The following is a 57,671-nucleotide window of genomic DNA, read 5'->3' as shown; positions in this document are numbered from 1 at the left end:
GCCCGGCGAGCGCGGAACTGAATGTCGAGATCGTCGACATCGCATTTTACGGCGAGCGCCGGCGGATCGTCGCGCGCATCGCCGCTGGACAGGAGGTTGACATCAGGCCGACCTCCGCCGCCATGCAATCGCAGGATGTGTGGCCCTGCAGCCGGCAGGTCTTTTTCGATCCCGCTGCTGCATTCCTGTTTCCGGCCTGACTAAGCCGCGGTGGATCGCCGCCCTTCAACGCTTCGCAGCTGATTGGATGGCGGGCGCAACTCCCGTACCCATTGACAGTCGTCATGCTCGGTTGGAAGATGAAGAAGGTCCGCGGCGATAGCCATACGGGAAGGCAATGGTCCAACCGCCAGATACCGGACACCATCCTGGCAGCGTCGTCGCGGTCATCGTCATTTGTTTGATCATCGTTGCTTTGTTCTTCATAGGCTTCAGATACTCAAGGCCAGGCCAGGGTACCCTCGTAATTCCCGGCGGTACGCTGCAGCAACCGTGAATCCGACCCCTTGGCGCTGACGCGAAGCCGTTCTCAGGCTGCCAAACGTGCCCCGGCGGGACTGGGGGACGCCGCAGAATAGGCCGGCGGTTCGCAGCCGGTCCTTTGCTTCCCGCCGCGGCATTCCTTTCCCACCTAAACAACCAAGCCTGACCGGTGTGAGGTCAACCATACCAGGAGGCGACGAGCGCTCAGCCACCAGGCACTAGACGGCCCTGATCAGCCGGAGCAGAGAAAGCGCTTCGAAAAAGGTCCCCTTGCGAAAGGCAAGATAGGTCGGCTCTTCGACACCATGGAACCGGCGCTTGAAGGCCGCCTGCCCCTGCAGATTGAAGCGGGTGCGATTGACCCAGGGCGAGTCATAGGCACGCTGGAAGGCGTGCCGCCAGAAATCGCTTTCGGCAAACCCGCTAGGTCCGATTTCGACAAGCGGCGACAGGCCTAGGGTGACGACGGAAACACCTTCATCGCGAAAGCGGTCAACCGCGAATTTGGTCAGGCCGATCTCGGCATGCGCCGAGGCATCGATGTGCTTGCGCTTGAACGAGGTGGTGTAGCCGATGACCTTGCCGTCGCTGAACAGCGGATCGAAATCCAGCAAGGCCACGAGTTCCCCATCCGGACCGTGCAGGACGAAACGGCGCATATCGACGCCAAGGTGATCGGCAAAGGGCCTGTTGAGAAATCTCATCTCCCAGCGCTTGACAATGCGGTCGGCCCGCCAATTTTGGGAGAGCCTGGCAATCTCGTCGAGGAAGACAGTCCCGTTGTCCTCAGCGAAGGAAAAACCCTTCTTCAAGAGCCAGCGTTCGGAATAGCGCACTGTCTCATTGCGCTTTCCGGAAAAGTCGTGTCCGGGCAGGACAAGCCTGGTATCGACGCCGAGGCGGTTGACCTGATAGCCAAGCCCGGCAAGCACGCGCGCCGTCTGGTCGCCGATCTGCACGAACCACGGGCTGCCGGCAACCTCGATGAAACGTCGGATATAGTCGCGCCGATCGGCCGGGGCAGCCACTGGATCACCGAGCGCGAAATGATGTCGCGTTTTGCTGCCGTAAGCGATGTAGCCCTGGGCATCGCCGAAGTAGTGAAGCCCCCTCTGCACGGCGGTCGAATAGGCAAGGGAAAAATCACCATGGCGACGGACCAGCGTCAGGCGCTCGACATGGTTCAGCTGCAGCCGCGGTATTTTAGGCCCGCGGTTCTCCAGGAAACGATCGAGGCGTCTTCGCAGTGACGGCATGGTCGACTTTCGCGTGCCGGCTAGGCCGATGAAAGAGCTGACGGACTCCAAACCGATCATATTGGCGCGAGCTGAACCTTATCTCAGCGCGGCATGGTTACCCGGCCGGTGCCGCCAGATTCGTAGGCGCAATCTGCTCCGGTCCCGCCCCCCGGCGGCAACACGTTGTCGACGCCCAGCACCTGACGGCTGGTTGCTGCGCCCTTGGCGACACGAAAATCAATGCCACTTTCGGAAGCGCCCAGGTCACCTGCCAAACACGATGTTCTTATCGAACGGCGCTCTGAGAAGATTCCGCTTGATCGGAAGCCAGGAACTCGTCGCGTTCTGCTATCCACAAATCGGCGTAGTCGACATTCTGCCATTCGGCAAACCACGGGCCGCCGCTGGTATAGTGGACCGCCTTAGGTGTGCCGACCGCAGGCTTTTCATTCCAACCTTCGAGCCAATTCCACTCTACCGGCAATGAGCCCAAATCTTTGTCGGCAACCCACTGCATTCGGTGAAGATAGGCGCCACTTTCCTGATTCACGACCTCTGGCGTGAGCGATCTGACCGAAGGATGCGCGCAGTTGAACAGCATCAGCGACGACCAGTTTTTCCGAGGATAGGACGTCTGGACCACACCATCCATCTTGGTTGTGGCCTTCGGCGTATAGTCATGCTGGACGCAATAGACCGCCTTGTCTGAGTCCGTATATTTCAGCAGGCCTGCGACGTCACCAAGCCACAGGAAATCGCAATCGCAAAACAGGGCCCAACCCGTGTAGTCGGCGAGAAAGGGCGTGAGGAAGCGCGTGTAGGTGAACTCCGTTGAGGCGAGCGGGTCTTTTTCCCGCCAATATAGCCCGCGGGCACGCATCTCGTCCTGTTTGATCGGAATGACGGAGACAGGCGCCGACGCATGTTTGAGCAGCGAGTGTCGCGCGACGTCGTACGCGATCGGCTCACGACTGTCCCATCCGATAAATACCCTAAACGCATCAGTCATATTCACTACCCTGGCTTTCGATTTTTACGGTCGTACACTAACTAGTTGGCGATGGCTCGGCAACAATTGCGGTCAACCAAGCCGGTTTCTCACAGATTTGTCCTGGCCTCAGCCTTGCGTTTTTGGGTGGACCTGGCCTCGCATTCCCAATGCGACACGAGCCCATTTCTGATAGGTGTAGCTGGCCGAATACGCGGCCACCATCGCACCAATGGAACCGTCCAGAAATCCCAGCCGGAAAATATAGCTGCGCACATAGGCCCAGACCGAGCGCAAGACCGCCTTGCCTATCGAGCTTTTTTTGCCCTCGGCAAGCAGTTGCGCGGCGGACGCTTCTGCGTACCGGCCGATCTTGTCGTGGGCATCTGCCAAGTCGGTAATGGAATCGTGCTCGATCGGCTGGGACAATCGGCTGACCTTCCCGTTCACCAATACCTTCTCGTGCACGGTGTCGTCGCTGAACCGCCCGGAGCGGCGACGGAAGAGCCTGAGCACCAGATCGGGCGACCAGCCGCTATGGCGGACAATGTGCCCGCAAAAGCGCGATCTTCTCGGTATTTCGAAGCCGTCATTGGCTTTTGGGTCGGCGATTGCGGCCCTTATTTCCGCGCCGAGCGGCGCCTCCACCCACTCATCGGCATCCAGCGACAGGATCCAATCCCCCGTTGCCGCGGCCAGCGCACGGTTTTTTTGCGCGCCAAAACCGGGCCAATCGACGGTCATCAGAACCTTTGCCCCCAGAGCACCGGCAATCTCCCTGGTTCTGTCGCTGCTGTTGTTGTCGAGAACGACGATCTCATCGGCAAAATGGACCGACTGAAGGCATTGCGCGATGGACGCCTCCTCGTTGCGGGTGATGATAATGACCGAGAGCGCCGGCACGGTCAGAATGCTCCGGCATCAAAGCTGCCACTGTCATTCGAATGCATCTGCAGCATCGGCTCCCGGCCCGTTAGCACACTGAGGGTACTAACCTAATTCAACAAAGTCGAAAATCATTTCAGATCAAGGCTTTCATAAAGCGCCATCATTCGCTTGATCATGACATTGAAATCATAGTGTTCGGCCGCCGCTCTCACCCGGGCTGCGGTGTCAGGTCGTGACGACAACTGCAGCGCGTGCGCGAGCGCTGCAGCGAGGTCGCTTTCGCTGGCCGCATCGCAAACGAGCGTCGGCTCGAACCGCTCGACAAGCTCGCGCGCTCCACAGCCGGTGCTTACCACGGCGGGCAAGCCGCTGGCCATCGCTTCGATGACCACTGTGCCGAAAGGATCATAGATGGAAGGCAGCACGGCAATATCGGCCGCGCCGTACCACGGCAGCATGTCTTTCTGCGGCCCCAGCATCTTGAGCCGTGCGCCGAGACCGAGCCTGTCACCGGCCTGCCTGAAAGCGTCGGCGCGCGAATCATGGCCGATGACCCACAATTCAGGCTCGCCATCGAGCCTGGCGGCCGCCTTCATCAGTGCAAGCAGTCCTTTTCGCGCAAAGCCCGAGCCGACAAACAGGACGACCGGCCTGTTTTCGTCGACGTCGAGCCGCGCGCGGATTGTCGCCCGATGCTGCTGGCGAAGCTGCGGGTTGAAGCGGTCGAGATCCACCCCGTTGGGAATGTGGTGCACATTTTCCGCCGGATAATCGTAGTGACGGACAATGTCCTCTGCCACCATCTTCGAAATGGCAATGACAGCTTTGAGCCTCGGGCTGGCGTAGGTTGCACGTTCAAGGCGCAGCGTCTGGCGGTGAAAGGGGCTCAGCGCCATTGCCGCCCTGCCAAGCCGCGTCTCGAAACGCCGCCGCTCGGCAAGATAGGCGGCATGAACGCCCTCCCCGGCCCGGAAGACATCGCAGCACGGGAGGCGATCGTTGCTCTGCACCAGCGCCGGCGGCATCTCGGCGATCTTGCGGCAGGCAGCTTGAGCAAAGGACGCCGCCCGCAGCGAACGCGGAAAGCGGCGGCCGGCACAATGGATGAATTCTATGCCTTCATAGCGCGGCCAGTCGCCGGAGAGCACGGCCACCGGCCGCTGACGCGCGGCGAATGCGGCCATGATGTTTTCCAGCATGATCTCGCCTCCGCCAAAAGGCGCATAACGCTGGCGCACGAACAGGATCGGCCTGTCGAATTGAATTTCGGTGCCACGAATGCCGGCGTACATAGGGTCTGGGCTCCGGCCTTGTTGCCATCTGACGATGTCTATAGAGGCCAGCTCGCATCGGCAACACTTGGAAAGCTTCCCCGCCGGAACTCAGAACAGGCCTGTGTCGATTGTCCGCAACTGCTTGCGATTTGCCTAACGGTGCTGCATGTAGAAATTAACTGCAAACAGCGGATCAGCGCCAGCTCCAGCCGGTGACCGCCATGAGGGGAATCGATGGCTTGAGCAAAGCAACCTGGCCCGCCATTGTCCGCCGGACGATTACCGACACCGCCATATATCGGCTGAGACACACCTTCGGAAGACGGGCAGAAGTGTCATCGCTGCGGCCGATAACGCCCCTTAACGCGAATGACCTGCCTTTGATCCTCGTCATCCGCAACGAGGCGGACAGGCTACCCCCGTTCCTGAAGCACTATCGCGAACTCGGCGTCACCAGATTCGCCGTCCTCGATGATCGCTCGACCGACGGCACAGCTGAGCTTCTGGCCGAGCAGCCAGATGTCGATCTATTCAGCTCGCCGGTCACCTATTCGCAGTCGGACCTGGGAAACCTTTGGCGGCAGCGGATTGTGCAGATCTATGGTCAGCCTCGCTGGTATCTGACCGTGGATGCGGACGAATATCTTGTCTATGACGGCATGGATCAGCATCCGCTCGGTGCGATGGCCGACTGGCTCAAGCGGCGCGGAATGACACGCCTGCTGGCGCCGATGATCGACATGTATCCGAGCGGAAACATCTGGGACGTACCCTTCGATCCCATCGTGCCGCCATGGCAAGTTGCGGACCATTTCGACGGCAGCGGCTATGAGGTGACGAGGAGCCCCCGGCATCTCAAGATCACAGGCGGCCCGAGAACCCGGCTTTTCGCCAGGCAGCACAAGTTGACCAAGTTTCCTCTGATATATGTTGATCGCCAGACGATTTTTACGTCGATTCACTCACCGCTGCCCTACTGGCGAAACTATATAAAGGGATTGGCTGGCCTGCTTCATTTCAAGTTCTTCGCCGATTTCAACGACAAGGCGCAGGTCGCGGTGGCGGAAGGTCAGTATTGGAACGGCGCTTCCAAATATCGCCAGTATCATGAGGTATCGAGCGGTAAAGCCGCTCTCAGCGCGATGAGCGAACAGTCAATGCTGTACGAAGGAGCTCACAGCCTGTTCAAAACGGGTTTGATCGACAAAATTGATTGGTAGACGGCAGTTCAAGCAGATGCCGAGCCGAGATCATGCATAACCGAATGCTTTCATAAGCTGGGCACCTCGTCCCTGTACCAGGTCCTGTAGCTCGGCGTTTCCAAGTTCGGAGCGCCATCTTCCGCTCCCGTCATAGATCGGCTGATTGACCTGTTGGTTCCGGAGCACCGCATGTGGCGTCTCGCCGCTGGCGTCGGTCGGCTTGAACCACTGCTGCGGGTTCTTGTGATAGTCGAGGAGATCCGGCCTGAAGGTTACATCGAGAAAGCCGCATATCTGCTCGACGACTTTGGCCGGATTCTCGACCAGGTCCTCATAGCGATAGATCAGCACATCCGGCTTTCCCCGTTCCGCAAGAACCAGCGCATTGTCGTTGATCCAGCGGTCGAGAGCCTCCGTTGGGTCGCCAAGTCGTTTGATCAGGGACGCTACGACGTCGCGTCCATCTCGCACCGGCATGACGAAACGCGCGCCGGGCACGAGCCGGCGAATGCGGGCGACACGGCGGATATGCCGCGGTGTCTTTTCAAGCAGCACGTTCTTTCCAGCATCGAGCGCCGCCCGCTTCAGTTTCCAGAAGCGGAACATGGCCAGTGGCGTCCACTTGAAGAAAATGTTGGTTTCCTGGAGCGGCAGGTAGACGTCGGGATGCGACGCAAGGATCGTCGCAATCAACGTCGTCCCGCTATGGCCGCAGCCGCAAATGAATCCGGTCCGCATCACCATGTCGGCAATGCTCCCTAACCCAAGGCGACCCGGGCGCGGTTATCGACGCGAGCGTAGCACAAGCCGTTCGTGCTAAAAACCTTGTCCAGCTTCTCCCAATATTCGAACTTAGCCAACTGCTCGTCACAATAGGCCACATCGTCCTCGGAAAGATATTCGCCGTAACCGCCTATCTTGCCCTTGCGCACCTTGAAGCTTTCGGGATCATTCGCATCGCGCGGCTGTAATATCTTGCCGTATCGATCGGACAGATCACCAGTCGATTCACTCACTTTCATCTTGTCGAACGTTCGGTTGTTCGCCACCTCGACAAGCGTCCGATCGTCAGCCTGCTGGTTCAGGAATCCAAGGATCGCGCGAAGGACACCAGCGGTATCCCGATGCATATCTTCATATTGAAGATACCGGATTTCGCGCATCCGGGGCATGGCCGCGAACCAATGCAGATTGAATCTGATGATCTTTTCAATCCCATGATTGTCGCTTCTGATAAAATCACTGAACGATCCCGCTGGAAGCATGTGGCGCTTCTGAACCTGAAAGTACCCTGAGACCACCGTATCTCTTGGATCGCGAACAAGCATTATTGTTCTTCTCTTTTTATACCGAGATTTATTCTCCTTGAGGCTCGATTTCGGTCGAAGTAACTTGTGGTCGGTTCCGTCGTGAATGTATTGAACTTCAACTCCGAGATCGTCCAGCATGACACGTAGCCACGTGCGCCCCGATTTTGGAAAGGATACGATAAGAGGAAGAGGCGGCGCTTTGGCCTGGAAAAATTTTAGAAAGGACATGGGAGAGACCTCCTTTAGATTATCAGAGCTGGCGCCCGAACCGCTGCCGGCCAGACCAACCCCATTACTGGGCGCCTAAGCCTACGGCTAATTCGAACACAAGGCAGAAATGCCAGCAAGAATTGCGATCCTCTGCGGGGCGAATTGGCCTTTACTATATCCCGGTTCGGAATGCCTTATGTTTTTTGGCCTGTTGCGACGACTGTTCGACACGGGCGCTCCATTCCGCGATCCGTCGGCCGAACCCTTAATGCGGATCGCGTCGAAGCGTCTTCAGTGACACCCTTTCGGACGACAGGCATTAGCCACTCACTTTTGTGAGCCATGGCGCCAGGATGGCCTCAGCCTCGCCCATCACCACGGACCAGGGGCGTTCCCGTTTCGAGACCAGCACGGCCGATGGATAGTAGGGCGTGCGGTCGCCCTCGACCGGCCAGGAGCGCTTGAAGCCGTCGCCCAGAATGAAAATCGAGGGGATGCCGAGCGCGCCCGCCAGATGCGCTCCGGTATTGCTGATGGTCACCACGGCGTCCATCGCGGCAACCTGCGCGGCGAAAAGGTCCATGTCGACGAGCTGATCGACCGATCTGTCATGAAGAATGCGCTCCGGCTCACCGTCGGTCAGGACCTTCAGATCGGTCTGGATCTGGCCGTACTGCAGCGAGACGAACCGGAGGTCCGGTCGGCCGATCAGGTTTCGCCAGGCGGCTAGCGGCGGCAGGTCTTTGCCGGGATTGGAGCTGCCCCATGCGATACCGACCAACGGCCGTCGTTCATGCCGGTAGCGGGCGCGAAGTTCAGCGACCCGGGCCGGATCCGGCTTAAGCGGCACGAAATGCTCGCGGATCGTCGCCTCGTCGGTCTCGAAAACGGCAGTCAGATGCTGGACGCCGGCGAAGGCCTGCGCCTCGCCATAGGCAGCCTTGCCGTCAGCGCCGACCGGCCGCACATCGGCGGTCGGAAAAGTGCGCTGAAAGAGCGGTACCAGGCGGCGCTCGACCAGGACGATCGAACGGGCGGCGCGCCCCAACGCACAGCCGACGGAACTCGCATGATGGATCGCGGTGGCCAGACCCTGCTTTTCGGTTTCCATCAGATCGACCAGCAGTGTCTGGCCCGAAATATCCTGGCCCAGCCACTCGCCATCGACGCGGCCGTTGACGATGTGGCGTCGGGCGATCCTGAGTTCGGCGGCTGGGCCATAGGCGCCCATCCGCATCAGCGCCTTGCTGAGCTCGTCGATCAGGTGGACCTCGCCCCTCGACTTCGCAATGGATCCAAGAGCCAGGGCTTTCGGCAGTGCCGCTGGCCAATCGCGGGACTCGACGCTTCGCCGATAATCCGCCATCTGATCGGCAATGTCGCCGTCGCGCCAGCGAAGGAAGAGCTGCCGCCGGTGACGTCGGAACCAGACCTTGTATCTGTAGCCTGCAAGCGCGACAGCGCGGCGCAACCGGCCGAGAAGTTGGCTACCCTCCATCGCCAGCTCCGCCGATGATTTGCATGACCCGTCCGCCTGCTTCCTGGACTGCCGACGCCCAGGCTCGGCCGCCTTTTCGGACCAGTCGAACGCTCGGATATGCGGCGACGGTCTCACCGAAAGCAGGCCAGGACAGCCGAAATCCATCGTCGAGCATGACAATCGTCGGCACGCCGAGCGCTCCGGCGAGGTTGGCGCCGGTATTGCTGATCGTGACCACCGCGTCGAGCGCCGCAATTTGGGCGGCAAAGCGGTCCATGTCCGTCAACTGGTCGACTGAAGCGTCATGGATGATGCGCCCCGGAGCGTGGCGCTCGAACTCGGAGAGGGCCGGCCCGACATCGCCATATTGCAAGCTGACCAGGCGCCCCGGCAGGCTGCTGAACAGCGTCCGCCAATCGTCCAGAGCCGGCAGATCCTTGCTCTTGTTCAGGCTTCCCCAGGCAAATCCGATCAGGGGACCTGGGCCGCCATCGAGATAGGTGCCGCGCAGCTCGGCAACCAGTCGGCGGTCCGGCTCCAGCGGAACGAAGGGCGCGCGTGCCGCCGGGTCGTCCGGCCAGAAATGCTTTGCGAGTGTCTCGAAACCGGCAACGACATCGGCGTCCACTGCCGCCATGTCCTCTTCCCCTTCAATCCTGACATCAAGCGCAGGATATGTTCTGCGATAAAGCGGTGCCAGTCGCGGCTCGACGAAGACAATGCATCGACCAGCAGCCACAGCTGCTGGACCAAGCAAAGACGCGAACTGGAAAAAGATCGCCAGGTCGCCTTCGCGACGATCGACGAGAAGCGTGCGACCCGCAAGATCACTGCCATCCCAATCGGGCCTGCCGCGCAGCTGCTTGCTCGCCGCCATCAACTGCCAGATGCGATTTCCTCCGTCGAGACGCCTCAGTCCACGCCCCGCTTTCTTGATCAGGCCGAGATCGCCAAGCTGCTCACCAAGCACCCCAAGCGCCAGTGCATGGTCGCGAGCAGTTTGCCAATCACCACGCTGCACGCTTTCCTCCATCAGCCTCATATGCCGTTCGGCGCTTTCGTCGGCGTGGCGCGAGGGACGTCTAAGAAGTTCCTTTGCCCGCTCGAGGACCTTCTGCAGCCGCTTGCCGACGGCGCCCTGCGGGCGCAGATCGGCGGTTTTTGCCTTCTGAAGGATGGTTCGTCTGTTCTGCACGGCGATGTTCTATCGTCCCCGGGGAGCGTCGGAAAGCGTCGTCAGGATCGACGAGAGCCGCCGGCCAGCCTCGTCGAGCACCAGCGACCAAGGGCGCCCCTCCTTGCGAATGACAATGCCCTTCGGATACCAGGGTGTCCGGTCGCCGGTCACTGGCCATGCCGTCTGAAAATTGTCGTCGATGAGGAAAACAGTCGGCACGCCAAGGGCTCCCGCAAGATGGGCCGCCGTATTGCTGATCGTCACGACAGCATCGAGTGCAGCGACCTGTGCGGCGAAACGGTCCATGTCGACCATCTGGTCGACGCTGTTGTCAAAGATCAGACGCGCGCCGTTGCCGTTGCGAAGGCGCCGCAACGCCGGCTTGATCTGTCCGTACTGGAGCGAAACGAATGTCGCTTGTGTCTGGGCGATGAACCGTGCCCATTCAGAAAAATCAGGCACGTCCTTGGTGTGGGATTTGCTGCCCCAGGAGAGACCTGCCAGCGGCAGATCCGTCATCGAGCGATAGCGCTTGCGGAATGTCTCGACGAGTTCAGGATCTGCCTGCAGCGGTACGAAGTCGGCAGCAAGCCTTTCGGCGTCGCGTCCGAACACCCAGGCGAGATCTTCGAAAGTCGCGTGTTTGTCGCCGACCACATCCCGCTGCGCCGGGACCACGGTCGCCTTCGGGAACGTTCGCTGCAGAATTGATACCAGGCGCGGCTCGACCCGGATTGTTGCGCTTTGCGCATAGGCAGCGGCAGCGCCGGCCAGTCGCGCGTGGCGGATAACCCGGCCAAGGCTGCGCGGGTCATCCTCCACAAGATCGATCAGCAGTGTATCCGATCCGAGATTCTCGCCGGTCCACTCGTTGGCGCCTTTCCCTTTCCGCAGCCGGCGAGCGGAAAGCCGAAGCTCAGCTGCCCGCGCAAAGTTGCCAAGGCGTTCGAACGCCTGGCCCGCCTTCTGCATCAGCTCGGGGTCGCGATTATGATCGGCCGTGACAGCCATCTCATTGGTACCGGCTTCAAGGCCTTTCCAGTCCCTGCGCACAATCAGGGCCGCAACCTTGGCCTGCAGCTCAAGAATGGAACGAGGCTGCTTGCGACCGGAAAACAACCCGCGCACCGCCTTTTTGTACCGGCGCACCTGAAGGCCCAGTCCACCAATCACATACCGGACATAGGAACCGTGATAAAAGCTGGTCATCGGCCTTCAGCGCAATACGCTCTGCCGCAGCTTTTTGCCGCTTTCGACCATCGGATCGGGCGTCTCCAGGTGGAATATCGAACGATATATCTCGCTGTGCTTGGCAAGCTGGTCATGCGTTCCAGCATCGACAAGCTGTCCGGCGTCAAACACGAGAATACGATCGGCCGCCTTGATTGTAGACAGCCTGTGCGCAATGCAGATCACTGTGCGCTGAAATGTGTTGTCGAAGGCTGCCTCCATAACCGCCCGTTCGTTTTCACCGTCAAGCGCGGATGTCGCTTCGTCATAGACGATTACCGCAGCATTCTTGAGCAGGGCGCGCGCGATGGCAACGCGTTGTTTCTGGCCGCCGGACAGGTTGGTGCCGCTTGGCCCGACAAGCGTGTCGAGCCCGTTTTCGAGCGCCGAAGCAAAGCTGGTGACCCGGGCGAGGTTCGCAGCGGACTCGATTTCCTGATCCGTGGCATTCGGGCGGCCGTCGCGAATGTTGTCGCGAATCGAGCCTTCGAACAGGAAGACGTCCTGGGATACCAGTGCGATGTTATCGCGAACGTCGGCCAGGCTGATCTTCGAAATGTCCTTTCCGTCGATCAGGATCCTGCCCTTGTCCGGCTCCATCAGACGCAGGATCAGATTGACGATGGTGGTCTTGCCGGCGCCGGAGCGGCCGACGATCGCCAGCTTCTCACGAGGTCGCACGTCGAAGGAAACACCCTCGAGCGCGGGGCTGTTGCCGTCATAGGAAAAGGCCACATCTTCAAAGCGGATACCACCATCGACGTCGGTCAGACGCTCGCCCGCAATCGCGAGTCGCCGCTGCTCGGGCGTGTCGATCAAGTCATACATCTGCTCGACGGCGACCATTTGCTTCTGAATGTCGACATTGACCCGGGCCAACCGCTTGGCAGGCTCATAGGCAAGCAGGAACGCGGTAATGAAGGCCATGAATTCGCCGGGCGTCTTGCCGTTGCCGAGGGTCTGCCAGCTGGCGTACATAACGAAAAGCCCGATGATCACGCCGCCGCCGGTCTCCATCAATGGGCTCATCAATGCTGACGTCCGGTTGATCTGGATGCCACGTCTTTCCATCTTGCGGACGGCCTTTGCAAAGCTGGCGACGGCCTTGTCCTCGAGCTGGAAGGACTTGATGGTGCGGATGCCTTCGACGGCTTCCGTGCCGATCGACTGGACCTGCGCGGCCAATTCCGTCTCGCCCCTCGCCAGCGCCTTGAGCTTCCTGGTTATCGCGCCGACTGACAGGAACAGCATCGGCAGAACCGCCACGGATATCAGCGACATCACCGGGTCCTGCTTGACCATGACGCTGGCCAACGCAATCAGGGTCAGCAGATCAGAGACGGCGCTGCTCGTGAGGGTGAGAATAACGGTCGCCCCGGCGCGCGCGTTGAACATGATTTTGGAGATGAATTTTGCCGGATGCTGGTTCGCGAAACGGCTGATGTCGAAACGCACCATTCGAGAAAATTGCCGGTTTTGCAGGTCCGAAACGATAGCCCGGCGAATCTTTCCCGTTGTGACGGTCTGGCAGTAGGCAGCTATGCCCTTGACCAGGAAAATGCCGATGATGACGACGCTGATACCCGATACAGCGGCAGCATCTCGCTCGACATAGATGGTGTTGATCATGACTTTCATGATCCAGGCCGTCGCGCCGACCGCGGCAGCAGCAGCGATCGAGCACAGCAAACCTGTCACATACAGCATCTTGTGCGGCGGCAGATTTTCGCCAATCAGACGCTTGATCAGCGGATATGCCGGGACCGTTGACACTCGTTTCTTTGCAATCATCTTGTCGCCGCCCGTTGCGATCCCGTCCGGTCTTCGTGTTGTCTTGAAGCACGAGACGGTTTCGATCACCTGTCTGTGGCTTCGTTCCCGACCGCAGTCAATGCCGAACCGGATCCTTGCACGTCATCGGCTTATGACTGTCGGTCCCTCGCGTCCGAGCATAGCGGATCCCAGCCACGCGGCTCTTGCGCCATTCGCCGTCGGCCGCGCTATGCCCGGTCAGTGTTTCGCGAGGACCATGAGATGGCTTCCAAGAGGCGATGTGTGATTGCTTTTGATTGAAAAGCCCACATCCGAAAGCACCGCGATCATCTCCTTATCCTTGCCAGGAGGGACGCGGGCAACGATCGTTTGAGCACGCCCGGCGATATCGCACAGCACGCGTCGCGCCTTATCCGCGCCGAGGCTCCACTGCATGTGATGGTAGACCGCCAGCAGCATGACGATGTCGTACTGCGGTTTGAGAACATTTTGCAGCTTCCGGCTGCCAAGATCGAGACAATCGAACTGGCTTTGGACCGGACAACCCAGGAAGATCATCCTGGCCGTCTCGATATGCGGCTTGAGAATGTCGATCCCATGGATCGAACTCGGTCCTAGCTTGGATATCTCATAGGCGACAATACCCATGTTGCAGCCAACATCGAGAATGGATTTCCCGGCGTAGTCGACCTCTGCTGAGAATAGGCCGTCCAGTCGGTCGTCCCACGTTCCCTTGAATCTCTTTTGCTTATTTGACCACCACAAATCATTGTTCTCCAAAAACGGCGCCGGACTGGTTTCCTTGACGGAGGGGACTGTGCGCCCGGCCTAACTCGGTCTAGTAGCTGGCGCGCAAACGACACTGTCCTGAGCGTCCTGTAAACGCAACCGCGGGAGAAAGGAACTCCTGATCACAGCATCCTGCGAAGACGTTTCGGTAAGTTGACGAACACCCGGCCCGACAAATCGACATACTGGTTGGAAATGGCAACGTCGCTTGGCGCCCCTATCCGTGCCTGCCCTCGAGTTCCTGAAACGCACGATAGCCCGGGCCGGCACACGCAGGGACATAAGTAATGCCCCGTAGGCAAGGCAAGCCATATTTGTTCTTGCTTTGTGCCGGCAGCTATGCTACTAATTTGGCTACGGTGCTGATTTGCACTAACGACCGTCTTGCCGCGACATGCGGTTTTTCAGCCAGGCTCGATCAAAGCTCGCCCGCATCGCGGGGCTTTTGGCCAATCACGGCCGAGTGCCGGCCTTTTCGGCAGCTTCCGAGAATGGAAATCGGAAAAGCAGCTTTCGGTTCTCGTCGCAGATTTCGAAGGAAAGACCTGTCAGGACCGGGCTGCCGCTGAGCAGGCCCTCGGCCAGGATTTCCTTGGCCGAGGCCATTGCGTTATCCTGAGCCGCGGACAAACCGTCCAACTCCTGACCCTCGAAATCTTCCGTCAAGCGGCCCTCATTGTTTCGGAAATGGAAAAAATATCTCGGCATGGCTGCTCCGGTCGGTCGGTTTCTCTAATGCATGTCGCGCAAAACTGTGCAGCGGTTTTGCGGCAACGACATGCACAAAAACAGGCACTTACAGCGCATCGCATGAGGCCGATCGACGCGATGCGCATTAGTCGCGAGCGCCTCAGGAACAGCGTCGGATTTGTGCACGACAGCAACGTGCGATTTTGGCGTTGGGATTCATGGCATTTAGGCCTTCATGCGTCAGGTCGATCGAACAGCACCCCCAGCCCGTGTTCGAACGCACATGCCGCAATCATGTCGTCCAGGACTTTTCCGGAGGCCGGGCAATTCGGCATGACAGCCCTGATCGCGATCTCAGCCGCTGCGGTGGAAACCGCATCGTGGCGCCTCTTCCTGGTCTCCATGTATTGCTCGAGCAGAATTTTCAGGCGCCGCGCGGCAATCTCGTCAACGACCATCGTTCTCCCTCGATTCGGCACAATCCGTCTTCCGGGTCTGTCCTCCGGATGAAGGTCCGCTGCCATTGGGTAGCAGCGGACCACTCGGCTGGGTGAGCCAATGACCCGAGGCGGGGGTGTCTCGGACCGACACCACAATAGCTTCGGCAGGCCACTCGTTCCACAGACCGCTGTCGTTGGTAATTTTCGTACACTGAGCATTGCCGCAGACAGTCTGCGACGGTGGGATTTTTGCGTTATGCCCGTAGCCTGATAACCGGATCAGCTTCGGCTTCGATCGACATAGTTGTAGATGCCCGCGCCGATCGCGACCGCTCCTACAGTGATCAGAATCGATGGCACACCCATTAACGTGGCGATGATCCCCCAGACAATGGCGACGGCAATTGCGCCGGCCGTTCCCAGCACCAGTCTAAGCCGTTTCGACATTTTCCGTTTCCCCCAAAGTGCATCTTCCTTTTTTCTGGTCGAAATACCGCAATGCGGCAGCATTGTCTGCGCTTTGTTCAACTTTTTTCGCCGCCCTGAGCCCGACCGCTGAGGCGTAAGCGATCCGTATGCGGCCTTGTTGCAAATACCCGCTCGACAATCAGGAAGCTTGGGCGCGAGCCCGAGAAGCGAGGCGTCAGAAAGCGAGGTATCTATGCAAAATTTTCGGAATTTACTCCGGTTCTCGATCATGGCCATGGCGGCCACGACAACCGCAATAGTGATCACCGGCCTTACCCCCGAGACGACCGAAGCGAATTTGATTTGCCGTAGGTTGGTCTGCAAGAAGGCGAGCAATGAACACAGTGCTTTCGGCACCAAATATCAGCGCAAATGCACCTGCGAAAATACAAACGAGGGCGCCAACAACCATCGCTCGCCACACAACCTCAACAACAGGCCCATCGGTGGCTCAAGCAGCAGCAGTGGTTCGAGCGGCACCAGCAGTTCGAGCGGCAGCAGCGGTTCGAGCGGCAGCAGCGGCTCCAGCGGCAGCAGCGGTTCGAGTGGCACCAGCAGTTCAAGCGGCGGCAATGACGGAACAAGCAGCGGCGGCTCAAGCGGATCGAGCGGTAGCAGCGGATCCAGCGGCGGCAACGACGGGACAAGCAGCAGCGGATCCAACGGCAGCGGTGGAGTGTAGCGGCTGCTCAAGTGGCACCAGCGGCGGCGGGTGGGCACACTACGTGACCCGTCGCGGCCGCCGACGACGATCAACCCTCATGCAACGGGAGTAGCAGCTTGACGCTCCAACCGAAATCCGCGACCGCGCCCCTCACCGGCCTTGCAGGACTGTTTGGTCTTGCGCTGGCCGTCGGAGTGCTCGTCAACAGAAGCTGGCCTGTACATTTGCAGGCCATGACTGTCATTGCAGCTACCGCGGCAGCGATGATCGCGGTCGACACGGCCTATTTCCAGACGTTCCGGAGGCGTTCGACGGGATTGCAGGCGAAGCCGATGCGAGTGCTTGAAGTCGAGCGCGTCGTGCGCAAGCTTATCGGCTTCATCGTCACGCTCACGACCATTGCCGCAGTCTACTGGATAGTACCGGAATACCGGCGCGGGTTTTACGCCCCCTACTGGGCGGCGCTTTACGACACCTTGCCGGCGCTGCTCGTCGCCGCGCCGTTTTATGTTGTTTATGTCGACCGCCGGCAGACCGATCCGGAAGATTCATATGCCGAAATCGGTGCATTCGTCCTCAGCGGCGCCGTGCCGCAAAGGACCGAGCAGATACGCCAGCACGTGCGGAGCTGGATCGTCAAAGGCTTCTTCCTGCCGCTGATGTTCGTCTATCTGTGCTCCACACTGGGTTCGATCCTTGCCGGGCTGGAACAACCGTATCGATTCGACATCATGCGCTGGCACGCTTTTGCAATCGATCTCCTGTTCATGGTGGATGTTCTTGTCGCGGTCGTCGGCTACGTCTTCACGCTGCGCGTCCTCGACAATCATATCCGCACGGTCGAGCCCACCGTATTCGGCTGGCTGGTTTGTCTTGCCTGTTATGAACCCATCAACGCCGCCACCCGTGCCTACCTGAACTACGAAACGGGCGCCAACTGGACGGCGGTGATGCCCTCACCGGCGCTCCAGGTTTTCTGGGGATCGGCGATCCTCTTCTGCATCTTGATTTTTGTCTGGTCCACCGTGAGCTTTGGCCTGAGATTTTCCAATCTCACCAATCGCGGAATCATCACCTGCGGACCGTATCGCTGGATCAAGCATCCGGCCTATGTTTCGAAAAACCTCTCCTGGTGGCTGGTCTCCCTACCTTTCCTCACCGCCGCAGGACCCGCTGAAGCGCTGCGGCACTCCGCCATCCTGCTCGCGCTCAATGCCATCTACGCACTCCGCGCCATCACCGAGGAATGCCATCTGTCACGCGACCCCGATTACGTCGCCTATCGCGATTACATCAGCGAAAACGGCGCCGTTGCTCAGCTCAAACGACTGTTCGCGAAAGCGAGTCGGTCGCCGATCAGGCGCTCAGGCTGAATGCCCTTGCTCGGACCATCTGCGGCAGCTGGCCTATCGCCTCAAGGCGTGATCGCGATGCCGATCCTCGCCGCTCATCGGCAACGGCCGATCGCCCTCGAGCAGGCGGGTGATCCGGGCGAAGCCGGCAAAAGCCTTTCTCGCTTCCTCGGCCGACATCCGGCCGGCCATGGCCGCAGCGCAGCAATTCACGGCGCACTGGTAAACCGGCCCGCGCCGCCCGGCCGGCCATTTTCGCAAGAATGCCATCGCTTCGGCAACGCTGTCGATCTCCTCCACGGGCTGTCCCTGTCCGCGCAAAATCCGCACGGGCGAAAAGAATTGCAAGCGGTCCATCATTTCCTCCCCGTCGACCGGATGCGTGCGATCGAACCCCACTAAACTCGCGAACCCGACTTTGGTTCCCGGCAAAACATGGCTTGGCCTGAAAAATGTTTGCTGGACGAGACGAGCAACGGTCGACGCGCCCGGCAGCTCCAATTGGGTGACATCTTGCCCCAATTGGGTGGCATCTTGCCATTGTACGGGAACGTTAGCGCGGCTGATGCATTTCGATGCCACGAGCAGTCTTTTTGAGGGAAATGCCAAAACATGAGAATAGCCCATGTGGCGCCGCTCCATGAATCCGTGCCACCCCGGTTCTATGGAGGGACGGAGCGCATCGTCTCCTATCTGACCGAAGGATTGGTCGAGCTTGGCCATGACGTGACCCTGTTCGCCAGCGGCGATACCAAGACGTCGGCGAAATTGGTGGCGTGTCGCGAGCGCGCGCTCCGTCTCGATCCGCGCCCGCACAAATCCGAAACCGCGGCGCATCTCTCGATGCTCGCCGAGGTGAGGAGCCGTGCGCAACAGTTCGACATCATCCATTTCCATCTCAGCCACTTCCTGCATTTTCCTTTCTTCGAACACATGCCCGACCGGACGGTGACGACACCGCATGGCAGGCTCGACTATGTCGACCTGGCCCCGGCCTACGAACATTTTCCGCGCTTTCCGATGATCTCGATTTCGTGTAGCCAGAGAACCGGGCTACCCAGGGCAAATTGGCTGGCGACCATCCATCACGGGCTACCGATCAATACGTATGAGCCGACTTTCGAGACGGAGGTGGACGAGCCGTATCTGGCCTTTCTGGGCCGGCTGTCGCGCGACAAGCGCCCGGACCGTGCCATTGAGATCGCCTTGCGCTCCGGGCTGAAACTGAAGCTTGCGGCAAAGATCGGCGACGACGACCGCCCTTTTTTCCACGACACGGTCGAGCCGCTGATCGACGGCGACCGTGTCGACTATATCGGCGAGATCGAAGAGGACAGAAAAGCGGAATTCCTCGGCAAGGCGGCCGGCCTGCTGTTTCCGATCGATTGGCCGGAGCCGTTCGGTCTTGCCGCGATAGAGGCTATGGCCTGTGGCACGCCGGTGATCGCCTGGAAATGCGGTGCCCTGCCGGAGATCATCGACCACGGCGTGACCGGTTTCCTTGTCGATACGGTCGATGCTGCGGTCGCCTCGATACCGGAATTGCTGCGCCTCGACAGGCGACAGGTGAGAGCCGTGTTCGAAAACCGTTTTTCTGCCACGAGAATGGCCCACGACTATGTGGCTGCCTATGCGCGCCTGATCGGTACTCCCGGTGAAGCGAGAGCGTCCTGATCGGCGTCATTGTGGACGTTGGAAACGAAACGACAGAGCTTGTGACGTATGAATCAACTCGACGAGCGTAAGCTTGATCCCGCCGTAGCCCTTGCCTCCCTCGACGAGGTTGCGCCCCGGGAGCCGCACCGGCTGTTCGCCCTCAAGCAAGCCGACTGCTTCGCGGTGGCCGACGCCTATGGCGACATCCGCGGCGCCGGCGATGGCTTTTTCCGAGACGACACGCGTGTGCTTTCGGAATTCCGGCTGACGGTCGGTGGCCGGCAAATGTCGTTGCTCGGCGCCTCGCTCAGCCAGGACAATGTGCTTTTCACCTCGAACCTGACCAATCTGCCGATCCAGAGTGTCGGTGGTCGCGACATTCCGCAGGGCGCGATCCACATAGAACGCGTCAGGCTGCTTTGGCAGGACCGGCTGTTCGAGCGCATCACCCTTTCCAACTACAGCCAGGAATCGTCGGCCATTCGGGTTTCCTTGCATTTCGCAGCAGATTTCCGCGACATGTTCGAGGTGCGCGGTTCGACCCGGCTCAAGCGCGGAATAGCCCACGCCGCCGAGACCAGTCCGACATCCGTGGTGCTTCGATATGACGGGCTGGACCAACTCGTGCGCCTGTCGGCGATCTCGTTCTCGCAGGCGCCGGACAATTTGACCGCCAGCCGCGCGGATTTCCTGGTTGCGGTGACGAAGCGCAGCAGCGAGGTCCTCTATATCGAGGTCGGCCCGGAAGTGGCGGAGACACCCGACCGCGACCGTTTTCGGGCTGCAGCCGCCCGCGCTCGCTTCGGCATGCGCGCCAAACGCCGCCACGGCGCGACGGTGCACAGCTCCGGCCGCGTCTTCAACGACTGGATCGAACGCGCGCGCGCGGACGTGGCGCTGCTGACCACCGAGCTTGCAACCGGACCTTACCCCTATGCCGGCATACCCTGGTTCTCGACGGCATTTGGCCGTGACGGGGTGATTTCCGCATTGCAGATGCTGTGGTTGAATCCTGGGCTGGCGCGCGGCGTACTCGCCTTTCTCGCCCAGCATCAGGCGACCGAAACGTCGCCGTTCAGCGATTCGCAGCCCGGCAAGATCATGCACGAGACCCGCAAGGGCGAGATGGCGGCACTGCGGGAGCTCCCGTTCGGCCGCTATTACGGCGGCGTCGATACCACGCCGCTCTATATTCATCTCGCTTGCGCCTATGCGGATCGTACCGGCGACATGGCGTTCGTCGACAGCCTGTGGCCATCGCTCTGTGCAGCGGCCGAATGGACGGAGGAGACAAGCCGCGCGACCGGCTTCGTTACCTACCAGCGCGGCGCCGAGACCGGCCTTGCCAACCAGGGCTGGAAGGACAGTTTCGATTCCGTCTTCCATGCCGATGGCCGCATGCCCAAGGGGCCGATCGCCCTGGTCGAGGTGCAAGGCTACGTCTTTGCCGCGTTCCGTGGGCTGGCGGCGCTCGCCCGCCGCCGCGGCGAGGACGACAAGGCCGATCATTGGGAGGAACGCGCCGAAACCATGCGCGCCGCGGTGGAACGCCATTTCTGGATGGACGATCTCAATTTCTATGCACTGGCGATCGATGGTGCAGGCGAGCTCTGCAAGGTACGGACGTCGAATGCCGGCCATCTTCTCTTTGTCGGGCTGCCCGAGCCGGAACGGGCGCAGATGGTCGCCGATCAGCTGCTCTCCGCGTCGTTCCACTCTGGTTGGGGCGTGAGGACGCTGGCCGACGATGCGATATTCTTCAATCCGATGTCCTACCACAATGGTTCGATCTGGCCGCACGACACCGCCATGTGCGGTGCAGGCCTGGCACGTTATGGCGTGCGCGACAGCGTGGTCCGGCTGATGAGCGGCACGTTCGAATCGGCTGTCCATTTCAACATGCGGCTGCCTGAACTGTTCTGCGGCTTTACCCGGTCGCCGGGCGAAGCGCCCATCGCCTATCCCGTCGCGTGCCTGCCGCAAGCCTGGTCAGCGGGATCGGCCTTCATGCTGATGCAGGCCTGCCTTGGGCTCGAAATCGACGGCTGGAACAGCGAAATCCGGGTCACCCGCCCAAGGCTGCCGATCGGCATCGACACGCTGACATTGCGGCATCTGGGTGTCGGCTCGACAGTGGTCGACCTCACATTCCAGCGTGTCGGCGACCGGGTCGTCGCCTTTCTTGCCGACCGGTATGAGGGGATGGTGCCGCTCATCGTGCGCACTTAATGCCGCCGCGCTGCGGCGCATCGAAAATGACGCGCGCGTTGCAATCGTCCGGAACCGATAGCCTCTTTGTGCGTTGCAAAAATGGGCGGGGTGGGGACGCTGTCGTTGTCATACGGCGGCGAACCAGAAAACAAATAAAAAAAACGGCTATCGGCCGGCCGGAGGCGAGATCACATTCCATGTCAGATTATACTGTAAACCTGCTCTGGGTTTTGCTGATTGCAAGTTTTGGCTTTTCCGCTTTTGCCATTCTCCTGTCGATATCCCGCCAGCGCAGCGGTCGCGCAACGGCCGCCGCATACACGCCGAGCGAGGATGTCGCCTCGGAAGCGGCACGCAAGGTGCTGCGCGAGTTCGAAAAGAACGGCCAGTCCGCCGATGCGGCACTGGTCACGTGGTCGCCCGACACGTTGCGCAAGATCCTGGCCGACGACCTGCCGGACGCACAGGTCATCGTGGTGTCCAACCGCGAACCCTACATCCACAACATCAAGGACGACGGGGTCCAACTTTTGGTGCCGGCCAGCGGCCTGGTTTCGGCACTCGAGCCCATCACCCGCGCCTGTGCCGGCACCTGGATCGCCTATGGCGGCGGCACGGCAGACCGTCTCACCGTCGACAAGGACGACCGGGTGCAGGTGCCGCCAGGCAATCCGTCCTACACGCTGCGCAGGGTCTGGCTGACGGAGGAGGAATATCAGGGCTACTATCTGGGCTTCGCTAATGAGGGCCTATGGCCGCTTTGCCATATCGCCTTCACCCGCCCCGTGTTTCGCGCCTCGGACTGGGACGCCTACGAGGCCGTCAACCGCAAATTCGCCGATACGGTGGTTGCCGAAGCCCGCAACGAACGGCCGATCGTGCTGGTGCAGGACTATCATTTCGCGCTGCTGCCGCGCATGATCCGCCAGCGCCTGCCGGACGCGATAGTCATCACCTTCTGGCATATCCCGTGGCCTAATTCGGAAGTATTCAGCATCTGTCCGTGGCGTGAGCGGATCCTGGAAGGACTGCTCGGCAGTTCGATCATCGGCTTTCATACCCAATTCCATGCCAACAACTTCACCGAAAGTGTCGACCGCTTTCTGGAGAGCCGGATCGAACGGGCAGACGCGGCAATCTCCTATGGTGGGCAGACCACATTGGTCCACGCCTATCCCATTTCCATAGAATGGCCGGCCCAATTGCTGGCAAAACTGCCGTCTGTGGAGGAGTGCCGCGCCAGCGTGCGCGACAGATTCGGCCTGTCTGCGGATACCAAACTATGCGTTGGCGTCGAGCGCCTCGACTACACGAAAGGCATTCTCGATCGCTTCCATGCCTTGGACGAATTGTTCACGAGATATCCCGAATGGATAGGCAAGGTGGTTTTCCTGCAGATCGCCGCGCCGAGCCGGGGGACATTGCCCGCCTACCAGCAACTCCACGACGAATGCCGCCGCTGTGCCGAGGAGCTCAACCGGCGCTATGGCAGCGAGACATACAGCCCTATCCTGATGGTCGCCGAACATCATCGGCAGGAGCAGGTCTACGAGGTCTATCGTGCCGCCGACATCTGTATGGTCACCAGTCTGCATGACGGCATGAACCTTGTCGCCAAGGAATTCGTCGCAGCGCGCGACGACGAACAGGGCGTGCTTTTGCTCAGCACCTTCGCCGGTGCCTCGCGCGAATTGCTGGAAGCACTGATCGTCAACCCCTACGATGCGGCCATGATGAGCGAGGCGCTGTTGCAGGCGCTGACGATGACGCCGGAAGAGCAGCGCGAACGTTTGCGGCCGATGCGCGAGATGGTCCGCGACAACAATGTCTACCGCTGGGCCGGCAGCATGCTGCTGGACGCCGCGCGCCTGCGCAAACGCGGCGATCTCGACAGGGTGACCGGAACCGGCGAGCGCCCGCCATCGAACACCAACAACGTCATCTCGATGTTCGAGCGGGCTCGGAAGGCAGCGTCGTGAAAAGCTTTGAACAACCACCGGCGTTGAACCTGTCGGAAGGGCAATGGGCGCTCTTCCTCGACATCGACGGAACCCTGCTGGAACACGCTGCCCATCCCGACGCGGTGTTCGTCGGCGAGGAATTGCGCAATCTGCTCGAACGCATCGAGCGGCGGCTGGATGGTGCGGTCGCCTTCATCACCGGCCGATCGATTCCCGCCGTGGACAAGCTGTTCCACCCGCTGAAGCTGCGGATTGCCGGACTGTATGGGCTGGAGCACCGGCTGACGCCGAGCGGTCCGATCGATGCCGCCGACGCGCCGGCCGACATCGCCGCCCTTGCGGACGAGATCGAGGCCGAACTGGGCAGCGGCAAGGTCTATGTCGAGCGCAAGGGGCCGGTCCTTGCCGTTCATACAAGAGCAGCACCGCAACTGCTTGCACCCGCAATCCAGCTCGTCGAACAGGCATTGGCCCGGCTTCCGAAGGGTTATCGGGTGCTTCCGGGAAACGCCGGCGTCGAGCTCATGCCTTTGGAAGCCGTCAAAGGTGCTGCCATCCGGCGTTTCATGGACATTCCGCCCTTTGTTGGCCGGCGGCCGATATTCCTCGGAGACGATACATCGGACGAACACGGTTTCGAGGCGATCAATGAAATTGGCGGCATCTCCATCCGCGTGAAGCCGAACGGACCGACGGCCGCAACCTATGTCCTCGACGACGTGACGGGCGCAATAGCCTGGCTCGAGGCCAGTTTCGAGACGTCGGCGGTGGCCTGATCGCGCCGTGGCCCGGTTCAGCTGATCTTCCCGTCCACTATGTGAATGCGGCGATCCATGCGTGCGGCCATGTCGAGGTCATGCGTGACTGCCACGACCGTCTTGCCGCGTTCGCGCACCAGATTCTGCAGGATTGTGAACACCTGCTCCGAGCTCTTGCTGTCGAGGCTCCCCGTCGGCTCGTCTGCCAGGATAGCCACCGACAGCGATGGAGGAGAGTTGATGAGTAGGAAATCGCGCGCTTCGACCGATGCCGTTCTCAAGGAACTACGCGCCTTCGGCCTCACCTATCCAGGCGCCGAGACAAAGAGTCCGTGGCCTGGTCACGACGATCTCGCGGTGAAAGGCAAGACCTTTGCTTATTTGAGCCTTGAAGGCGAACCGTTCAGCATCTCCCTCAAACTCCCCTACAGCGGCGACGAGGCGAGAAAGCTCCACTATGCGTCGCCGACGGAGTACGGCCTTGGCAAGAGCGGATGGGTGACGTTCGAACCAGCACCGGACGAACTGCCACCGATGGGACAACTGAAGTCATGGCTCGATGAGAGTTATCGCGCACAAGCGCCCAAAAAGCTTGCCGCCCTGATCACGCACAAGGTGGACTCTGGAGCTTAGGTCGAGCGATTGGTGTCACCCCACGAATCGCCGGCGCTAGAAGCTCAACGACGCCACGCCGATAAGCGCGTTTCTCATTGAATGACTTTAAGCCCAAAGCCGGCAAATCGTCTGCTTGCCGGTTCCCCTGCGTCAGGCTTAACCTGCGTGCCATGCGTGGAGGCGCGTGCGGTTGCAAGGGGAGGACATAGCAATGACAATACAAGGCGCATCACCGGACCTGTACAATGAGGATCTCGCTCCGGCGAAGGTTCGAAACTGGGGACCGTTCTCGATCTTCAACGTCTGGACGTCGGACGTCCACAGCCTGTGGGGCTACTATCTCGCTGCCAGCCTGTTCCTGTTCTGCGGCGGCTTCGTCAACTTCATCATCGCCATCGGTATCGGTTCGCTGATCATCTATGCGTTGATGAACATGGTCGGCTATGCCGGCGTGAAGACCGGGGTGCCCTACCCGGTCCTGGCGCGTGCTTCCTTCGGCATCTGGGGCGCCAACATACCGGCGCTGGTGCGCGCCATCGTCGCCTGCTTCTGGTACGGCGCGCAGACGGCGGCCGCCTCCGGGGCGATCGTAGCCCTGCTGATCCGCTCGCAATGGTTCGCCGACTTCAACCAGAGCACCCATTTCCTCGGCCACTCCGGGCTCGAGGTGATCTGCTTCGCCGTCATCTGGGCGCTGCAACTCCTGATCATCCAGAAAGGCATGGAAACGGTGCGCCGCTTCCAGGATTGGGCCGGACCGGCGGTGTGGGTGATGATGCTGATCCTGGCGATCTATCTTTGCATCAAGGCAGGCACCTTCGCGTTCACCAGCGACATCCCGATGGATGTGCTGCTGGAAAAGACAAAGGACGCGGGCGTGCCGGGCACGCCGGGCTCCTGGACCTCGCTGTTTGCGGTGGCCGCGATCTGGGTGACCTATTTCTCCGCGCTCTATCTCAACTTCTGCGATTTCGCGCGCTACGCCCCCGACAAGGCATCGCTGCGCAAGGGCAACATCTGGGGCCTGCCGGTCAATCTTATCCTGTTCTCGCTGGTCGCCGGCGTCACCACGATCGCCGCCTTCGACGTCTATGGCGAGGTGCTGCTCCATCCCGACCAGATTTCGGCGAAATTCGACAGCTGGTTCCTGGCGGCGCTCGCAGCCCTGACCTTTGCGGTGGCGACGCTCGGCATCAATGTGGTGGCGAACTTCGTGTCGCCGGCCTTCGACTTCTCCAATGTCTTTCCACGCCAGATCGACTTCAAGAAGGGCGGCTACATCGCGGCGCTGATCGCGCTGGTGCTCTATCCATTCGCGCCCTGGGAAGGCAGTGCCGCCTCCTTCGTCAACATCATTGGCGCGACGATGGGGCCTATCTTCGGCGTGATGATGGTCGACTATTACCTGATCCGGAAGGGCGAGGTCGACGTCGAGGCGCTCTACAGGGAGAATGGCGAATTCCGCTTTCAGGGCGGCTGGCATGTCAATGCCTTCATCGCCGCCGGTATCGGCGCGGTCTTCTCCTCGATCCTGCCCAACTTCACCAGCCTGCTGCCGTCATGGTGGGGCGTCTATGGCTGGTTCTTCGGCGTGGCAATTGCCGGCGTCATCTACTACGTGCTGCGCACCATGGCACTCGGTGCCGGAGCCAGGATAGCCAAGGCCTGAGCGATTTGGGGCGGCGCGAGCCGCCCCGTTTATTCTGCGACCATCTCGGCCAGGCGGCGCACCGTATTCCAGTTGCGCGAGGTGCCGATGCCGAGACGTTTGTGACTGACCGCCGCAAGCAGCCGCGAACTCGGCGTCTCGCGGGAAAAGACGATCCAGATGTCGCCGCCGACAATCCGCAGCTTCTCGTCCTTGCCGGCATACGCCTCAAGCGCCGCGGCGGTCTCGGCGGGAACGGGCGCCCGCATCACGCGCACCGCCACCTGGTCCGCGGCCTCAGCCGATTCGGCTGGGAACGGATTGCTGGCCGCCATCCTCAGCCAGCCGTCGGCGCGGCGCACGATGATGTCGACGTGGCGGCCGAAAGTCTTTGCGAACGCCGCCTCCAGCCGCTGCTCCAACGCCGCAAGTTCTGTTTCTTGCGCCTCGAAAACCAGATTGCCGGTCGCCACCAGCGTGCGCGGGTTATTCAGACCCAGGCCTTCGGCCATCGCCTTCAGATCGGACATGACGACCCGCCGCCCCTCGCCCAGGACAATGCTGTAGAGCAGCGCGACGTACGTTTGCATGGGCGGCTAGTTAGACCAGCCGCGACTGCTCTACCGCCGCCTCGATGAAGCTGGCAAACAGCGGGTGCGGATCGAGCGGCCGGCTTTTCAACTCGGGATGGTACTGCACGCCGATGAACCAGGGGTGGTCGGGATATTCGACCGTTTCCGGTAGCACGCCGTCCGGCGACATGCCGGCAAACACCAGGCCGCAATCCTCGAGCCGCTCCTTGTAGTCGACATTGACCTCGTAGCGGTGGCGATGGCGTTCGGAAATCTGGGTATCGCCATAGATCTCGGCGATCTTCGATCCCTTGGCGAGGTCGGCCTGGTAGGCACCGAGCCGCATGGTACCACCAAGGTCGCCGGTTTCCCTGCGCTTTTCCAGCATGTTGCCCTTCAGCCATTCGGTCATCAAGCCGACAACCGGCTCCTCGGTTGGACCGAACTCGGTCGATGATGCGTGCTCGACGCCGGCCAGCGAACGCGCCGCCTCGATGCAAGCCATCTGCATGCCGAAGCAGATGCCGAAATACGGCACCTTGCGCTCGCGCGCGAACTTCGCCGCCAGGATCTTGCCCTCCGAGCCGCGCTCGCCAAAACCGCCGGGGACGAGAATGCCATGGACCTTCTCCAGCCACGGCGCCGGGTCTTCCTTCTCGAATATCTCGCTTTCGATCCAGTCGAGCTTGACCTTGACCCGGTTGGCGAGGCCGCCATGCGACAGCGCCTCGATCAGCGATTTGTAGGCGTCCTTGAGGCCGGTATATTTGCCGACGACGGCAATGGTCACTTCGCCTTCCGGATTGTGGATGCGGTTGGACACCGCTTGCCACCGTTCCATGCGCGGCTTCGGCGCGGGATCGATGCCGAAGGCGGCCAGCACTTCCGAATCCAGTCCTTCATTGTGATAGGCCATCGGCACGTCGTAGATATGCGGGACGTCGAGCGCCTGGATGACGGCGCTTTCGCGGACATTGCAGAACAGCGACAGCTTTCTGCGCTCTTCCTTGGGGATCGGCCGGTCGGCGCGGACCAACAGTATGTCGGGTGCAATGCCGATGCCGCGCAACTCCTTGACCGAATGCTGCGTCGGCTTGGTCTTCAGTTCGCCTGCCGTCGGAATGTAAGGCATCAAGGTCAGGTGGACGTAGACGGCGTTGTTGCGCGGCAGGTCGTTGCCGAGCTGGCGGATCGCCTCCAGGAACGGCATCGCTTCGATGTCGCCGACGGTGCCGCCGATCTCGCACAGCACGAAATCGTAGTCGTCATTGCCGTTGAGGACGAAATTCTTGATCTCGTCGGTGACGTGCGGAATGACCTGCACGGTAGCGCCGAGATAGTCGCCGCGCCGCTCGCGCTCGATGATGTTCTTATAGATCCGGCCGGTGGTGATGTTGTCTTGCTGGTTGGCCGAGCGGCCGGTGAAGCGCTCATAATGGCCAAGATCGAGATCGGTCTCGGCCCCGTCATCGGTCACGAAGACTTCGCCGTGCTGATAGGGCGACATCGTGCCGGGATCGACATTGAGATAGGGATCGAGCTTTTTGATGCGTGCGCGATAGCCCCGCGCCTGCAAGAGAGCCCCAAGGGCCGCTGCAGCAATGCCTTTTCCAAGTGAGGAAACCACGCCGCCTGTGATGAATACATATCGCGCCATGGGAGTCATCGCTTAACGCGGCCGAATTGATTCCGCCAGAGAAAAAACCGCCGCGAAGGCTTTTTCCCAAGAAGGCGCTCTGGTCGTTGGCGTATCAAAACAAAAGGGCCGGCGAGGCCGGCCCTTTTGGCACGATCTGTCAAAGCGTCAGATGATGACGACTTTGGTGCCTACTTTCACCCGGCGGTAAAGGTCCATGACGTGCTCGTTGATCATACGGAAGCAGCCATTGGAGGCGCTGGTTCCGATTGACTGCGGCGCGATGGTGCCGTGAATGCGCAGGTGGGTATCTTTCTTGCCGTCGTAAAGATAGATGGCGCGCGCACCGAGCGGATTGTCGCCGCCGCCGGGCATGCCGTCCTTGTACTGGCCATAGTGCTTGGGTTCGCGCTTTTGCATATCCAGCGTCGGAATCCAGCGCGGCCATTCCTGCTTGTCGCCGACGGCAACCGTACCCTTGAACTGCAGGCCTTCCCGGCCGACCGCGATGGCATAACGGCGGGCGGTTGACGATGATTCGACGAGGTAGAGACGACGGGCGCTGGTATCGATGACGATGGTGCCGGGGTTGTAGCCGGTGAATTCGACCTCCTGCGGCACGAATTCCGGCTTGACCTTGAACTGCCGCTTGGCCTGCTTCCTTTCGAGCGCGGCGTCGAGCGCGCGTGTTTCCGGAAGCAGCGACATCGACGAAGAGGATGTGCCGCCGAACAGTCCCGCGAACAGCCCGACGCTCTGCGGCTTCTGCCCGACCGGTTCGCTGCGCAACTCGCCATTGTTGCCGGTCAGCGCAACGTTCATGGCCTCGGCCGGGATCGGCTCGGCCGACTGGATCGGCGCAATGGGCGTAATCGGTTCGATGATGTTGACGGTCTTCTTCTTGGCCGGCGTGGCGTCAGCCACCTTGGCCGTTGCGAGCGGCTGGCTCTTCTTGGCAAGGAACGCCTGCCGTTCCGCATCGGCTTTGGCTTTCGCCGCCTCGCGCATCGCCAGCTTCCTGGCTTCGAGTGCCTTGGCGCGAGCGGCGTCCTTGTCGGCTGCGATCTTGGCTTCGATCTTGCGGATCTGCGCAAGGTCGTCCGGCGTCGGATCTTTCTTCTTCTTGAGAAGCTTCAATTGCGCTGCATCGCTTTTGGCAGCGACCTTGACGACGTCGGTTGTTGTTGCGGCTTTGTGGGCCGAGTTTGCCGTCGGCATGGCCGCGTAAGCGGGCGCACCTAGGCTGAGCACGGCACAAAGGCCGGCAAAAATGAAGCTGCGAAGCTGCATGGGGAAGATCCGATCGTTCAATGCTTGTTGCCCACGGCGTCGCCCGGCGCCCCCCAAGGACGCCGAGAATGCCGCGTGCAACGTATAATCGATTAGCCGGAAGCGCCTCAAGCGTGAGGCGCAGTCGAATCTTCATGATCGTGCGGCATTTGCCGCGACTGTGTTCAAACGACAACAGATCGCGGCATAAGTTGCCCTATTACTGATTGGGGACCTGCGGCGTAGCCGGCGCGGTGGCGCCGTTTGTCGCTGGCGGCGTCGCCGGAGCGGTTGCCGGCGGCGTTGCTGCCGCGCCATTGCCGGACGGCGGGGTCGGCGCCGTGGTGCCTGAAGGCGGCGTCGGCGTCGTGGTTCCAGGCAATTGGTTGAGTACGCCCTTGCCTGCTCCGTCCGAGGTCGCCGGCACGCGATCGAGAATGTCGATCGGCTTCTCGCCATAGCGCGCAACGATCGACAGTGTCAGCGAGGTGACGAAGAAAGCGGCAGCCAGGATCGCCGTCGCCCGCGTCAGCGCATTGGCGGCGCCACGCGCGGTCATGAAGCCCGATCCGCCGCCGATGCCGAGGCCGCCGCCTTCGGAGCGCTGCAGCAGCACCACGCCGACAAGCGCGAGCACGACCATGAGGTGGACGACGATCAGTACGGTTTCCATAATTTACCCTGGCAAGGCCTTGTGCGGCCGCTGATTTGGAGGCGGCTCAATACAATGCTTTGACGGCATTTCCAAGCCCGTGGCCGGAATATGGGAAGCAATGCGTCCTTTGCAACGATTTCGACGTCGGCCGTCCGCTCAAATGCAGCAACCAGCCCTTGTATCAAGCGATGTTTCGATAGGCTTCCGCGATGCCGAGGAAGTCCGCCGCCTTTAGGCTGGCGCCGCCGACCAGCGCGCCATCGACATTCCTGACGCCGAGCAACTCGATGGCGTTGGACGGCTTGACCGAGCCGCCGTAGAGAATGCGCATCTTGGCCGCCGTATTGCCGAGCTTCCGTGCCAGTTCTTCGCGGATATGCGCATGTGCCTCGGCGACGTCGGCGGCGGTCGGGGTCAAGCCGGTCCCAATCGCCCATATTGGCTCATAGGCAATGACGGTGTTGGAAGCCGTGGCGTTTGGCGGGACCGAGCCAGCGACCTGGCGCGACAGCACGTCGAGCGTGGCTCCTGCTTCTCGTTCGGCTCTTGTCTCACCAATGCAGATGATGGCCACCAGCCCGGCGCGCCATGCGGCGGAGGCCTTGGCCTGGACCAAGGCATCGTCCTCCTTGCGATCGGCGCGGCATTCGGAATGGCCGACGATGACATGGCTGGCACCTGCATCTTTCAGCATCTCGGCCGAAATGCAGCCGGTATAGGCGCCGCTTTCCTTGGTGTGGCAATCCTCTCCGCCGGCCCGCACCGGCGTGCGCGACAGAATCTCGGCGGCGTGCGCAAGCAAGGTCGCCGGCACGCAGACCACCGCTTCGGTCTCGGCGTCGAGCCCACTCATGAAGCCGTTGCCGATCATCCTGATCTCGTTGAGCGAGGCGCTGGTGCCGTTCATTTTCCAGTTGCCGGCGACGAGCGGGCGGATTCCAGTGGTCATGGGATTTGTTTCTCCGGGCAATTTCCAGCTGGCCCTCACTATCAAAATCAGGCCACAAAGCAATCGACAGTGGGCAGGAAGGGCGCTATTGCGCTTGTTTCAGACTCGGCGCATGCGAAATGCGCAAAAATCGGAAGTACTCATGCTTGGTATGTTGAGAAGCGCGGCGGGGACGTGGGTCGCGAAACTGCTGCTGTCATTGTTGGTGTTGAGCTTCGCCATCTGGGGCATCTCGGGGCGGCTGATGGGCGGTCTTGCCGGCCATGACGCCGTGATTACGGCCGGAGGCACCAAGGTCTCGATCAACGAATACCGCCTCGCCTACGATCGCCAGCTCAGCGTCATGTCGCAGCAATTCGGCCAGCGCATCAGCCGTGAGCAAGCGACGGCGCTCGGCATCGACAACCAGGTGCTGGCGCAACTCGTGTCGGGTGCCGTCCTCGACGAGCAGGCCCGCAAGCTCGGCCTCGGCCTGTCCAAGGACCGGCTCGCCGAACTGACGCGTGAAGACCCGGCGTTCAAAGGGCCTGCCGGAACCTTCGACAGGAGAACCTTCGAGTACCTGCTTCGGCAGGTCGGCATGCGGCCGGAAGACTATTTGAAGAACCGCGCCCAGGTCGCGGTCCGCCAGCAGATCGTCGAGGCGGTTTCGGACGGCCTCAAGGCCCCGGATACATTCTTCAAGGCGGTCGCGCTCTATCGCGGCGAAGATCGCACCATCGACTACCTGACCTTGCCGAAATCGCTGGTCGAACCGATAGAAGCTCCGTCCGACAGCGCGCTTTCGGCCTATTTCGAGGAAAACAAGAAAACCTACGCCGCTCCCGAATACCGTAAGTTCTCCTATGTCAGGCTCGAACCGGAAGACATCATGGATTTGAGCGCGGTGACCGACCAACAGGTCAGCGACGACTACAATAAGAACAAGGCGCGCTACACCACGCCGGAGATGCGCACCATCGAGCAGCTTGTGTTCAAGACACCTGATGCCGCAAAGGCGGCGCTCGATTCGCTCAGGACCGGCGCGACCTTCGACAAGATCGTCGCTGCCGAAGGCAAGACGCCGGCAGACACGCTGCTCGGCACGCTGGCCAAGGACAAGATCGCCGACAAGGCGGTCGCCGATGCTGCCTTCAAACTGAACGTCAATGAGGTCAGCCCGGTCGTACAGGGCGCCTTTGGTCCCGTTCTGCTGCGCGTCACCGACATCAAGCCCGAAGTGGTGAAGCCGCTGGCCGAAGTGTCCGAGCAGATCCGCAAGGACCTGGCACTGGGCGAGGCAAGCCGCATCTTGCTGGACGTGCACGACAATTACGAGGATACACGCGCCTCGGGCAGTTCGCTCGCCGAGGCAGCCGCCAAATTGAAGCTGAAGGTCGTCACCATCGATGCCATCGACCGCACCGGCCAACGGCCGGATGGAAGCATCGTCAAAGACCTGCCGGAATCGCCGGCACTCATCAAGGCGGTGTTCGAATCCGAACCCGGAACCGACAATGAAGGCCTTACCACCGCCGATAACGGCTTCGTCTTCTACGACGTGAGCGCGATCACGCCTGCCCGCGACCGCACATTGGACGAAGTCCGCCAGAAGGTCGTGGCCGACTGGACCGCGGCGGAGACCACCAAACGGCTCACCGCAAAAGCACAGGAGCTCGAGAAGCGTCTCAAGGCTGGCGTCACGCTCGAGGTGATCGCCGGTGAGCTCAAGCTCGAAAAGCAGACCAAGCGCGGCGTCAAGCGCGATGCGGACGACGTCGATTTCGGCAAGGAAGGCGCCGCCGCGATGTTCGGCGTCGGCGAAGGCGGCACCGGGTTGATCCCCTCACCTACGGGCGACGGACAGATCCTGTTCAAGGTTGCCGAGGTGTTCGAGCCTGCCGGGGCCGATGCCAGCTCAGTGCCCCAGGACGCACAGAAGTCCTTCACCTCGGGCATGTCCGACGACCTGCTCGACCAGTTGGTCGCGCAGTTGCAGACGCAATATGACGTCCGCATCGATCAGGCGGCCGTAACCCAAGCCTTGGCCAGATGAGCGCGCTGAAGATCCACATCGCCAAGGTCGCCGCCGGCAGCGCTCTTTCCTTCGAGGAGGCGCGCGAGGCCTTCGACATCATCATGTCCGGCGATGCTACCCCCGGCCAGATCGGCGGCTTCCTGATGGCATTGCGCGTGCGCGGTGAGACCGTCAGCGAGATCGCCGGCGCCGTCGCCACCATGCGCGCCAAGATGCTGCGTGTCGAAGCTCCCGAGGGTGCCATCGACATTGTCGGCACCGGCGGCGACAATTCGCACAGCGTCAATATTTCGACCGCATCCGCTTTCGTCATCGCCGGCAGCGGCGTGCCCGTCGCCAAGCACGGCAATCGCGGACTGTCCTCGCTGACCGGCGCCGCCGATGTGCTGATCGCATTGGGCGTCAAGATTGACATCCCTCCGGAGACGATCGGCCGCTGCATCCACGAGGCCGGCGTTGGCTTCATGTTCGCGCCGGCGCATCACCCGGCGATGAAGCATGTCGGCCCGACCCGGGTCGAGCTCGGAACCCGCACCATCTTCAACCTGCTGGGGCCGCTTTCCAATCCGGCGAGTGTCAGACGGCAGATGGTCGGCGTGTTCCTGCCCGAATGGATCATGCCGGTGGCAGAAACGTTGAAGGAACTTGGTGCCGACCATGCCTGGATCGTCCATGGCGACGGCTATGACGAGATCACCACCACCGGCGAGACACTTGTCGCCGAATTGGCCGGCGGCGAGATCCGCAGCTTTACGCTGACCCCGGAAGCCGTCGGACTGAAGCGGCACACCAAGGACGAGTTGCGCGGCGGCGACGCCGCCCACAACGCCCAGGCACTGCGCGACATGCTGGGCGGCGCCGCCGGCGCCTTTCGCGATACGGTGCTGATGAATGCCGGCGCCGGGCTGGTGGTGGCCGGCACAGCGACGACCCTCGCCGACGGCATGGTAACGGCGGCGCAGGCCATCGACAGCGGCCGCGCGCTGAAAGTGCTCGACAGGCTGATCGAGATTTCGAACGGTTAAACCATGTCCGACATCCTGCGCAAGATCGAGGCTTACAAGCGCGACGAGATCACGGCGGCCAAGGCGCGCGTGCCGCTGGCTGAGATCAAGGCACGGGCGACGGATGCCGACGCGCCGCGCGGCTTTCTTTCCGCCCTTGAAGCAAAGCGCAAATCCGGCAGGTTCGCGCTGATTGCCGAAATCAAGAAGGCTAGCCCATCCAAAGGCCTGATCCGCGCCGATTTTGATCCGCCGGCGCTGGCCAGGGCCTATGCGAAGGGCGGTGCCGCCTGCCTTTCGGTGCTGACCGACGCACCCTCCTTCCAAGGCGCGCCCGAATTCCTCACCACTGCGCGCGCTGCCGTCGAGCTGCCTGCCCTGCGCAAGGATTTCCTGTTCGACCCCTATCAGGTCTACGAGGCCAGGGCATGGGGTGCCGATGCCATCCTGATCATCATGGCCAGCGTCGACGACGAGTTGGCAAGAGAACTCGAAGCGACAGCGTTCGGGCTCGGCATGGACGCGCTAGTCGAAGTGCATGACGAGGCTGAAATGGAACGCGCGCTGCAGCTGTCGTCGCGACTGATCGGTATCAACAACCGCAATCTCCGGACCTTCGAAACCAGCCTGCAGACCTCGGAGCGGCTGGCAGCGATGGTGCCGGCCGACCGCCATCTGGTCAGCGAGAGCGGTATCTTTTCGCACGACGATTGCCGCCGGCTGGAGCAGAGCGGAATTGCGACTTTCCTGGTCGGCGAGAGCCTGATGCGCCAGCAGGACGTGGCCGCGGCAACGCGCCTGCTGTTGACGGGCAAGGCGCCGGCAGAGGCCGTTTGAGGGATGGCGGCCACCCTCACCCATCTTGGCGCGCAGGGCGAAGCCAACATGGTCGATGTCGGCGACAAGGCTGTGACGGTGCGCACGGCAGTCGCAGAAGGCTTTGTCGCGATGCGGCCCGAGACGCTGGACATGATCCTCGCCGGCGACGCCAAGAAGGGCGACGTGCTGGGCACCGCGCGCATTGCCGGCATCATGGCGGCCAAGAAGACGCATGAACTGATCCCGCTTTGCCATCCGCTGCTGCTGACCAGGATATCTGTCGATATCGAGGCGGACGCCGCGCTGCCCGGCCTGAAGGTGACAGCATTGACCCGCGTCACCGGCAAGACCGGCGTTGAGATGGAGGCTCTGAGTGCCGTCTCGGTCGCTTGCCTGACCATCTACGACATGGCCAAGGCGGTCGACCGCGCCATGGTCATCTCCGGCATCAGGCTGGTCGAAAAGACCGGCGGCAAATCCGGCGACTACAAGATCACCGGAGACGGGGCCACCGAGGCAGGCCGATAATGGCGCTGGTCCCAGTTGCCGAGGCGCTCGAGCGCCTGCTGGACGGCGCAGCAGCGCTGCCGGGCGAACGCGTCGCACTGCTGGATGCCGCCGACCGCGTGCTGGCGGAGCCGGTTGTGGCGCTCCGCACCCAGCCGCCGTTCAACGCCTCCGCCATGGACGGCTATGCCGTGCGGGCGGCCGATATCGCGTCCGTACCGGCAAGGCTTTCGGTGGTCGGCATGGCGCCGGCCGGACGCGGCTTTGCCGGAACGGTGCAGCAGCGGCAGGCCGTGCGCATCTTTACCGGCGCACCGCTTCCCGAAGGCGCCGACACTATCGTCATCCAGGAGAACGCCCGCGATCTCGGTGGCAGCAGCGTCGAAGTGACGGAACCGACGGTGCAGGGGCGCAACATCCGCCGCCTCGGGCTCGATTTCGCCAAGGGCGATGTCCTGCTGCCCAAAGGCCGCCTGCTCGACCCGGCGGCCTTATCGCTGGCGGCATCGGCCAATCACCCCGAGGTGCGCGTGGTCAAACGGCCGCTGGTCGCCATCATCGCCACCGGCGACGAATTGCTGCCGCCGGGCAGCGATCTTGGCCCCGACCAGATCATCTCCTCCAACGCCTATGGTGTCGCCGCTGCCGCACAGTCGGTCGGTGCGCGCGCGCTCGACCTTGGCATCGCGCCGGACCGCAGGGAGGCGATCGCTGCGCTGGTTGAAAAGGCCGTGAAGGCTGGCGCGAACGTCATCGTCACGCTGGGCGGTGCCTCGGTCGGTGACCACGACTTCGTCCATGAGGTGCTGACCGGGCAAGGCATGACGCTCGATTTCTGGAAGATCGCCATGCGGCCGGGCAAGCCACTGATGTTCGGGCGGCTGGGAGACATTCGCTGCATCGGCCTGCCCGGCAATCCGGTGGCAAGCCTGGTCTGCACTCAGCTCTTCCTGAAGCCGCTGCTGGCGCGGCTCGGCGGCCGCGCCTTTCAGCAGGATATACGTCGGGCACGGCTCGGTGCCGCCATGCCGGCCAACGATCTCAGGCAAGATTATGTGCGGGCTGTTGTCATTGATGACGCCGGTACGCTCGTGGCGACGCCGTTCGGCATCCAGGACTCCTCGATGCTGAAAATGCTGGCCGATGCCGACGGGCTGATCGTTCGCGCGCCGTTCGCGCCTGCCGCGGCGGCGGGCTCCCCCTGCGACGTACTGATGCTACGCTGAACCTGCCTCACTCCGAAATCAAGGTCCGGGTCAGCGGATGGTCTGGATCGGCCAAACCGTCGATGATGTTGAAATGATGCCGGTCAGGCTCGACCACCGAGCTGGTCGCGGTACCCAGGCCGATCCAGATGTTGGCCAGCAACGCGCTCTGACGCAGGAATTCAGCGCGCTCGCCGCCGCCGGCCCAGCAGGTCAGGCGGGCCTTGTCCATCGGGCGCAGCAGCACCGGGCTTTCGGCCTGCGCCTCGGCCTCATCGATCGCCAGCGTCTCGTTCATGCCGGTGCGCATGATCGGGCGCAAATCGTGCACCCCCGAGATCGACACTACATGACGAACGCGCCGGACGACTTCGGGCGCCAGCGGCGTCGTCGCCGTAACCATCCGGCTAACAAGATGGCCGCCGGCCGAGTGCCCGGTCAGCATCAGCGGCCCTGCAACGATCGCCGCCGCCTTGCCGATCGCCGCGCCGACTTCCTTGACGATGCCGCCAATGCGTATCTGCGGACAGAGCGTGTAGGACGGCATCGCCACCGCATAGCCGCGATCAACAGGGCCAGCGGCAAGATGCGACCAGAAATTCTTGTCGAATTCCATCCAGTAGCCGCCATGAACGAACACCACGAGTCCCTTGGGCTTGATGGCCGGCAGGAAAAGATCGAGCCGGTTGCGTGGATTGTCGCCATAGGCCATGTCGAGCCGCGCCCTGCCCTCGGTCGAAAGCACGTCGCGGAAAACCCGCGCGGGCTCGATCCAGGCCGCCGGCCAGCGATCGCTGCCGGCTATGTTGGCGCTGTTGGCATAGGCGTTGTCCCAATCGGCAATGTGACGTTCGAACACCCTGCGCCCTCCCTGGCATATGGCCCTGCAGCGTAGCCGTAAGCATCGCGCGGCGCGTCGTCGCCAGCCTCACGATTCCAGCTCTCGCATCAATCTCAAGTGACAGCTGCTTTGATGGCGAAGCGCGCATCCTTCCACGCACCGGTGTGCAGGATGTCCTCAAGCACTTTGGCGGCCTGCCAGACATCGGCATAGCCGACATAGAGCGGGGTGAAGCCGAAGCGCATGGTCGATGGCGCGCGAAAATCGCCGATCACGCCACGTTCGATCAGCGCGCGCATGACCTGGTAGCCATGCTCATGCATGAATGAAATCTGGCTGCCGCGTTTTTCCCCATCGCGCGTGCTTTCGAGCGTGAGCCCGTAAGTGCCGCACTTTGCCTCGACAAGCTCGATGAACAGATCCGCCAGCGCGATGCTCTTCTTGCGCACCGCCGTCATGTCGACATCGTTCCAGATGTCGAGCGCGCCCTTCAGCGTGCGCATCGACAAGACCGGCTGCGTGCCGCACAGAAACCGGCGGATGCCGGTGCCGGCCGCATAGCCTGGCTCGAAGGCGAAGGGCCGTGCATGGCCCCACCAGCCGGTGAGCGGCTGCTGGATGTCGGAAAGATGCCGCTCAGCCGCATAGATGAAGGCAGGCGCGCCCGGGCCGCCATTCAGATATTTGTAGGTGCAGCCAACGGCAAAATCGGCGTTTGCCTTGTCGAGTTCGACTGGCATCGCGCCGGCGGTGTGGCAGAGATCCCAGACGATCATCGCCCCGGCTTCCTGAGCCCTGCGCGTCAGCGCCGGCATGTCGCGCAGTTCGCCCGACTTATAGTTGACGTGGTTGACCAGCACCACAGCGGTGCGTTCGTCGATCAGCTCTTCGATGGTCGGCGCGTCGACTCCCGAGAGGCGCAGCAGCGTATCTTTTCGCGTCGAAACCACACCCTCGGCCATGTAGAGGTCCGTCGGAAAACTATCGCCCTCGGCGACGATGACCTGCCGCTCCGGTCGCATGGCCATGGCGGCGTGCAGCAGCTTGTAGATATTGACCGATGTCGTGTCGCAGACCACTGTCTGGCCGGCCGCGGCCCCGATCAGGCGCCCGAGCTGGTCGCCAAGTTCAAGCGGCATGTTGAACCAGCCGGCCGTGTTCCATGCGCGGATGAGATCATGCGACCATTCTTCGGTCGCGGCCTTGTGCAGTTCATCGAAAGCGGCACGTGAAGCAGCTCCTAGCGAATTGCCGTCGAGATAGATCACTCCTTGCGGCAACACAAAGCGGTCGCGCATCGCGCGCAGCGGATCCGCGGCATCCATCGCCTTTATGGCCACGAGATCGGGAATTCCTGTCATGATTTGTCTGCTCCCCCAAGATCCAACGCAACGCCGGACACGCATCGACTGTTCTTCCATTACTTGGTTGCGCGCAGCAAGGCTCCACCGGCGAGAAGCAGCCTGACCAGGCGGTGGAAACCGGGACTTAACCCGAGGTTGGCGTTTTGAGTTCGTTTCGTTCACGGTGCATTGACCAAACCGCACAGTCGATACGGGTTCAATTCCGTGCCTTTTGCCGACCGACGGCCGATGCCAGTGCCGCCTTCTAGGAGGCCAGAAGGGCGCAAACGAAAGCAGAATCAAGGCGATGAGGCTCGCGGCGGTGAAAATGCGGTACGCCGGTAGGGGACGTCGTTTGTTTCCCGAGCCTTAACGCATTCATTAAACTTTAAACAGTTGCGGAACACAACTGGAACAGATAGTGTTTGTTCTGGGTTTGTTTTTCTGATTCTGTTGGGGGTCGCTATGCTGACACGCAAACAACACGAACTGCTTATGTTCATCCACGAAAGGTTGAAGGAAAGCGGTATCCCGCCTTCATTCGACGAGATGAAGGAAGCGCTCGACCTGGCTTCCAAATCCGGAATCCACCGGCTGATTACGGCGCTGGAGGAGCGCGGCTTCATTCGCCGTTTGCCCAACCGGGCCCGTGCGCTGGAGGTGCTACGCCTGCCTGACTCGATCGCCCCCGGCCTCAATGCGGCACGCAAGTTCTCGCCGAGTGTCATCCAGGGTAGTCTTGGGCAAGGCGCCCCTCGGCAAGGCAAGCCGACATCGTCGCGCGTGCCCGCAGCCGGAAATGACGACGATGTCGTCGCCGCCGTTTCGATCCCGGTGATGGGCCGCATCGCTGCCGGTGTGCCGATCGACGCCATCCAGCACCAGACGCATTCGATTTCGGTGCCGCCGGATATGATCATGGGCGGCGAGCATTATGCGCTCGAGGTCAAAGGCGATTCGATGATCGAGGCCGGCATTTTCGACGGCGACACGGTGATCATCCGCAATGCCGATACGGCGAGCCCCGGTGAGATCGTGGTGGCACTGGTCGACGAGGAGGAAGCGACGCTGAAGCGGTTCCGCCGCAAGGGCGCCTCGATCGCCCTGGAAGCCGCCAATCCGGCCTACGAGACGCGCATCTTCGGACCAGACAGGGTCAAGGTGCAGGGCAAGCTCGTCGGACTGATCCGCCGCTACTGAGCTCCGCCCTTGGCGCCGGCTTTGGGGTTGTCGGCCCGGCGGTATGGCGGCAGGCCCCGTGCCGCGCGTGAAAATTTCCGCTGCACGTGCCAGGGCCGGTATGATTTTTCGACGGCGAAGCGGATCTCGGCGCGTGTTGCCGCTTGTGGATCGAAATAGACGGCGGCACTTCCCGCGCGCGCCAGTTGCCGTTTGGTGACGACGAGGACCAGCCGGTCGTAGTAGCAGGGGTTATGGGCGGTGGCGTCGTCGATGACGATCAAGCTGGCAAAGGCGCAGGCTGGCCGCGCAGTATCGCGGTCCTTGGCTTGCGCGATGATCGCGCCGGATGGATGCCTGGCAAGGCAGAGGCCGTCCGTGCAAATGAACGGCATGCCCGGCGGTAGGTCGGCCGGATCGGCAATGTCGAATTGCGGGTCGTTCTTTCCAGGTGTTTCCGGCGTGACGATAGCCTCTGATGTGAGCGCGCGTTTCCAGTTGTCGATGGTGAACTCATTCGGGCGTGCCCGGTTGACCGCGAGTTCACCGCTGCCGATCGGCAGCGCGACCAGCCGTGCGTCCTCCGAGACCAATACGTCGGGTATGCGTGTCTGCGTTGTCGTCAGCAAGCCGGCGAGCGCAAAAGGAAGTGCCGCCAGCCGCAACCACGTCGTCGCCATGCTGGCAATGACGAGGGCGATCGTCACCAGAAGGACGGATCTCAGCGAAATCAGCCCGACCGCATCGATCGGCGAGCGCTCCGAGATCCACCCGGACAGGGCGATCATCGCCGTCAGCCCCTTGCCCATGACATAGAGAAAAGGGCCATCCGCACCGAACGGCATCGCCAGCGCGCTGAGAACGGCGAAGGGCATGACGACCAGTGAGACGATGGGCATGATGGCCAGATTGGCGAACAGGCTGAGCGGCGCCACGCGCTGGAAATGCCATATGGCGAAAAGCGCCGTGGCGCTCCCTGCAATGATCGAGGTCATCGCCAGACCGCACATGCCCAGCAGGACCTTTCGAGTGGCAAAGCGTAGCGGCGACTGCCGCGGCGGCGGCGTGGTGGCCCTGCCGGCGCGGTAATCGGACCAGCCTGCATAGGCGCCGACAAGGGCCGCCGTCGCGGCGAAGGACATCTGGAAACTCGGACCGACCACCTCGTGCGGCGACACCAGGATGACCGCGATGGCCGAGATCGCCAGGTTGCGCATGGTGAGCGCGGCCCGGTCGAACAGCACGGCGATAAGCATCACCGCCAGCATGATGAAGCTGCGTTCGGCCGCCACGACAATGCCGGAAAAGACGAGGTAGGCCGCAATCGAAAAAAGCGCGGCGGCCGCGGCATATTTCTTGACCGGCCGTCGCGATGAGAAATCGGGAAACAGCGCGAAGGCACCCCGCAGCAGCGCCATGATGGTGCCGGCGACCAACGCCATATGCAGCCCCGAGATGGAGATGATGTGGTAGATGCCGGTGCGCCGCATCGCTTCGTTGATCTCCTCGGGAATGCCGGCGCGCACGCCGACGATCAGCGCAGCAGCAATCTCGCCCTCGGCACCGCCGATGCGGCTGCGGATATGGTCGGCGATGGATTCACGCGCGTCTTCGATCGCGGAAGAAAGCTGCGCGGCAAGCGGCATGCTGTCCGACGACACGATTTTCGGATTGCCGAGAAAAAAGCCGCTGCCGCCGATACCGGCGAAATAGCTGTCGAAGGAGAAATCATAGCTGTCGGGCCGCACCGGGCCGGTCGGCGGCAGCAGCCGCACATAGCCGGTGATCTCGGAACCGGCGGTCAGCTCAGCCGGTATCTTCATCGCCGAAACGCGGACCCGTTCCGGCATGTAGCGCAGTGTCGGCCTGGCGGTTGAGATCACATCGATTGTCAGCCTGATGCGGCCGCTCGCCATGGGCTCGTACGATACGACGCGACCCGTCAGCCGCGTCGAGATTTCGGAGCCGAGCATATGCGTTCCGACACGCCATGTCTCGAACTTGGCGGCAAGTACGCCAAGCGCGCAGAGCAGCGCCACCATGAAGCACAGGCGCGTCCTGGGCCATGACCGCGAGGCGACGGCACAAAGGGTCGCGAGGAGCGCGATTGCGATCGGCTGTGGAAAGGCCGGCTCCACCGACAGCCCGAAATAAACGACCACCCCGCATGCGAGGAACACCGGCACCAGCAGGAAGGCGATGCCGCGGTCGAGTTCCAGACCGGCCGCCGTGGTTACGCTGTTGCGGATACGGGACGGTGACGGGAGGCGGAAACGCCTGGGCAGGCGTACGATGGGCTCGCCCGCGGGCCCGAGAACCGCTGCTGGGTCGCTGGCCGGCAGCGACGGAGCATCGAAGCGCGGAGCAGGTAGCAATGCCGGTGCCGGCAGGACAGGCGGGGGAGCGGCAAACAGCAAGCGTTCGCTGACGTCGCTGCCAACGTCCTCGCCCTCGCCCGCACCACGGCCTCGCACAGCCATCGGGTCTGCCCCTTGCGCCCTCTACCTCCTATGCTACATGAACGCGCAACGCGCGAAAGTCCGCAAACCCACTTCCTTCGCCCGCCTGAGAGTTCCATGCCCGATAAGGTCGTCACCCGTTTTGCCCCCTCGCCCACCGGCTATCTGCACATTGGCGGCGCGCGCACGGCGCTGTTCAACTGGCTGTATGCCAAGCACACGGGCGGCACGATGCTGCTGCGCATCGAGGACACCGACCGCGAGCGCTCCACCGATGCGGCGACGGCAGCCATTCTCGACGGACTTTCCTGGCTCGGACTCACCTGGGACGGCGCACCTGTCTCGCAGTTCGAGCGCGCGCCGCGCCATCGCGAGGTGGCCGAGGAGCTGGTGCGCTCGGGCAAGGCCTATTACTGCTACGCGACGCCGGCGGAGCTGGAGGCGATGCGCGAGGCAGCGCGAGCCAAGGGGCTTCCGCCCCGCTATGATGGGCGCTGGCGCGACCGCGACCCGTCGGAGGCGCCGCCCGGCGCCAAGGGGGCGATCCGCATCAAGGCGCCGACAGACGGCGAGACGGTGGTGCATGACCGCGTCCAGGGCGACGTGCGCTTTCCCAACAAGGATCTCGACGATTTCATTATTCTGCGCTCGGACGGCAATCCCACCTACATGCATGCCGTCGTCGTCGACGATCACGACATGGGCATTACCCACATCATCCGCGGCGACGATCATTTGACCAACGCCGCACGCCAGACCGTAATCTATCAGGCCATGGGCTGGGAGGTGCCGTCGATGTCGCATATCCCGTTGATCCACGGTGCCGACGGCGCCAAGCTGTCGAAGCGGCACGGTGCGCTTGGCGTCGAAGCCTATCGCGCCATGGGCTACCTGCCGGAGGCGCTGCTCAACTATCTGGCGAGGCTTGGCTGGAGCCACGGCGACGATGAGATCATGTCGATCGCCGACATGATTACATGGTTCGACATTGGCGACGTCAACAAGGGCGCCGCCCGTTTCGACTTCGCCAAGCTCGAGGCGCTTAACGGCGTGCATATGCGCCGGATGAACGACGCGGCGCTGCTCGACATCTTCATCGCCACTCTGCCCTATCTAGAAGGCGGCCCGGCAATCGCCGCTCGCCTCGACGACAGACGCAGGGCGCAACTGCTTGCCGCGTTGCCGGGCCTGAAGGAGCGCGCCAAAACGCTGGTCGAACTTGTTGAAGGGGCTGCATTCCTTTTCGTCGAACGGCCGCTGCCGGTCGACGAGAAGGCGGCGGCGCTGCTCAGCGGTGAGGCACGCGCGATCCTGCGGGGCGCTCATGCGGCACTAGCCACGGTTTCGGGGTGGTCTGCCGCCTCAGCCGAAGCCGCGATCCGCGACTATGCGCAGGCCGCCGGCTATAAACTCGGCGCCGTGGCCCAACCTTTGCGCGCCGCGCTCACCGGCAAAAGTACCTCGCCAGGTGTCTTTGATGTGCTTGCCGTGCTTGGCCGCGAGGAAAGCCTGGCGCGGATCGCTGATCAAATCGATTAGCAAACTGGCCCAAGAAGATTGGCATTGAAAGGTGTGTTTCGCAGTGCAACATTGGGTCTTGGCCTAATCTGCCGCGCAGATTCAATTGCGGGCGCAAATGTGCGTATTCCGATGCTTTTGACGTGTTGGGTTCAGATATTTTGCCTTTGCCGGCCTGAGGAAACAAAAAGGAGTTTGCTATGACCGAACCTGCGACAAAAATGGAATTTGGCGGCAAAACCCAGGCATCGACGGCCAAGCTGGAACTCGGCAGCAAAACCCATGAATTCAAGATACGAAGTGGTTCGGTAGGACCTGACGTCATCGATATCGGTTCGCTCTACAACACCGCCGGCGTCTTTACCTACGATCCCGGTTTTACGTCGACGGCGAGCTGCGAATCGGAAATCACCTTCATCGATGGCGATGCCGGCATTCTTTTGCACCGCGGCTACCCGATCGACCAATTGGCCGAGCACGGCGACTTCCTCGAAGTCTGCTATCTCTTGCTCTATGGTGAACTCCCGACCAAGGCGCAGAAGGACGATTTCGACTACCGGGTGACGCGCCACACTATGGTGCATGAGCAGATGTCGCGCTTTTTCACCGGCTTCCGCCGTGATGCGCATCCGATGGCGGTGATGTGCGGCGTGGTCGGCGCGCTGTCGGCCTTCTATCACGATTCCACCGATATCTCGGACCCCTATCAACGCATGGTCGCGTCAATGCGGCTGATCGCCAAGATGCCGACGATCGCGGCGATGGCCTATAAATACCACATCGGCCAGCCATTCATTTACCCGAAGAACGAGCTGAATTTCGCAGCCAATTTCCTGCATATGTGCTTCGCCGTGCCTTGCGAGGAATACAAGATCAATCCGGTGCTGGCCCGCGCGATGGAGCGCATCTTCATCCTGCACGCCGATCACGAACAGAACGCCTCGACTTCGACCGTCCGCCTGGCCGGCTCGTCGGGCGCCAATCCTTTTGCCTGTATCGCTGCCGGCATCGCCTGCCTGTGGGGTCCCGCACATGGCGGCGCCAACGAGGCAGCCCTGAACATGCTGGGCGAGATCGGTCATGTCGATCACATCCCGGAATTCATTGCGCGCGCCAAGGATAAGAACGATCCGTTCCGATTGATGGGATTTGGCCACCGCGTTTACAAGAATTACGATCCGCGCGCCAAGATCATGCAGAAGACCGCGCACGAGGTCCTGGGCGAGCTCGGCATCAAGGACGATCCACTGCTCGACATCGCCATGGAGCTGGAAAGGATCGCACTGACCGATTCCTATTTCATCGAGAAGAAGCTCTATCCGAACGTCGATTTCTATTCCGGCATCACGCTGAAGGCGCTGGGCTTTCCCACCACCATGTTCACCGTGCTGTTCGCGGTCGCCCGCACCGTCGGCTGGATCGCGCAGTGGAAGGAGATGATCGAGGACCCGCACCAGAAGATCGGTCGCCCGCGCCAGCTCTATACCGGCGCGCCGGAACGGGACTACGTACCAATCGCGAAGCGGTGAATGGTGAATGGTGAATGGTGAATGGTGAATGGGAGTAGCGAAGCGTCGCTCCCTGTCCATAGAAACCGCTATTCACAATTCACAATTCATAATTCACTCACTTCCTCACCATCCCCATCACCACCCCCGCGGCAATCTCGCCTGACGGCTTGGCGGTTGCCATACGCCCGGCAATGTCGGCAAAACCATGCTTCTGCCAGGTGCGGTAGGCGGTATCGGAGCACAGCGCTTCCAACTGCCGCGCCAGATAATGCGGCCGCACATATTGATTGTAGTGTTCCGGCACAACCGGCCGGTCGGCAATGAGATTGGGCAAGGCTGCGCTCCATACTTTGATCAGCGGCTGCGCCATGCGCATGACCGGATCGAGCCGGTAGCAGGAGATCATTGGCACACCCGCCAGTGCCAGTTCCAGCGATACCGTCCCCGACGCGATCAGCGCCGCATCCGCCTTGCCGAAAGCCTGCCATTTGCGTTCGGCATCAAGGATGATCTCCGGCTTCTCGTCCCAGCTCGCGACCGAGGTCCTGACCAGGTCGGCGACGTGCGGCACCGTCGGCAATAGCAGGCGCAAGCGGTGCCCGCGCGCCCGCAGGATCGACAGCGTTTCGCCGAACGGCCCAACCAGGCGCCGCACCTCACCACGACGCGAACCTGGCAGTACAAGCAACGTTTTGACGTGATCTGCGGACAGGTCACGCGGCTGCGCCTGCGCCCTGGCGGCACTGATTATGCCCGGATCGTGTGCAAGGCGATGCCCGACATAGGTGCCGGGCGGCCCGCCCAGGCGAGCGAGTTCCTTCACCTCGAACGGCAGGATGCAAAGAATGTGATCGACATATGGCTTCATCGCCGCCGCCCTGCCCGGCCGCCACGCCCACACGCTCGGGCAGACATAGTGGACGATCGGGATAGTCGGATCGGCGGCACGCACCTTCTTGGCGACGCGCAGCGAGAAATCCGGACTGTCGATGGTGATAAGGCAATCGGGCTTTTCACCGGCAATAGCGTTTGCAGTCTGGCCGATCCGCCGCATCAGGCGCGGCAGGTCGCGCAGGATGGCGCTAAGCCCCATCAGTGCGATCTCGCTGCCGTCGAACAATGGCGCCAGGCCGAGCGCCTGCAAATGGCGGCCGCCGATGCCGACAAGCCGAACTTCGCGCCCGGTCATGCGCTTGAGCGCCTGCACAAGGTCGGCGCCAAGTAGGTCGCCGGACTCCTCGCCGGCGACGACGGCTATCTTCAACGGCCGCTCATTCGCCATGCGCCGGCTCCGTAGCAGGCAGGCCAATCACGAACAGGCCGAGCGCATTGGCACGTCCGATGGTGGCGGGACCTTCGAGCACCAGCGAGCGACCGGCTTCGACGGCAATGCCGGCCAGTCCGGCGGCATGCGCCGCCTCGACGGTCAGCGGGCCGATGGAGGGCAGATCGGCACGCAGTTCCTGACCGGGCTTGGCGCATTTGACCAGAACACCGCGGCTCCCGCCGGCCAGCCTGCCGTGCCCGCGCAACTCCCTTGTCCGCTCGAGCAGCCCGTCGGTGCCTTCGACGCCTTCCAACGCAATGGCGCGGCCGCCGACCGCAACAGCCGCTTGGCCGATATCCAGCGCGCCGATGGCTTTTGCCGCCGCGTGCGCCGCCTCGATGTCGCGCCAGTCGGATTTGCGTGGCGCCGCCTTGGTCAGCAGGCCTTCGGCGGCGACCAGCTCCGGCACGATCTCGTGAGCGCCGATGACCTTGATGCCGCTGCGCTCGATCCTGCGGACGAACAGTTTCAGCACCGTATCGTCCCCCCGGGTTACACCGACGAAGAGGCTGGGTAGCCACGCGAGCAGGCCCAAATTGAGGCGCATGGCGCTCAGCCTGGGGCGGCGCGTGATATGACCCGCGGTTACGAGATGCGTGACGTGGTGCCGCTTAAGGATCGGCAGCAGCGAGCCGACGTCTTCCAGCCTCAAGGTTGCCTGCTCATAGGGCTCGAAATCGGCTATGCGATCGACCTCGCCGGCCGCCATCACGACGAAGGGCAATTTGCCTTGCCGGGCGAGCGCTCGGGCAATTTCGACCGGGAGACTGCCGCCGCCGGCGATGATGCCGACCTTGGCATCTGGCGCGAGATCAAGGCCTTTTCCGGCAGCCTCAATCTTCGTCATCTGCCCTCAGTCTTCATCATCGGTGTCGTCGCCGTCGCTACCCTTGAGGGACGGCACGGCGTAGTGCCGCTTGCCGCGACCAGCGATGAAGTCGACGATTTTCATGGCAGTCGGCGACGAGGCGAATTCCGCCTTGGCGAATTCGATGTTCTCGCCGACGGTCCGGGAGCGATCGAAGATCGTCTTGTAGGCTTTGCGCAGCAAGTGGATCTCCGAACGCGGCAGGCCGGCGCGCTTCAGGCCAATGATGTTGAGGCCGCGAAGGCTGGCACGGTTGCCAACGGCGATGGCGTAAGGAATGACGTCGCCGACGATCGCCGAGCAACCGCCGAGAAAGGCGTTATCGCCGATGCGGACAAACTGATGAACTGCGGTAAGGCCGCCGATGTAGACATTGTCACCGACTTCGCAATGCCCGCCTAACGTCGCTTGATTGGCGAAGGTGGCGTTCTTGCCGACCACGCAGTCATGGGCAATATGGGCATAGGCAAGGAAATTGCCGTTGTCGCCGATCGTCGTCTCGCCGCGGCTGGAATCGGTGCCGACATGCATGGTGACGCCTTCGCGGATCGTGCAATTCTCACCGATCACCAGCGTGGTACGGCCGCCCTTGTGCTTGGTGTTCTGCGGCGGTCCGCCCAGTATCGCCATCGGATAGACCTTGGTCGATGCACCGATGGTGGTCGCGCCAATCACCGAGACATGGCTGACCAGTTCGACGCGGTCGCCGATCACGGCGTCGGGGCCGACGTGGCAGAAGGGCCCGATGCGGGCGCCTTCGCCGATTTGGGCGCCTGCCTCGATGACCGACGATGGATGGATGACTGTCTGGATTTTCATTAGCATTCGTTTGTCAGCCGCTTGCGACCATCATCGCCGAGATCTCGGCTTCCGCCGCCTTGGCGCCATCGACGAGGGCCTCGCAAGCGAATTTGAGAAGATTGCCGCGTTTCTTGATTTTCTTCACATGAATTTTCAGCTGGTCGCCTGGAACGACCGGCTTGCGGAACTTGGCATTGTCGATGGTCAGGAAATAAACCAGCGACGGCTTTTCCGTACCAAGGCTGCGGATGCAGATGGCGCCGGCCGTCTGCGCCATCGCCTCGATGATCAGCACGCCGGGCATGACCGGCTGGTCGGGGAAATGACCTTGGAAATGCGGCTCGTTTATGGTGACGTTCTTGATGCCGATGGCGGATTCGTCGCCATCTATGTCGACAATACGGTCGATCATCAAGAACGGATAGCGGTGCGGCAGGAGCTTCATCAGCCGCATTATGTCAACCGCTTCGAGCGTCGCCGCTGCGATGTCAGCCATTTCCCCCCTCACCCTGTTTGCGCGTCCGTGCAAGTCTGCGCAAGGCCGCTATCTCGCGCATGGCTTCCGCCATCGGCTGCGCCGGATATCCTCCCCAAATCTCACCGGCAGGCACATTGCTCATAAACCCGCTTCTTGCCGCAAGCTTGGCCCCGGACCCGATGGTCAAATGATCCGCAAGGCCGACACCGCCACCCATGGTGACGTTGTCGCCTACCGTCACGGAACCGGAAATACCCGAAAGCCCGGCTATAATGCAATTGCGGCCGATGCGAACGTTGTGCGCGATCTGCACCAGATTGTCGATCTTGGTGCCCTGGCCGATGATCGTGTCGGACATGGCGCCGCGATCGACGGTCGTATTCGACCCGATCTCGACGTCGTCCTGGATGATGACGCGGCCGATCTGCGGAACCCGCTCCGGACCCTTGGCGCCGGCCACGAAACCGAAGCCATCCTGGCCGATCCTGGCACCGCCATGGATGATGACGCGATTGCCAATCAACGCATATTGCACGCTGGCACCTGGACCGACATAGCCGTCACGGCCAATCTGCGAGGACGGACCGATGACCGCATGCGGGGCAATGACGGTCCCGCTGCCGATGGCAGCGCGAGGTCCGATGATCGCACCCGCTTCGATGATCGCACCGGCCTCGACATGGGCGGTCGCATCGATATGGGCGTGCGGCGAGATACCGGTTTCGCCGGTCATCGGTCCAGGCGTTGCAGCGGCCGGAAAAAGCAGACGCCCGACCATTGCGAAGGCCTGCTGCGGGCGCGGATGCACCAGCACCGCGATGCCCGCCGGCGCCTTGCCGGCAAATTCGGCAGGGCAGAGAACCGCCGCCGCCCGCAGTGACTGCATCAGGGCGAAATTGCGCCTGCCATCGACGAAGACAAGGGCGTTCTCGCCGCCTTCGTTGGCGGGCGCCAGAGCCTCGATCGATACATCGAAGAGACCGGAATCAACAAGCGTCGAGCCGGTCAGATTCGCGACTTCGCCGGCCGTATACCGGCGTGAGGGCGCGAAGAACACCGGATCGGTCATTCCAGAAGCAATATCCAGCTAGCGCATGACCCCGAAATCGGAAATCGACCCTCGGAAAGGATCATGCGCAAATCAAAATGCTACAACGTCCTTTGCGCGTCCGATAGGACGCGCTGCGCTGTAGTGTCGGATCACTGCCATCCGGATCCAAACGAGCCGGAAGCATCATTGCCCGCACATCAGAAGCGGGTCGATATGCCGAAGTTGAATTCCTGCACGTCGTCGGTCTTTTCCTTCTTGACCGGGATCGCATAGTCGATGCGGATCGGGCCGAAAGGCGATGCCCACATCAAACCGACACCGACGGAAGCGCGCCATTCCATGCCGGTTGTCGAAGAATTGACAAGGCCACTTGCGATTTTGCTGCCGTAGAGCGTTGCCGCATCGGCGAACACAGCGCCACGCAAACCGAAGCTTTCGGGGATGACCGGCAGCGGGAACTGAGCTTCCGCCGAGGCATTGAAGTAGGTGGTGCCGCCGAGATGGTCATTGCTGTTGTCCGAAGCAACCGGGCCGATGCCGCCGTATTCGAAACCGCGGATCATACGGTCGCTGCTCTGGAAATGGTCGAAGACGCGCAGATCGCCGTTGCCATAGCCTTGGACATGGCCGGCGCCGCCCGAAATGAGGCCCACCAGGTCCAATTGTTCGGACAGCGTCTGATAAATGCTGCCGCGCGCCGTGACCTTGATGAACTTGGCATCGCCGCCGACGCCAGCCACTTCGGTGCCGACATTGGCATAAATACCGTCATGCGGGTTCTTCATGTCGTCGATGGTATTGTAGATCAGGCCGAGGCTGACCGAGGACTTGAGCCATGGGCTCTCTTCAACGCCGTTTACGATCGCCTGGGAGACGTCGCAGGTGCCACCATTGATAACGGGAACGCAGCCCTCGTCGAACTCGTACTTCTCTTGCGCAATATTATAAGCCAGCTGCGTTGAGATATTGTCGGTGATCGGCAGACCGAAGCGGACGGTCGCGCCTGTCGTGTCGCTGTCGTAATGGTCGTAGTTTCGGCTCTGCTTGTAGATGTCGAAGCCGGCCGCGATCCGGCGGCCGAGGAAATAGGGTTCGGTGAAAGAGAAGCTGTAGTCGCGCGAGTTCTTGCCACCGCCCGCCGCCACCTTGATGAATTGGCCGCGACCGAGGAAGTTGCGCTCACTGACGGAACCTTCGACGGACGGACCTGACGTTTCACCGCCGCTCGAATAACCGGCGCCGACCGTGAACTCACCGGTCGATTTCTCGACCACATCTACCACCAGCACAACCTGGTCCGGCTCAGAACCCGGAACGGTGGAAATTTCGACTTTTTCAAAATAATCGAGCGCTTCCAGCCGCCTCTTCGCGCGCTGGATGAGCACCTGATTGAAAGCATCGCCTTCGCTGACATCGAACTCGCGGCGAATGACGTAGTCGCGCGTCCGATCGTTGCCGCGAATCTCGATGCGCTCGATATAGGCCTTGGTCCCCTGATCGACCGTATAGACGACCGAGATCGTGTGGTTCTCGAAGTTGCGGTCGCCGCGCGGCGTCACCTGGGCGAAGGCATAGCCGGATCCAGCGACCTTTTCGGTCAAGGCGATGATCGTGTCCTCGACGTTCTTGGCGTTGTAGACATCGCCCTTGTGGGTCTCGACCACCGATTCAAGTGACTTGGCGTCGACCTCGGGGATCGTGCTTTCGACGCTGACATCCCCGAACGTATAACGCTCGCCCTCCTGTACCGTGATGGTGACGGTGTATTTGTTGGTGGTGTCGTCGAGTTCGCCGACAGCCGAGACGACCTGGAAGTCGGCATAGCCGTGATTATAATAGAAGCGGCGCAGCAGCTCCTGGTCGGCGCGCAGCTTGTCCTCGTCATAAACGTCGTCGCGCAGCACGAACGACAGGAAGGACGAACGCTTGGTGGAGATGATGTCCGACAGCCGGCGGCTCGAATAGGCGCTGTTGCCGACGAAATTGATCGCTGCGATCTGGGTGCGGCCGCCTTCGTTGATGTTGAAGACCACGTTTACCCGGTTGTCGCCGAGATCCATGATCTGGGTGGTCACGGCGGCATCGTCGCGGCCGATACGCCGGTATGCGGCCTTGACCGCCTCGACATCGGCATCGAGCTGCTGTTGCGAGAAGGTGCCGCGCGGCTTCAATTGCACCGCGGCCTCAAGCGCGTTGTCCTTGAGCTTCTTGTTGCCCTGGAACAGCACCTGGTTGACGACCTGGTATTCGGACACCTTGATGACCAGCGTCGATCCGACCTGGTTGATCTGCACATCCGAAAACAGCCCGGTGCCAAACAGCGCCTTGACCGCATCGTCGATATCCGAACTGGAAAACGCCTTGCCGGGCTTGATCGTCACGTAATTGCGGATGGTGTCCGCGTCGACACGCTGATTGCCGGTGACTTCGACTCTGGAGACGACAGCCGCCTCGGCGGCCGATGTGGCAACGAACTGCACTGCGAGCGCGCCTGGTACAACCAGAGCGGCGGACATAGCCACCGCGGACGCGGCGCTCAGAAACTTGGATGCTGCCTTCATCGGGCTTTTGTACCTTTTCTCGAAGTCCCCACGGCGAGAAAACCGGACGTGCGGTAATTTCCCCTACCGTATTAACCGGATTTTCCCTACACGCAAGGCTTCTGGTTAATTTGTATTTACTTAACCCTGCGGCGTGGCTTTCGCGTCACGCATATCCCCACGCATGGTAAACGGCGTCTCAACATTGCTCGTGCCGAAGCCAAATTCCTTCATGATTTCAGCACCCAAACAGATCGTTCCAGAAAACAAAGCCCATGAACCCGAGCACCAATATGAGGCCGCTTCGGTAAGCCATTTCCATCATGCGTTCGGACACCGGCCGCCGGATGACAGCCTCCACGCCGTAGAACAGAAGATGCCCTCCGTCGAGGGGGGGAATCGGCAAAAGGTTGAGAATCCCTATCCCGACTGACAGGAATGCAACAAGCTGCACGAGCCATTCAAAGCCGAGCTTTGCCGCCTGACCCGACATCTTGGCGATCTTGATGGGGCCGCCCAGCTGGCACTTGTCCTCGCGACCGACAACGAAACGTTGCAGGAACTGGCCGGTACGCTGGATGACGTGTCCGGTTTCCTGGACCGCTGCCCCGACCGCCCCGGCCGGACTATAGGTGATCAGCCGCGGCTGGCCGAGTTCCTTGTTGTTGACGACGCCGATCACGGCCACCTGGACCTTGTTGCCCAGCGCGTCTTGTTGTTCCATCAAGCGCGGCGTCGCCGTGACGGTGATTTCCTTGCCGGCGCGTAGCATGACGAAGGTGATGCTGTCGCCGGCGCGGCCAGAGACCAGACGCTGGACGTCGGCGAAGGTCTCGACCTTGCTGCCGTCGACGCTGACGAATCGGTCGCCGGGCATGATGCCGGCCGCGGCGGCCGGACTGCCGACAGTGACCTCAGCCACCATCGGCTCCAGCACGGGCCGGCCATGGACGGAAAACAGCACGGCAAAGACGGCGATCGTCAGCAGGAAGTTGAACAGCGGCCCCGCCACGACGGTCGCCGCCCGCTTCCAGATCGGCTGCGTGTGGAAGGCGACCTTGCGTTCCTCGTCGCTCAGCGCCTCGATCTCCTCGGAGCTGGGCTGGCTCGACGTCGCGTTCATGTCGCCGACGAACTTGACGTAGCCCCCGAGCGGTATGGCGCAAAGCTTCCAGCGCGTGCCGCGGCTATCGTTGAAGCCGATGATCTCTGGGCCGAAACCGATCGAAAAGGCTTTTGCGCCGATACCGCACCAGCGCCCGACGAGGTAATGGCCCATTTCGTGGACAAAAACGACCACGGTCAGCACGAACAGGAAAGGCACCAGCGTGCCGAGGACAAAGCCCTCTGTGCTGAAAACCGCGTGAAAAATCTCGTTCAATTCATGCCCTCAAATTCATCCACGGCACAGATCACGCCGCGACTGTGACATCAATCCAGGCGAATCCATGACGCAGCCCCGCGCCGGCCCACCGACGATGCCGTTCAAACCGGAAACAGACCCTGTGCCGGATGGTCGGCGGTCGCGGAAATCCAGCCGATGACGTATAGGGCGAAAGCCGCCGCGACAAGCCCATCTACCCGATCCATGATGCCGCCATGGCCGGGTATCAGCGTGCCGGAATCTTTACGGCCGTGGCGTCGCTTGACCCATGATTCGAACAGGTCGCCGGCCTGCGCGACAATCGAAAGCACCAGTGCGACCACGCCAAGCACGACGAGGTTGCCCGTTCCGGCTACGGCGGCCAGAAGCAGCCCGGCCACTACGCCGCCGACCACCCCACCGAGCGCCCCGCTCCGCGTCTTGCCCGGCGAGATCGACGGCGCCAGCCTTGGACCACCGATGGAGCGGCCGACGAAATAGGCAAAGATATCGGTCGCCCAAACCACGGCGAATAGGAACAGAATGGCCAGCAGCCCTGAATGGTCGCCGTCACGCAAGAAGGCCAGCGACAAGCCGGACACGGCCGCATAGGCAAGGCCGGATGCTTCCCACGGTCCTGCCCTGCGCATGGAAGAAGCGACGGCAGTGACAGCAACCAGAGCCGCGACGAGCGGCAGCAGCAAAGACGCAGGCAGGCCGGCGACGAGGGCACCAATAAAGACCACGATCAGCGCCTCGGGCAGAAAGCCGAGACCTGCCGTAGCACCAGCACCTGCCGGGGCAACGGGGCGGCTCATCCGCGTCCACTCGTAGAAGATCACCGCCGCCATGGCGGCGCAAAGCAACCGGAAGGACAGTCCGCCGAGCCAGGTCAGGGCAAGCGTGACGATGGCAAGCACGACGGCCGAAATGACCCGGAGTTGGAGGTTGCTCATTCCTCAGCCTGAGGCGACATCTTGGGCGGCAAGTCCGCCGAAGCGGCGCTCGCGGCCGGCGAAATCGCGCAGTGCATCGGACAGGTGCTCGCGACTGAAGTCGGGCCAGTAGCAAGGCAGGAAAACGAGTTCGCTATAGGCGGCCTGCCATAACAGGAAGTTGGACAGCCGAAGCTCGCCGCTGGTGCGGATGACCAATTCCGGGTCCGGAATGCCCTCTGTATCGAGCGAGCTGGCAAAGGAATCGGCCGTGATCGCCTCGCTCTCGATCTCACCGCGCGCCACCGCCGCTGCGAGCTTGCGCGCGGTGCGCACGATCTCGTCGCGCCCGCCGTAATTGAAGGCAATGACCAGTGTCAGCGCCTCGTTGCTGAGAGTGAGCGTTTCGGCTTCCTCGAGCAGCCCCCTTATGTCGGGCTGCAGCCCTGCCCTGTCACCGATGACCCTGATCCGCACCCCACTCTGGTGCAGCTCGGCGAGGTCACGTCGGATGAAAAGCTTAAGCAGGCCCATGAGGTCGCTGACTTCGGATTTCGGCCGTGACCAGTTTTCCGACGAAAAAGCGTAGACGGTCAGGAAGGAGATGCCGAGGCCGGGGGCGGCGCGCACTGTCTTGCGCAGCGCCTCGACGCCGGCGCGGTGACCGGCCAGCCGCGGCAAGCCGCGCGCCTTGGCCCAGCGTCCGTTTCCGTCCATGATGATCGCGACATGCGCGGGCGTTGCCATATTCTCGCTTCCGGGCCAGGCGTGGCCAGACCCTAGACCTGCATGATTTCCGCTTCCTTGTCGGAAAGCAGGTGGTCGATGGTGCTGATTGTCTCGTCGGTCAGTTTCTGAACCTGGTCGGCCCGTTTGCGATGGTCGTCCTCACTGATGTCGCCGTCCTTTTCCGCCTTTTTCAGAAAGTCCATGCCGTCCCGGCGAACGTGGCGTGCGGCGACGCGGGCATTCTCGGCATAACCGTGCGAGATCTTGACCAGCTCCTTGCGGCGCTGTTCGTTGAGCTCGGGCAGCGGAATCCTGAGATTGGTACCGTCGACGATAGGATTGAAGCCGAGATTGGCTTCACGGATGGCGCGGTCGACTGCGCTGACCATCGACTTGTCCCAGACCGAAACCGAAATCATGCGCGGTTCCGGCACCGACACTGTTGCCACCTGGTTGATCGGCATGGTGGTGCCATAGGCCTGCACCTGGACGGCATCGAGCAGGTTGCTCGACGCGCGGCCGGTGCGCAGCGAAGCCAGATCATGCTTGAACGCGGCGATCGCCCCGTCCATGCGCCGTTTGAGATCGTCGTACTCGCCACTCATCATCGTCTCCTCGACCCGTTAACCCGGGTTCACTGCTTAGGCCCTGTTCGAGCCTCATCCGCAACCGGTCCCTTTCGGGTTCATGGTCCGGTCAATCGTCTGCGACAACCGTGCAACGGCCGCCGCCCCTCAGGATATCGCCGAAGCCACCCTTCTCGTGGATCGAATAGACGATTATCGGAATGTTGTTTTCGCGCGCAAGTGCAATCGCCGCCGTATCCATGATCGAAAGCCCGCGTTTGATGACTTCGTCATGGCTGATCCGCTCGAAACGTGTCGCATGCGGGTCCTTCTTGGGATCAGCCGAATAGACACCATCGACCTGGGTGCCCTTGAATAGAGCATCGGCGCCGATCTCGGCAGCGCGAAGGGCTGCAGCCGAATCGGTGGTGAAGAACGGATTACCGGTGCCGCCGGCGAAGATGACGACCTTGCCCTGGTTCATGTAGGCGGTCGCCTGACGCTGCGAAAAACTTTCGCAAAGCTCGGGCATGGCGATCGCCGACAGCACCACGGCGTCGACACCGATCTTGTTGAGCGAGGTGCGCAACGCCAGCGAATTGATAACCGTGGCAAGCATGCCCATATGGTCGCCGGTGACGCGGTCTCCGCCTTTTGACGCAACCGCGACGCCACGGAAGATGTTGCCGCCGCCTATGACGACACCGACTTCGATGCCCAATGCGCGGGCCTCGGCGATGTCGGCGGCGATGCGGTCGACCACCGATACGTCGATGCCGAAATGCTGCTCGCCCATCAACGCTTCGCCCGACGCTTTCAGCAAGACACGTCGGTAGAGGGGCTTCACCGTCATCTGGTCCTCGTCATCGTGCGTGTGACGCGTTTCGGTGCGCCCCGAAACACTGGGCGTTCCGATACACGAAGGGCGCCGCGGGGTGCCGCCGGGCCCGCGCCGGCAGGTGGGATGGTGGGCCAGGTTAGGCGTGACCAGAACCCGGCCAAAAATCCACGCATGAGCAAATCA

The 57,671-nt window shown here is 61.7% G+C and carries 52 protein-coding genes and 1 pseudogene (1 of these 53 running past the window's edge); 17 read left to right on the top strand and 36 right to left on the bottom strand.

The features are described 5' to 3' along the window. Window positions 1-200, top strand: the final stretch of a protein-coding gene (locus NKH49_RS19460) for an ABC transporter ATP-binding protein (RefSeq protein WP_352471916.1). The gene continues 877 nt to the left of window position 1, outside the view; only the last 200 of its 1,077 coding nucleotides appear in the window; its start codon lies off the left edge, out of view; it ends in the stop codon at window positions 198-200. A gap of 501 nt (window positions 201-701) precedes the next feature. On the opposite strand, the gene NKH49_RS19455 is transcribed toward NKH49_RS19460, so the two are convergent. The 4 genes from NKH49_RS19455 to NKH49_RS19440 all read right to left on the bottom strand — a co-directional run bounded on the left by NKH49_RS19455 (window position 702) and on the right by NKH49_RS19440 (window position 4,889). Continuing rightward, on the bottom strand, window positions 702-1,739 hold the full coding sequence (locus NKH49_RS19455; protein ID WP_352816444.1) for a phosphatidylglycerol lysyltransferase domain-containing protein: 1,038 nt from the start codon (window positions 1,737-1,739) through the stop codon (window positions 702-704). A gap of 268 nt (window positions 1,740-2,007) precedes the next feature. Beyond that, window positions 2,008-2,730 carry a glycosyltransferase gene (locus tag NKH49_RS19450; RefSeq protein WP_352448862.1) on the bottom strand — a complete coding sequence of 241 codons (723 nt, stop codon included), beginning with the start codon at window positions 2,728-2,730 and terminating at the stop codon, window positions 2,008-2,010. A gap of 108 nt (window positions 2,731-2,838) precedes the next feature. Beyond that, window positions 2,839-3,612, bottom strand: a complete 774-nt coding sequence (locus tag NKH49_RS19445; protein WP_352502417.1) for a glycosyltransferase family 2 protein — start codon at window positions 3,610-3,612, stop codon at window positions 2,839-2,841. Window positions 3,613-3,725: 113 nt separating this feature from the next. Next, window positions 3,726-4,889 carry a glycosyltransferase family 4 protein gene (locus NKH49_RS19440; RefSeq protein WP_352927375.1) on the bottom strand — a complete coding sequence of 388 codons (1,164 nt, stop codon included), beginning with the start codon at window positions 4,887-4,889 and terminating at the stop codon, window positions 3,726-3,728. A 221-nt stretch (window positions 4,890-5,110) separates the two neighbouring features. On the opposite strand from NKH49_RS19440, the gene NKH49_RS19435 reads away from it, so the two are divergent. Then, a complete protein-coding gene (locus NKH49_RS19435; protein ID WP_352815625.1) occupies window positions 5,111-6,091 on the top strand; it encodes a glycosyltransferase family 2 protein in 981 nt (326 codons plus the stop codon). A 30-nt stretch (window positions 6,092-6,121) separates the two neighbouring features. Here the strand turns inward: NKH49_RS19435 and NKH49_RS19430 are convergent, their stop codons facing one another. The 11 genes from NKH49_RS19430 to NKH49_RS19380 all read right to left on the bottom strand — a co-directional run bounded on the left by NKH49_RS19430 (window position 6,122) and on the right by NKH49_RS19380 (window position 16,396). After that, a complete protein-coding gene (locus tag NKH49_RS19430; RefSeq protein WP_352471922.1) occupies window positions 6,122-6,817 on the bottom strand; it encodes a sulfotransferase family protein in 696 nt (231 codons plus the stop codon). Between the two features lie 14 nt (window positions 6,818-6,831). Further along, window positions 6,832-7,611: a sulfotransferase domain-containing protein gene (locus NKH49_RS19425; RefSeq protein ID WP_352471923.1), complete on the bottom strand. Its 780-nt coding sequence runs from the start codon at window positions 7,609-7,611 to the stop codon at window positions 6,832-6,834. A gap of 301 nt (window positions 7,612-7,912) precedes the next feature. Further along, window positions 7,913-9,091, bottom strand: coding sequence for a glycosyltransferase family protein (locus NKH49_RS19420; RefSeq protein ID WP_352927372.1), 1,179 nt, complete (start codon window positions 9,089-9,091; stop codon window positions 7,913-7,915). Continuing rightward, entirely contained in the window at window positions 9,081-10,268 is a 1,188-nt protein-coding gene (locus tag NKH49_RS19415; protein ID WP_352816454.1) for a glycosyltransferase family 9 protein, read from the bottom strand. Before NKH49_RS19415 ends, NKH49_RS19420 begins: the two co-directional genes overlap by 11 nt. Before the next feature lie 9 nt (window positions 10,269-10,277). After that, window positions 10,278-11,459 (bottom strand): glycosyltransferase family 9 protein, encoded by a 1,182-nt coding sequence (locus NKH49_RS19410; protein WP_352816457.1) that lies wholly within the window; start codon window positions 11,457-11,459, stop codon window positions 10,278-10,280. Between the two features lie 6 nt (window positions 11,460-11,465). After that, complete coding sequence (locus NKH49_RS19405; RefSeq protein WP_352685742.1) at window positions 11,466-13,253, bottom strand: ABC transporter ATP-binding protein; 1,788 nt, start codon at window positions 13,251-13,253, stop codon at window positions 11,466-11,468. 237 nt (window positions 13,254-13,490) lie between these two features. Beyond that, a complete protein-coding gene (locus tag NKH49_RS19400; RefSeq protein ID WP_352502411.1) occupies window positions 13,491-14,033 on the bottom strand; it encodes a class I SAM-dependent methyltransferase in 543 nt (180 codons plus the stop codon). Window positions 14,034-14,495: 462 nt separating this feature from the next. After that, entirely contained in the window at window positions 14,496-14,750 is a 255-nt protein-coding gene (locus tag NKH49_RS34945; protein WP_352977186.1) for a DUF6894 family protein, read from the bottom strand. A 215-nt stretch (window positions 14,751-14,965) separates the two neighbouring features. Further along, window positions 14,966-15,190, bottom strand: coding sequence for a hypothetical protein (locus NKH49_RS19390; RefSeq protein WP_352502409.1), 225 nt, complete (start codon window positions 15,188-15,190; stop codon window positions 14,966-14,968). A gap of 261 nt (window positions 15,191-15,451) precedes the next feature. Beyond that, window positions 15,452-15,997 (bottom strand): hypothetical protein, encoded by a 546-nt coding sequence (locus NKH49_RS19385; RefSeq protein ID WP_352927369.1) that lies wholly within the window; start codon window positions 15,995-15,997, stop codon window positions 15,452-15,454. Between the two features lie 6 nt (window positions 15,998-16,003). After that, window positions 16,004-16,396, bottom strand: coding sequence for a hypothetical protein (locus NKH49_RS19380; protein WP_352927366.1), 393 nt, complete (start codon window positions 16,394-16,396; stop codon window positions 16,004-16,006). A 24-nt stretch (window positions 16,397-16,420) separates the two neighbouring features. On the opposite strand from NKH49_RS19380, the gene NKH49_RS19375 reads away from it, so the two are divergent. Next, complete coding sequence (locus tag NKH49_RS19375) at window positions 16,421-17,677, top strand: methyltransferase family protein (RefSeq protein WP_352816464.1); 1,257 nt, start codon at window positions 16,421-16,423, stop codon at window positions 17,675-17,677. Window positions 17,678-17,710: 33 nt separating this feature from the next. On the opposite strand, the gene NKH49_RS34940 is transcribed toward NKH49_RS19375, so the two are convergent. Next, window positions 17,711-18,283, bottom strand: coding sequence for a DUF982 domain-containing protein (locus NKH49_RS34940; RefSeq protein ID WP_502893790.1), 573 nt, complete (start codon window positions 18,281-18,283; stop codon window positions 17,711-17,713). On the opposite strand from NKH49_RS34940, the gene NKH49_RS19365 reads away from it, so the two are divergent. The 4 genes from NKH49_RS19365 (at window position 18,269) to otsB (ending at window position 24,260) form a co-directional block, all read left to right on the top strand. Continuing rightward, window positions 18,269-19,330: a glycosyltransferase family 4 protein gene (locus tag NKH49_RS19365; RefSeq protein ID WP_352540549.1), complete on the top strand. Its 1,062-nt coding sequence runs from the start codon at window positions 18,269-18,271 to the stop codon at window positions 19,328-19,330. The two genes, NKH49_RS34940 and NKH49_RS19365, sit on opposite strands and share 15 nt — an antisense overlap. Window positions 19,331-19,378: 48 nt before the next feature. Then, window positions 19,379-21,541 carry an amylo-alpha-1,6-glucosidase gene (locus tag NKH49_RS19360; RefSeq protein ID WP_352540550.1) on the top strand — a complete coding sequence of 721 codons (2,163 nt, stop codon included), beginning with the start codon at window positions 19,379-19,381 and terminating at the stop codon, window positions 21,539-21,541. A 179-nt stretch (window positions 21,542-21,720) separates the two neighbouring features. Continuing rightward, on the top strand, window positions 21,721-23,502 hold the full coding sequence (locus NKH49_RS19355) for an alpha,alpha-trehalose-phosphate synthase (UDP-forming) (protein ID WP_352927362.1): 1,782 nt from the start codon (window positions 21,721-21,723) through the stop codon (window positions 23,500-23,502). Continuing rightward, window positions 23,499-24,260: a trehalose-phosphatase gene (gene otsB, locus NKH49_RS19350; protein WP_031211298.1), complete on the top strand. Its 762-nt coding sequence runs from the start codon at window positions 23,499-23,501 to the stop codon at window positions 24,258-24,260. Before NKH49_RS19355 ends, otsB begins: the two co-directional genes overlap by 4 nt. A gap of 17 nt (window positions 24,261-24,277) precedes the next feature. Here the strand turns inward: otsB and NKH49_RS19345 are convergent. Next, window positions 24,278-24,487: pseudogene (locus tag NKH49_RS19345) on the bottom strand (ABC transporter ATP-binding protein); the annotation flags it as partial. On the opposite strand from NKH49_RS19345, the gene NKH49_RS19340 reads away from it, so the two are divergent. Together NKH49_RS19340 and NKH49_RS19335 are read left to right on the top strand one after the other, a co-directional pair. Continuing rightward, window positions 24,483-24,875 carry an MmcQ/YjbR family DNA-binding protein gene (locus NKH49_RS19340; RefSeq protein WP_352474256.1) on the top strand — a complete coding sequence of 131 codons (393 nt, stop codon included), beginning with the start codon at window positions 24,483-24,485 and terminating at the stop codon, window positions 24,873-24,875. The pseudogene NKH49_RS19345 and the gene NKH49_RS19340 sit on opposite strands and share 5 nt — an antisense overlap. Window positions 24,876-25,068: 193 nt before the next feature. Further along, window positions 25,069-26,526: an NCS1 family nucleobase:cation symporter-1 gene (locus NKH49_RS19335; protein WP_352474257.1), complete on the top strand. Its 1,458-nt coding sequence runs from the start codon at window positions 25,069-25,071 to the stop codon at window positions 26,524-26,526. Window positions 26,527-26,555: 29 nt separating this feature from the next. On the opposite strand, the gene NKH49_RS19330 is transcribed toward NKH49_RS19335, so the two are convergent. The 5 genes from NKH49_RS19330 to tpiA all read right to left on the bottom strand — a co-directional run bounded on the left by NKH49_RS19330 (window position 26,556) and on the right by tpiA (window position 31,586). Next, entirely contained in the window at window positions 26,556-27,095 is a 540-nt protein-coding gene (locus NKH49_RS19330) for a DUF1697 domain-containing protein (protein WP_352927359.1), read from the bottom strand. 10 nt (window positions 27,096-27,105) lie between these two features. Further along, window positions 27,106-28,734, bottom strand: a complete 1,629-nt coding sequence (gene pyrG, locus NKH49_RS19325; RefSeq protein WP_352448839.1) for a CTP synthase — start codon at window positions 28,732-28,734, stop codon at window positions 27,106-27,108. Window positions 28,735-28,881: 147 nt separating this feature from the next. Then, window positions 28,882-30,003, bottom strand: coding sequence for a L,D-transpeptidase (locus NKH49_RS19320; RefSeq protein ID WP_352815643.1), 1,122 nt, complete (start codon window positions 30,001-30,003; stop codon window positions 28,882-28,884). A 199-nt stretch (window positions 30,004-30,202) separates the two neighbouring features. Beyond that, a complete protein-coding gene (gene secG / locus NKH49_RS19315) occupies window positions 30,203-30,655 on the bottom strand; it encodes a preprotein translocase subunit SecG (protein WP_352919642.1) in 453 nt (150 codons plus the stop codon). Between the two features lie 163 nt (window positions 30,656-30,818). Next, on the bottom strand, window positions 30,819-31,586 hold the full coding sequence (gene tpiA, locus NKH49_RS19310) for a triose-phosphate isomerase (RefSeq protein ID WP_352927356.1): 768 nt from the start codon (window positions 31,584-31,586) through the stop codon (window positions 30,819-30,821). A gap of 142 nt (window positions 31,587-31,728) precedes the next feature. On the opposite strand from tpiA, the gene NKH49_RS19305 reads away from it, so the two are divergent. The 5 genes from NKH49_RS19305 to NKH49_RS19285 are packed head-to-tail and all read left to right on the top strand — an operon-like array spanning window position 31,729 to window position 37,159. Beyond that, window positions 31,729-33,621: a SurA N-terminal domain-containing protein gene (locus NKH49_RS19305; protein WP_352502399.1), complete on the top strand. Its 1,893-nt coding sequence runs from the start codon at window positions 31,729-31,731 to the stop codon at window positions 33,619-33,621. Further along, window positions 33,618-34,628 carry an anthranilate phosphoribosyltransferase gene (trpD, locus tag NKH49_RS19300; RefSeq protein ID WP_352474265.1) on the top strand — a complete coding sequence of 337 codons (1,011 nt, stop codon included), beginning with the start codon at window positions 33,618-33,620 and terminating at the stop codon, window positions 34,626-34,628. Before NKH49_RS19305 ends, trpD begins: the two co-directional genes overlap by 4 nt. 3 nt (window positions 34,629-34,631) lie before the next feature. Next, entirely contained in the window at window positions 34,632-35,444 is an 813-nt protein-coding gene (gene trpC, locus NKH49_RS19295; RefSeq protein ID WP_352927352.1) for an indole-3-glycerol phosphate synthase TrpC, read from the top strand. 3 nt (window positions 35,445-35,447) lie between these two features. Beyond that, window positions 35,448-35,954, top strand: coding sequence for a cyclic pyranopterin monophosphate synthase MoaC (gene moaC / locus NKH49_RS19290; protein WP_352474267.1), 507 nt, complete (start codon window positions 35,448-35,450; stop codon window positions 35,952-35,954). Next, window positions 35,954-37,159 carry a molybdopterin molybdotransferase MoeA gene (locus NKH49_RS19285; RefSeq protein WP_352540557.1) on the top strand — a complete coding sequence of 402 codons (1,206 nt, stop codon included), beginning with the start codon at window positions 35,954-35,956 and terminating at the stop codon, window positions 37,157-37,159. The genes moaC and NKH49_RS19285 overlap by 1 nt, the downstream gene beginning before the upstream one ends. Before the next feature lie 7 nt (window positions 37,160-37,166). On the opposite strand, the gene NKH49_RS19280 is transcribed toward NKH49_RS19285, so the two are convergent. Continuing rightward, complete coding sequence (locus tag NKH49_RS19280) at window positions 37,167-37,997, bottom strand: hormone-sensitive lipase (RefSeq protein WP_352540558.1); 831 nt, start codon at window positions 37,995-37,997, stop codon at window positions 37,167-37,169. Window positions 37,998-38,092: 95 nt separating this feature from the next. Further along, window positions 38,093-39,340, bottom strand: coding sequence for a kynureninase (gene kynU, locus NKH49_RS19275; protein WP_352540559.1), 1,248 nt, complete (start codon window positions 39,338-39,340; stop codon window positions 38,093-38,095). A gap of 447 nt (window positions 39,341-39,787) precedes the next feature. Between kynU and lexA the strand changes: the two genes are divergently transcribed. Further along, a complete protein-coding gene (gene lexA / locus NKH49_RS19270; RefSeq protein ID WP_023674949.1) occupies window positions 39,788-40,522 on the top strand; it encodes a transcriptional repressor LexA in 735 nt (244 codons plus the stop codon). Here the strand turns inward: lexA and NKH49_RS19265 are convergent. Continuing rightward, window positions 40,516-42,981 (bottom strand): ComEC/Rec2 family competence protein, encoded by a 2,466-nt coding sequence (locus NKH49_RS19265; RefSeq protein WP_352927347.1) that lies wholly within the window; start codon window positions 42,979-42,981, stop codon window positions 40,516-40,518. The two genes, lexA and NKH49_RS19265, sit on opposite strands and share 7 nt — an antisense overlap. A gap of 96 nt (window positions 42,982-43,077) precedes the next feature. Here NKH49_RS19265 and gltX point away from each other — a divergent pair, with 96 nt between their 5' ends. Further along, on the top strand, window positions 43,078-44,499 hold the full coding sequence (gene gltX / locus NKH49_RS19260; RefSeq protein ID WP_352927344.1) for a glutamate--tRNA ligase: 1,422 nt from the start codon (window positions 43,078-43,080) through the stop codon (window positions 44,497-44,499). Between the two features lie 179 nt (window positions 44,500-44,678). Continuing rightward, window positions 44,679-46,007 (top strand): citrate synthase, encoded by a 1,329-nt coding sequence (gltA, locus tag NKH49_RS19255; protein WP_352927342.1) that lies wholly within the window; start codon window positions 44,679-44,681, stop codon window positions 46,005-46,007. Between the two features lie 97 nt (window positions 46,008-46,104). On the opposite strand, the gene lpxB is transcribed toward gltA, so the two are convergent. The 11 genes from lpxB to pyrH form a co-directional block, all read right to left on the bottom strand. Further along, entirely contained in the window at window positions 46,105-47,271 is a 1,167-nt protein-coding gene (gene lpxB, locus NKH49_RS19250; protein WP_352927339.1) for a lipid-A-disaccharide synthase, read from the bottom strand. After that, complete coding sequence (locus NKH49_RS19245; protein ID WP_352685773.1) at window positions 47,261-48,163, bottom strand: LpxI family protein; 903 nt, start codon at window positions 48,161-48,163, stop codon at window positions 47,261-47,263. Before NKH49_RS19245 ends, lpxB begins: the two co-directional genes overlap by 11 nt. Before the next feature lie 6 nt (window positions 48,164-48,169). After that, window positions 48,170-49,003, bottom strand: a complete 834-nt coding sequence (gene lpxA, locus NKH49_RS19240) for an acyl-ACP--UDP-N-acetylglucosamine O-acyltransferase (RefSeq protein ID WP_352474276.1) — start codon at window positions 49,001-49,003, stop codon at window positions 48,170-48,172. Window positions 49,004-49,016: 13 nt separating this feature from the next. Continuing rightward, window positions 49,017-49,481 carry a 3-hydroxyacyl-ACP dehydratase FabZ gene (fabZ, locus tag NKH49_RS19235; protein WP_023674942.1) on the bottom strand — a complete coding sequence of 155 codons (465 nt, stop codon included), beginning with the start codon at window positions 49,479-49,481 and terminating at the stop codon, window positions 49,017-49,019. Continuing rightward, complete coding sequence (gene lpxD / locus NKH49_RS19230; RefSeq protein ID WP_352474278.1) at window positions 49,474-50,532, bottom strand: UDP-3-O-(3-hydroxymyristoyl)glucosamine N-acyltransferase; 1,059 nt, start codon at window positions 50,530-50,532, stop codon at window positions 49,474-49,476. The genes fabZ and lpxD overlap by 8 nt, the downstream gene beginning before the upstream one ends. Before the next feature lie 179 nt (window positions 50,533-50,711). After that, the gene (bamA, locus tag NKH49_RS19225) at window positions 50,712-53,075 is read right to left on the bottom strand and encodes an outer membrane protein assembly factor BamA (protein ID WP_352474279.1); all 2,364 of its coding nucleotides are present in this window, start codon (window positions 53,073-53,075) and stop codon (window positions 50,712-50,714) included. A 217-nt stretch (window positions 53,076-53,292) separates the two neighbouring features. Beyond that, window positions 53,293-54,435, bottom strand: a complete 1,143-nt coding sequence (gene rseP, locus NKH49_RS19220) for an RIP metalloprotease RseP (protein WP_023674938.1) — start codon at window positions 54,433-54,435, stop codon at window positions 53,293-53,295. 104 nt (window positions 54,436-54,539) lie between these two features. Next, the gene (locus NKH49_RS19215; RefSeq protein WP_352474281.1) at window positions 54,540-55,373 is read right to left on the bottom strand and encodes a phosphatidate cytidylyltransferase; all 834 of its coding nucleotides are present in this window, start codon (window positions 55,371-55,373) and stop codon (window positions 54,540-54,542) included. A gap of 3 nt (window positions 55,374-55,376) precedes the next feature. After that, the gene (locus NKH49_RS19210; RefSeq protein ID WP_023674936.1) at window positions 55,377-56,099 is read right to left on the bottom strand and encodes an isoprenyl transferase; all 723 of its coding nucleotides are present in this window, start codon (window positions 56,097-56,099) and stop codon (window positions 55,377-55,379) included. A 32-nt stretch (window positions 56,100-56,131) separates the two neighbouring features. After that, window positions 56,132-56,686, bottom strand: a complete 555-nt coding sequence (frr, locus tag NKH49_RS19205) for a ribosome recycling factor (protein ID WP_084640965.1) — start codon at window positions 56,684-56,686, stop codon at window positions 56,132-56,134. A 91-nt stretch (window positions 56,687-56,777) separates the two neighbouring features. Beyond that, window positions 56,778-57,500 carry a UMP kinase gene (gene pyrH / locus NKH49_RS19200; protein WP_023674934.1) on the bottom strand — a complete coding sequence of 241 codons (723 nt, stop codon included), beginning with the start codon at window positions 57,498-57,500 and terminating at the stop codon, window positions 56,778-56,780. Between the last annotated feature and the right edge of the window lie 171 nt (window positions 57,501-57,671).

Source organism: Mesorhizobium sp. M1088 (genome assembly GCF_040318575.1).
GTDB lineage: Bacteria > Pseudomonadota > Alphaproteobacteria > Rhizobiales > Rhizobiaceae > Mesorhizobium.
The sequence above is the reverse complement of the archived record's forward strand: the minus strand, read 5'-3'. Positions and strand labels throughout refer to the sequence as shown.

Coding starts and splice junctions, on each gene's coding strand:
- NKH49_RS19305 (WP_352502399.1), top strand. CDS start 31,729: ATGCTTGGTATGTTGAGAAGCGCGGCGGGGACGTGGGTCGCGAAACTG.
- bamA (WP_352474279.1), bottom strand. CDS start 53,075: ATGAAGGCAGCATCCAAGTTTCTGAGCGCCGCGTCCGCGGTGGCTATG.
- NKH49_RS19330 (WP_352927359.1), bottom strand. CDS start 27,095: ATGCAAACGTACGTCGCGCTGCTCTACAGCATTGTCCTGGGCGAGGGG.
- NKH49_RS19390 (WP_352502409.1), bottom strand. CDS start 15,190: ATGGTCGTTGACGAGATTGCCGCGCGGCGCCTGAAAATTCTGCTCGAG.
- NKH49_RS19265 (WP_352927347.1), bottom strand. CDS start 42,981: ATGGCTGTGCGAGGCCGTGGTGCGGGCGAGGGCGAGGACGTTGGCAGC.
- NKH49_RS19420 (WP_352927372.1), bottom strand. CDS start 9,091: ATGGAGGGTAGCCAACTTCTCGGCCGGTTGCGCCGCGCTGTCGCGCTT.
- secG (WP_352919642.1), bottom strand. CDS start 30,655: ATGGAAACCGTACTGATCGTCGTCCACCTCATGGTCGTGCTCGCGCTT.
- kynU (WP_352540559.1), bottom strand. CDS start 39,340: ATGACAGGAATTCCCGATCTCGTGGCCATAAAGGCGATGGATGCCGCG.
- lexA (WP_023674949.1), top strand. CDS start 39,788: ATGCTGACACGCAAACAACACGAACTGCTTATGTTCATCCACGAAAGG.
- fabZ (WP_023674942.1), bottom strand. CDS start 49,481: ATGGCTGACATCGCAGCGGCGACGCTCGAAGCGGTTGACATAATGCGG.
- NKH49_RS34945 (WP_352977186.1), bottom strand. CDS start 14,750: ATGCCGAGATATTTTTTCCATTTCCGAAACAATGAGGGCCGCTTGACG.
- NKH49_RS34940 (WP_502893790.1), bottom strand. CDS start 18,283: ATGGGCTATTCTCATGTTTTGGCATTTCCCTCAAAAAGACTGCTCGTG.
- NKH49_RS19365 (WP_352540549.1), top strand. CDS start 18,269: ATGAGAATAGCCCATGTGGCGCCGCTCCATGAATCCGTGCCACCCCGG.
- NKH49_RS19335 (WP_352474257.1), top strand. CDS start 25,069: ATGACAATACAAGGCGCATCACCGGACCTGTACAATGAGGATCTCGCT.
- NKH49_RS19440 (WP_352927375.1), bottom strand. CDS start 4,889: ATGTACGCCGGCATTCGTGGCACCGAAATTCAATTCGACAGGCCGATC.
- NKH49_RS19340 (WP_352474256.1), top strand. CDS start 24,483: ATGAGTAGGAAATCGCGCGCTTCGACCGATGCCGTTCTCAAGGAACTA.
- NKH49_RS19285 (WP_352540557.1), top strand. CDS start 35,954: ATGGCGCTGGTCCCAGTTGCCGAGGCGCTCGAGCGCCTGCTGGACGGC.
- gltX (WP_352927344.1), top strand. CDS start 43,078: ATGCCCGATAAGGTCGTCACCCGTTTTGCCCCCTCGCCCACCGGCTAT.
- NKH49_RS19215 (WP_352474281.1), bottom strand. CDS start 55,373: ATGAGCAACCTCCAACTCCGGGTCATTTCGGCCGTCGTGCTTGCCATC.
- gltA (WP_352927342.1), top strand. CDS start 44,679: ATGACCGAACCTGCGACAAAAATGGAATTTGGCGGCAAAACCCAGGCA.
- moaC (WP_352474267.1), top strand. CDS start 35,448: ATGGCGGCCACCCTCACCCATCTTGGCGCGCAGGGCGAAGCCAACATG.
- NKH49_RS19320 (WP_352815643.1), bottom strand. CDS start 30,003: ATGCAGCTTCGCAGCTTCATTTTTGCCGGCCTTTGTGCCGTGCTCAGC.
- NKH49_RS19355 (WP_352927362.1), top strand. CDS start 21,721: ATGTCAGATTATACTGTAAACCTGCTCTGGGTTTTGCTGATTGCAAGT.
- NKH49_RS19360 (WP_352540550.1), top strand. CDS start 19,379: ATGAATCAACTCGACGAGCGTAAGCTTGATCCCGCCGTAGCCCTTGCC.
- lpxB (WP_352927339.1), bottom strand. CDS start 47,271: ATGGCGAATGAGCGGCCGTTGAAGATAGCCGTCGTCGCCGGCGAGGAG.
- trpC (WP_352927352.1), top strand. CDS start 34,632: ATGTCCGACATCCTGCGCAAGATCGAGGCTTACAAGCGCGACGAGATC.
- lpxA (WP_352474276.1), bottom strand. CDS start 49,003: ATGAAAATCCAGACAGTCATCCATCCATCGTCGGTCATCGAGGCAGGC.
- lpxD (WP_352474278.1), bottom strand. CDS start 50,532: ATGACCGATCCGGTGTTCTTCGCGCCCTCACGCCGGTATACGGCCGGC.
- tpiA (WP_352927356.1), bottom strand. CDS start 31,586: ATGACCACTGGAATCCGCCCGCTCGTCGCCGGCAACTGGAAAATGAAC.
- NKH49_RS19425 (WP_352471923.1), bottom strand. CDS start 7,611: ATGTCCTTTCTAAAATTTTTCCAGGCCAAAGCGCCGCCTCTTCCTCTT.
- NKH49_RS19210 (WP_023674936.1), bottom strand. CDS start 56,099: ATGGCAACGCCCGCGCATGTCGCGATCATCATGGACGGAAACGGACGC.
- NKH49_RS19245 (WP_352685773.1), bottom strand. CDS start 48,163: ATGACGAAGATTGAGGCTGCCGGAAAAGGCCTTGATCTCGCGCCAGAT.
- NKH49_RS19410 (WP_352816457.1), bottom strand. CDS start 11,459: ATGACCAGCTTTTATCACGGTTCCTATGTCCGGTATGTGATTGGTGGA.
- pyrG (WP_352448839.1), bottom strand. CDS start 28,734: ATGGCGCGATATGTATTCATCACAGGCGGCGTGGTTTCCTCACTTGGA.
- frr (WP_084640965.1), bottom strand. CDS start 56,686: ATGAGTGGCGAGTACGACGATCTCAAACGGCGCATGGACGGGGCGATC.
- NKH49_RS19450 (WP_352448862.1), bottom strand. CDS start 2,730: ATGACTGATGCGTTTAGGGTATTTATCGGATGGGACAGTCGTGAGCCG.
- NKH49_RS19455 (WP_352816444.1), bottom strand. CDS start 1,739: ATGCCGTCACTGCGAAGACGCCTCGATCGTTTCCTGGAGAACCGCGGG.
- trpD (WP_352474265.1), top strand. CDS start 33,618: ATGAGCGCGCTGAAGATCCACATCGCCAAGGTCGCCGCCGGCAGCGCT.
- NKH49_RS19430 (WP_352471922.1), bottom strand. CDS start 6,817: ATGGTGATGCGGACCGGATTCATTTGCGGCTGCGGCCATAGCGGGACG.
- pyrH (WP_023674934.1), bottom strand. CDS start 57,500: ATGACGGTGAAGCCCCTCTACCGACGTGTCTTGCTGAAAGCGTCGGGC.